Source organism: Aquimarina amphilecti (assembly GCF_900109375.1).
Lineage (GTDB): Bacteria > Bacteroidota > Bacteroidia > Flavobacteriales > Flavobacteriaceae > Aquimarina > Aquimarina amphilecti.
Map to the genome: position 1 here is coordinate 115344 of NZ_FOAB01000002.1, position 57671 is coordinate 173014.

Sequence of the window (57671 nt, forward strand, 5' to 3'; positions counted from 1 at the left end):
GCCGCATCAGGCCCAATAATATCGATAGGTTGTACCGTAATTTCCGATGCCAATTCTGGTGTTCTACATCTTGTAAAGAAATCATACTTCTTCTTTAACGCCATGAATTCTGGTAAATATCTTCCTGCTTGACGCATCATCCAAACTGGAGGTCGATCTACAGTTTCTCCTTTTAAAGCTTTAAGAAATAAATCGTTTTTTATCATATCCGTTTATAAAAGTATTTTACCGCTTGAACAAGAACATTCTCTACGGTTGGTTTGTTAGCAACAATACTATTTTTAGTATATTTTCTAGCTTCAGAAGCTGTTGTATTTCCTATGCAGAAAGCTACGCTTTCCTCCATTGAATTATTCATCATATAACTTTGCACTCCAGATGGACTAAAAAATAATATCCCATCAAACATACGATCGAACTTCTTAGATTTCATACTTGTTTTGTACACTATTATCTCCTCTAATTCAATAGTATTATTCTTTAATATTAAAGGTAATTCTTCTCTCCTCATATTTCCACAAAAAAAACAGAACTGTTCATTTTTATAGTTTTTTACTATAATTTCAGCTAAATCCGAAGCATTTTGGGCAATTTCGATCACTTTTAGTCCATTCTCCTCCAAAAGTTTTTTAGTATTCTCCCCTACACAAAAGCAATTTTCTATGCTATATTCTGATGTAAGAACTGCTCTTACTGCATTTTTGCTAGTAAATATTGCGTTTCGGATTTTTGGATTATTATCAATTTCCAACAATTCAATTTCTATAGCGTCATATTCTACGTATCCAATACCTGAATTTAGCAATAATTCTTTTTGAGATAAAGAGAGTTTTCTTGTGGATAATATGGAGGCGCTAGCATTCAATTATTTTAGATCTGCTTTAATTTTCTTCATTAATTCTTTTCCTCCCTTACTCAAGACTTCCTGAGCACAACTCTTTCCAAAATTCTTGATATCCTTTAATCCAATGGTTTTGGATATTTCGATTTTATCTTTCCCATCCAAGCTAAATAAAACTCCAGTAAAATGAACTTGATCCTCTTTTATTTTTGCCAGAGCTCCAATAGGAGCAGTACAACCTCCTTCTAATTCTCTTAAAAATTCTCTTTCAATACGTACACACGTATTAGAATCGATATGATCAAGATTAGAAAGCGCTTCTAAACAATACGTGTCTTCTTCTTTTGCCACAACCAACATAGCACCTTGAGCCGGAGCAGGAACCATCCAATCAAGATCTAGATAATCCTTCGGTTTTAGATTAATTCTTTCTAATCCGGCGGCTGCAAAAATAGCTCCGTTCCAATCATTATTTTGTAATTTTTGCATTCTAGTATTTACATTACCTCTTAAATCAACTACGGAGTGCTCAGGATATTTATGTAACCACTGAGCTTGTCTTCTTAAACTACCAGTTGCTATAATTCCTTGGGTTTGTAAAAAATCAAGTCCTTTATGTATCAAAATATCTTGTACATTGGCTCTTTCCAAAACAGCTGCTTCTACAATTCCTTTTGGTAATGCAGTGGGAACATCTTTCATGGAGTGAACAGCGATATCAATATCATTGTTAATCATAGCAATATCAAGAGTCTTAGTAAAAATCCCTATTATTCCTAATTCATACAGTGGCTTGTCCAAAACAATATCTCCTGTAGATTTTACAGGCACTAAAGTTGTAGAATATCCAAGGTTATTTAACTTGTCTTGTACAGTATGAGCTTGCCACAGTGCTAACTCGCTATCTCTTGTACCAATACGGATTGTCTTATTTTGCACTACTTATTGTGTATTTGAAATACTTTCTGAATCAGTTCTATACTTTCATCAGAAGAGGTGTTTTCATCTTTAAGATGGCTAGCGAAGTGATTTGTAATTTTTTGAATAATACGATCACTAATAATCGTAGCTTGTTCTTCATTAAAATCAGATATCTTTTTACGTTGCAAATTAATTTCTGCATCCTTAAAAGAAGCTAATTTATTTTTTAATGCCTTTATTGTTGGAGCAAATTTTCTAGTCTCTAACCAACTATCAAATTCCGACTTAACTTCATCAATAATACCTTCTGCTTTAGGAATATGGACTCTTCTTCGTTGCAATGTATCATCTGTAATTTTAGACAAATGGTCCATATGGACTAAAGTAACATTTGGTAATTCTGTGACATTGGTATCCACATTTTTTGGAACAGACAAATCCAAAATAAGTAATGGCTTATCCGTACTAATACTATCTTTGGTAATTGTAGGTTTTTGACCCCCAGTAGCCACAATTAATACATCAGAATGATCAACTTCTTGTTTAAGATTATCATAATCTTTAACTATCAGGTTAAATTTTCCTGCTACTTTTTCAGCCTTATCTCGAGTACGATTAATTAAAACAATATGATCATTTTTAGTATGCTTTACTAGATTTTCGCAAGTATTCCTTCCTATTTTTCCAGTACCAAATAACAATATATTTTTATCAGATACATAAGGAACACGTGCCAAAATGTATTGAACCGCAGCAAAACTAACCGATGTTGCACCGCTAGAAATCTCAGTTTCATTTTTGATACGTTTACTAGCTTGGATAACCGCATTTGTCAATCGTTCTAAAAACGGATTGATCATTTGAATTTTCTTAGAAGCTCGAAAACCGGCTTTTATTTGTCCTATAATTTCGAAATCACCCAAAATCTGACTATCCAACCCAGTTCCTACTCTAAATAAATGCGAAACTGCCTTGCTGTTTTTATGAACATATGCAACTTTCTCGAATTCCTCCACAGTCCCGTGCGTATGCTCACATAAAAGTTTAATCAATTGAAACGGGTGTTGCGCAAAACCGTATAGTTCAGTACGATTACAAGTAGACATTACTAATAATCCTTCTACTCCTTCTTCCTTCGCCTGATTTAGAATTGATGTCTTTGCTTCCTCATTTATACTAAAATGACCACGTATCTCAGCATCAGCTTTTTTATAGCTGAGACCAATTGTATAAAAATTAGCTCCTTTCGTACGTAGGTGAGGTTCCATTGGGTTGTCTCAATTTTTCCGTAGCAAAAATATCCTACATCTGGTTTAAAAAATAACGCTAGAAGTTTTTTAAGTATCGAAAAGCGTTGTTTACACCTTCAAAAACACAAAATCAGGTAAAAACACCTATTTTTGTAGAAGTACCAAAGATTGTTAATAGAATTGTTTAGATTTATTCTAAATAAATATTTTTGTAAACATGGAAATACAACTAAAAAATAACGCTCCAGGAATTCTTGAAGAAACCATTATAGAAGACGGTTTCTATATTCTAAAGTTTCAAAATGAAACAAATGATAATCAACGAATTATACGAGATATCAATAGTAGCTACATCCAGTTTCATTTCTGTGTAAAAGGTAGTATGAAGTTTAATTTTAACAACGGAAGTTACGCAATACCCCTACCAGAAAAAAAATCCCTTCTACTTTATAATCCTCAGCGAGACCTTCCAATGAATCTAGAAATGGAAAAAGATTCTTGTCTGGTATCTCTTTTAATTTCTATCAAAAAATTTCATTCATTGTTTTCAAAAGAAGCAGATTACATTCCTTTTCTAGGAGAAGGAAATCGAGATAAAAAATATTATACTGATGCAGATATTTCTCCTTCTATGATGGTGGTGTTAAACCAAATATTGAATTATAATTTACACAACTCTATTAAATTATTATACTTTAAAGGTAAATCCTATGAATTGTTAAGTTTATACTTTAATAAACCGGAAGATGCTGATATAGACCAATGTCCTTTTCTAGTCGATGAAGAAAATGTTCTTAAAATTAAGCAAGCGAAAGAAATCATTATTTCCAGAATGGCGGAACCTCCTACTCTTCAAGAATTATCAAAAGAAATAGGTTTACCACTAAGTAAACTCAAAGATGGTTTTAAACAGATCTATGGAGAACCTGTATATGCTTTTTTATTTGATTACAAAATGGAAGTTGCTCGACAACTATTAGCCTCTGGAGGTCACAATGTGAACGAAGTAGGATTAAAAGTAGGGTATAGTACTGCAAGCCATTTTATAGCTGCTTTTAAAAAGAAATTTGGAACTACACCTAAAAAATACGTTATGAATCTTAGCTAATTTATTGGTCTAAAGGTTCTTTAACAGGAATTCCTTCTCCTTTCTGTAAAGAAACTATCGAGTCATACATTCCCCTATCATCCTCATCTGTATCTCCTAACACGGATACAAATTCGAAATGTTCTAATAATTCTAGGATAAAAGGCAATTTATCATTTTCTACGTCTACAATAATACGTTTCATTTCAATGCTTTTTTGATCTTATAAAAATAAGAAAATATTATCTGGGACTTCCTAGTTTATAATATTTTAACTTGTAAATAAAATTATTAAGAGACTAAAAACACAGGTTACATTCACATTATTTTGATATTTTATTTAATCACTTTGTATACAATAATACTATAAATAAGTCTTATTATAATTTTATGATCTATCCATGGAATAGTTTGTATTTTTACCTCTCGAAAAAGAAAAACTATGAGTAAAGGAGTACTTCTTGTCAATTTAGGATCCCCTGATAGTACAGATCCAAAAGATGTAAAGAAATATCTTGGTGAATTTTTAATGGATCCACGAGTTATCGATGTCCCACTATGGGCCCGAACTTTATTAGTTAAAGGAATTATCCTAAATACTCGTCCAAAAAAATCTGCTGCAGCTTATAAAAAAATATGGTGGGATGAAGGTTCTCCACTAATTGTTCTTTCCGAAAGGCTACAGAAAAAAGTAGCTGAACGAACTTCTGTTCCAGTTGGATTAGCAATGAGATATGGTTCTTTAAGTATAAAAAAAGGATTGCAAGAATTACACGATAAAGGAGTTAGTGAAGTTTTAATTATTCCATTATATCCGCAATTTGCAATGGCAACTACCGAAACTATTTTGGTACTTGCAGAAGAACTACGAAAAGAACATTTTCCAAACATGAAATTTACAGATATTCCTGCATTCTATAATAAGGAGGAATATATACAGGTATTGTCCAATAGTATTGCTGAAAAAATTAAAGATTTAGATTATGAACATCTTTTATTTAGCTATCACGGAGTACCTGAAAGACACATTAGAAAAAGTGATGTTAGTAATGGAAATTGTAAAATGGATGGGAAATGTTGCTTTAAAAAAGGATCTGTACAACATGAATTTTGTTATCGTCATCAATGTGAGATAACAACTGTACAAGTAGCTAAAAAGTTAGGCCTTAAAAATGGAACCTATTCTACTTCATTTCAATCTAGATTAGGATTCGATCCCTGGTTACAACCTTATACCGATAGGACTATTGAAAGAATGGGTAAAGAAGGAATCAAAAAAATGGCTATTGTTACACCAGCATTCGTATCTGATTGTCTAGAAACACTTGAAGAAATAGCCATGGAAGGAGAAGAAATTTTTCATGAAGTTGGTGGAAAAGAGTTTACTACGATTCCTTGTCTTAATGATCGTGATGATTGGTCTGATATATTAGGTAATTGGGTAAATAATTGGGTTGAAGCTAAAACCCCTGTTCTGAAATGACAAAAATAAGTTCTGAAACTTTAGGAACACAACCCATTGGCAAACTTTTAATCCAACAGGCTGTTCCAGCTTCTATAGGAATATTAGTCATGTCTTTAAACATGATTGTTGATACTGCTTTCTTAGGAAATTGGATTGGTGGATTAGCAATTTCAGCCGTACAGGTTGTACTTCCATTCACCTTTTTTATTGGAGCTATTGGTCTAGCGATAGGTATTGGAGGTAGTTCTGTTTTATCAAGAGCCTTAGGTTCTGGTGATCACGATAAAGCATTAAGAGTTTTTGGAAATCAGACAACACTTACTTTTCTAATTTCTGGTTCACTAGCATTAGTGGGCTTATTATTTCAAGATTTTTTTATTGGTTTTCTAGGAGCTGAAGATTCTTTTAAAGAGTATGCCTTAGTTTACTATAAAATCGTTCTTTATGGTATTGTGATGTTATCTATGGCAATGATGGGTAACAATGTAATACGCGCAGAAGGCAAACCAAAATTTGCAATGGTTGCAATGATATTGCCAGCCATTGGAAATATTTTTCTAGACTACCTACTAATCAATGTAATGGGGTATGGAATGGAAGGAGCTGCTTGGGCAACCTTTATTAGTTATGCTATTTGCTTTGGGTTTATTCTATGGTTTTTTATTGTCAAAAGTGAACTACAATTAAATCTCGAATGCATAAAACTAAAAAAGAAAATTGTTAATGAAATAAGCGGTTTAAGCTTTGTTACTTTAGCAAGACAAGGAACCATTGCTGTATTAGGAATATTATTAAATAATGTTCTTGGTAATTATGGTGATGAACTGGATATCGCTTCTTATGGAATTATAAGAACAGTACTTATGTTTGCTTTATTTCCTGTAATTGGTGTTAATCAAGGGTTTATGCCGATCGCTGGATATAATTATGGTGCAGAAAAATTTCAAAGAGTACGAGAATCTATTAATACTTCTATCACTTATGGCGGGATACTAGCGATTTTAATATTTATTATCATCATGGTTTTTCCTCAAGAATTTATTTCCATTTTCGTAAGTACCAAAGAATCATTGGATCCGGAAACACTGGCTGATAATAGAGAAATTCTGAAACGAACACCTTCGGCGTTACGTATTGTATTTCTTGCAACTCCTGTAATCATAGTGCAACTTATAGGATCTGCATATTTTCAATCTATAGGAAAAGTAATACCCGCATTATTACTAAGTTTAACAAAACAAGGTTTCTTTTTAATTCCACTTATCCTATTATTACCTCCTTTTTTAGGAGTTTTAGGAGTTTGGATTGCTTTTCCGATTGCTGATGTACTCTCTACAATTCTTACTGGATATTATTTAAATAGAGAAGTAAGAAAAACATTAGCGCTTCCAAAAACTGCCTAGTTCGCTTTCTTTGGAAATATACCTCAGAAACAGAGTAATCGAATCAACTAAGGTTAAAATTACGTGAAAATCTTTCTCAATAGCCATTTATTCCAGATTTTAGTGGACCATCAAATCTACTAACTATGAATTTTACGTGCTACGGCGTAATCTCTAAACTCAACTAAATGTACTCAAGAATTTTTAAACTTACTCTGGTTGCCATTCTTTTGATTGGCAATTTTTCATCATTAAAAGCACAAACATATAACGAGGAGCTATACGATGCACTTGAATATCGATTAGTTGGTCCCTTTAGAGGTGGAAGAAGTGCTGCTGTAACAGGTGTTCCTGGAAAACCTAATCTTTTCTACTTTGGAGCTACCGGTGGTGGGGTTTGGAAAACAACTGATGGTGGACGTACTTGGGAAAACATTTCTGATGGGTTCTTTGGTGGATCGGTTGGTTCTATTTCCGTTTCTAAAAGTGATCCAAATGTAATTTATGTTGGTGGTGGTGAAAAAACACTTCGAGGTAATGTGTCTTCTGGTTATGGAGTTTGGAAAAGTATTGATGCAGGAAAAACTTGGGTGCAATCTGGTTTGCCAAAAAGTAGGCATATACCAAGAATTGCCATACATCCTACCAACCCTGATATTGTATATGCTGGAGTTTTAGGAAACATATATAAACCTACTCAAGATCGCGGTGTTTACAAAAGTATTGATGGTGGAAAAAACTGGAATAAAGTGTTATTTGCTAATCAGGATGCCGGAGCAGTTGATCTTACATTAGATCCGAATAACCCGAGAATTTTATACGCTTCTACCTGGAATGCCAGAAGAACACCATATAGTTTAAGCTCTGGTGGAAATGGTTCTGCTCTATGGAAAAGTTCTGACAGTGGAAAAACCTGGAAAGAAATCTCAAAGAACAAAGGTTTTGCAAAAGATACATTAGGAATTATGGGAATAACTGTTTCTCCTGTTGATAGTGAAAGAGTTTGGGCGATTGTGGAGAACAAAGAAAAAGGTGGTGTTTATCGAAGTGATGATGGAGGAGAAACTTGGAATCTCTTAAATAGTGATCGTAGTCTTCGTCAACGTGCCTGGTATTACACTCGTATCTATGCGGATCCAAGTGATAAAGATGTTCTGTACGTAGTAAATGTATCTTATCATAAAAGTAAGGATGGCGGGAAAAACTTTAGTAGCTTCAGAGCACCACATGGAGATCATCATGATCTTTGGATTGCTCCAGAAAATCCAAAACGTATGATTATGGGCGATGATGGAGGCGCACAAATTACCTATGATGGTGGAGAAACCTGGAGTACTTATCACAATCAACCTACTTCTCAATTCTATCGTGTAACCACAGATAATAGTTTCCCTTATAGAATTTATGCTGCGCAACAAGATAATTCTACTATTAGAATCAATCACAGAAGTACTGGATGGTCTATATCCGAAGATGACTGGGAATCTACTGCTGGAGGAGAATCAGCACATATTGCGATAGATCCTAAAAATAATGACATCGTATATGGAGGTAGTTATGATGGTTTTTTAACTAGAGTAAATCACAAGACAGAAACTGTGAGGTCAATTAGCGTTTGGCCCGATAATCCAATGGGACATGGTGCTGAAGACATGAAGTATCGTTTTCAATGGAATTTCCCTATTATGTTTTCAAAACATAACCCTAATAAACTATATACCTTTTCCAATCAAGTTCATGTAACTGAAAACGAAGGTCAAAGTTGGGAGATAATTAGCCCAGATCTAACTCGAAATGATCCTAACAAGTTAAAATCTTCAGGAGGTCCAATCACTCAGGATAATACTTCTGTAGAATATTACTGTACAATTTTTGCTGCTGCAGAAAGCCCTATAAAAGAAGGATTACTATGGACAGGAAGTGATGATGGACTGGTTCATGTAAGTCAGGATGGCGGAAAAAACTGGAACAACGTAACTCCTAAAGGCATGCCGGAATGGATGATGATTAATAGCATAGAGCCAAGTAGTTTTGATGAGGGTACTTGCTATATAGCAGGAACTCGTTATAAGTCTGGTGATTTTGCTCCCTATTTATACAAAACTACTAATTATGGCCAGTCTTGGACAAAAATAACCTCAGGAATAAACAATGAGCATTTTACTCGTGTGCTTCGTGCTGATCCTAAACGAAAAGGGTTACTATATGCTGGTACCGAAACAGGAATGTATATTTCGTTTGACGATGGTTCTAATTGGAAAGCTTTTCAATTAAACCTTCCGATTGTACCTATTACTGATCTAACTATTAAAGAAAATAATTTAGTAGTAGCGACTCAAGGGAGAAGTCTTTGGATCATTGATGATCTTACTGTATTGCATCAACTTAATAGTGATTCCAAAACCAAAGAAAATATTCTCTTTAAACCCAAAGACACATATAGAATGCGCGGTGGTGGCAGAAAAGGTTCTAAAACTGAAGGAACTAATCATCCAAGCGGAGTGATTACTTATTTTAACCTTAAAAACTTTGACAAGAAAAAAGATACTATATCACTTACCTATTTTAATACAAAAGGTGACACTATTAAGTCTTTTAGCACTAAAGCAAAAGAGAAAAAAGACAAGTTAAATGATCTAAAAAAAGGAGCTAACCAATTTAACTGGAATATGCGAGGTGATGGTGCAGAAAAATTAAAAGGAATGATATTATGGTGGGCAAATCTTGATGGTCCAAAGGCAGTGCCCGGTACTTACAAGGTTAGTTTAAATGTAAACGGAAAAGAAGTTTCTCAACCGTTTACTATACTTGCTGATCCACGAGCAGAAGCTACTTTACAACAAATGCATCAACAATTTGATTTTATTACTAGTGTAAATAAAACAGTAGATCAAGCGCATCAATCCATCAAAAAAATCAAAAAAATAAATACACAATTAAAATCTTTTTCAACGCAATATAAAGACAATGAAAAAACAAAAGATTTAGTTACTAAAGCTAAAGATCTTCAGAAAAAATTTGGTGAAATTGAAAAGGCATTATATCAAACTAAAAATCGAAGCGGTCAGGATCCCTTGAACTTCCCGATAAAATTAACCAATAAGTTAGGACATTTAAATTCTTTAGTCGGAATGGGAGATTTTGGACCTACAACACAAGACATCGCTGTAAAAAATCAATTAACCAAACAGATCGATGATCAACTAAATTCCTTTAATAAATTAATTTCTGAAGAAATAAAAAGCTTTAACTCAGAATTCAATACCTTGCAACTTAATTATCTTTTCGTAGAAGAATAAATGCAAGAATACTATAACTATATAAAAGCTCTGCACCTGATCTTTGTTATTACATGGTTTGCAGGGCTTTTTTATATCCCTCGGTTATTTATTTATCAGATCGAAGCCTTTCAAAAACCTTCTCCTGATAGAGAAATATTAGGCGATCAACTTAAGCTAATGGCTAAGCGACTTTGGTATATTATTACATGGCCCTCAGCGATATTAGCAACAACATTTGCTATTTGTTTATTAATTTTAAGACCAGGAATATTAAATGATTCATGGATGCACGTGAAATTAGGCTTTGTAGTACTTCTTTTCGTATACCACCTTAAAAGTCATCAGATATTCAAGCAGCTTCAGGAAGGGATCATTAAATGGACTTCTAACCAAATGAGATTATGGAATGAAGGAGCAACTATCATCCTTTTCGCAGTTATATTTCTAGTAATAATAAGAGATGCTGTTAATTGGATTTATGGAGTAATTGGTATTCTATTATTAGCTGTTTTATTAATGATGGGAATAAAGTTTTATAAAAGAATCAGGGATAAAAATCCAAATGCATAGTTGAGCTTTTTTTCAAAAACATACACATCTAAAAGTAACGAGCTTATAACTATTAGACAAGCAATCTCTGATGATGCTCCTGCTTTATTAAAACTTAAACTTCAATATCTAAAAGGTACTCTAACCCTACCCTTATTCGAAAGCGAATATCCTAATGACATCGATCAAGAGAGAGATTTAATAGAAAGATTTCAATCCGAGAAAAATAGTATTATCCTAGTAGCTTTATGCGAAAATGTGATGATTGGAAATATAGATCTAACCGGTAGCTGGCGAAAAAAAATGGAACATACCGGAATGATTGGAATGGGAATACACACAGAGTGGCAAAATCAAGGAATTGGAACTTTATTACTTCAAAATATAATAGACTGGGCAAAACAAAATGAAATTTTGAAAACAGTATGGTTAGAAGTATACAAAAATAACTATCCTGGAATTGCTTTGTATAAAAAAATAGAGTTTATACAATCAGGGATTATTCCTAATTTCTTCTTAGAAAAAGAAACATATATTGATAAAATTATTATGTATAGAGAAGTATAATTACCCAAAAGCACCTAGATAGTGTCTAAAATGGTTCACAAGACCTTCACCTCACTACTTTTATGTATCTTCGTGTAATTTTTTAATCGAGTACTGATATAAGCATATGATCAAATCAATGACAGGTTTTGGGAAGTCTATCCTTCAACTTCCTACAAAGAAAATTACCATTGAGGTAAAATCTTTAAACAGCAAAAATTTAGACCTAAACGCTAGAATTCCTTCTCAATATCGTGAAAAAGAGCTGGAAATGCGTAAAACCATTGCTAAAACCCTAGAAAGAGGGAAAGTGGACTTTAGTTTATATGTAGAAGTAACTGGAGAAGAAAACTCTACTAAAATCAATGAATCTATAGTAAAAGATTACATGAAACAACTAGGCTCTATCTCTCTTTATGCGAAGCAAGAAGAATTAGAGTTGATAAAAATGGCAGTTCGAATGCCAGATGCTTTAAAAACAGAACGTGCAGAAGTTGATAAAAAAGAATTTGAAGCTATAAAAGGAGGTTTATCTGATGCTCTTAAAGCTATAGAAAACTATAGGCTTGACGAAGGAAAAGCTTTAGAAAAGGATTTTATTACGCGCGTTAAAAACATCGGGGATTTACTTGAAAAAGTAATTGCAATTGATCCAGAGCGTATCGAAGTAGTTAGAGAACGTTTACACAAAGCAGTCTCTGAATTAAAGGAACAAGTTGACGAAAATCGTTTTGAACAAGAATTGGTGTATTATTTAGAAAAATTTGATATCACAGAAGAAAAAGTAAGACTTGCCAACCATTTAGAATACTTTACTACCACTATAAATACTAAAGATTCTAACGGTAAAAAATTAGGATTCATTACACAAGAAATTGGTCGAGAGATTAATACTATTGGAAGTAAATCTAATTATGCTCCAATGCAACAACTGGTAGTTCAGATGAAAGATGAATTAGAAAAGATAAAAGAACAGTTGCTGAATATTTTATAACGATTTACAACAATATTTTATAAAAAAGTGGATTTACATAATCCTTTACCCTTACGGTAAAATTTATATAGATGAAACAAGGAAAACTTATAGTGTTGTCTGCACCTTCAGGCAGTGGAAAAACTACTTTAGTTAAATATTTATTACATAAAGAGGAGCTGAATTTAGATTTCTCAATATCTGCTGCTTCTAGAGAACCTCGTGGTGGAGAAATACACGGAAAAGATTATTATTTTCTTTCTTTAAGAGAGTTTAAAGACAAAATCAAAGCCGATGAATTTCTGGAATGGGAAGAAGTATACCGTGATAATTTTTATGGTACTCTAAAAAAAGAGGTGCAACGTATCTGGGATAAGGGAAAGCATGTGATTTTTGACATTGATGTTGTTGGAGGATTGGACATCAAGAGAATCTACCCTGATCGTACACTAGCTATTTTTGTAAAACCACCAAGTATTGAAGAATTAAAAATTCGTTTAAAGAAACGTAAAACCGAATCTGAGGATAAAATTAATATGCGTGTTGCTAAAGCTTCTACAGAATTAGCAACCGCTCCACAGTTTGATGCGATCATTACCAATGACGATCTTGAAAAAGCAAAAGCAGAGGTGCTACAACTTGTGAAAAAATTTATTTTAGGGTAAATAAAAGTTTCCAATGAAAAAGATAGGCTTATACTTCGGAACATTTAATCCCATTCATATAGGTCACCTAGCGATTGCTAATCATATGGCGGAATATTCTGATCTTGATGAAATTTGGATGATGGTAACACCTCATAATCCTTTTAAAAAGAAAAGCTCATTATTAGATAATAATCATCGATTAGAAATGGTATATCGAGCTACAGAATCATATCCTAAACTAAAACCAAGTGATATTGAGTTTAAGCTACCTCAGCCCAACTATACGGTTCATACGTTAGCACATCTACAGGAGAAGTACGAGAATCATCAATTTAATCTTATTATGGGAGAGGATAATCTTAAAAGCTTTCATAAATGGAAGAACTATGAGGTGATTTTAGAAAACCATAATGTTTATGTATATCCTCGAATTTCTGAAGGCATAACAGAGCATCAATTTAATAATCACGCAAAGATTCAAAGAGTTAATGCTCCTATAATGGAAATATCTTCCACCTTTATAAGAAAAGCTATTACTGAAGATAAAAATATCAGACCATTACTACCCAAAGAGGTATGGGAATATATTGATGAAATGAATTTCTATAGATAACCTAAAAAATTCTTGTGTAAATTAAGGACTATGGAAAATTGGTGTTTCCCTATATCAGGAAAAGGATTTCCATTAGTTGATATATTATAACCGTAAAATACATTGAGATCACCAAAAATACCTAAACCTACCTTTGGAGTGATCACAAAATCATTCATATCAAAATTAGTTTGATATTTTGCTTCTACACCAAGGCTTAATAAAGGAATCATATTGATTTCATATCCTATTTTTACCCCATAAACATCCTTAGCCTTAATAGGAGACCATTCTATAGCAACATAATAATTATTAGAAAAAAAGCCTACATCACTATAAGTGCAGGTATGTCTCGACAATCCAATTTCCGAATAAAAAGAATTCTGAATACCTGCACCAACTCGTGGCGAAAATCGCTTATAAGTGCTTGAATAAGGGTTTCCCCTATATTCTATATTTCCAATAGTATCGAGGGATTTTGAATTTATCCTTGATTTATCTTGACCGGAAATAAATGAAATAAAGAACAAAGTAATTACAATTAAGAAAAAACCTTTTCTTTTCATACTACCTTATTTCCCAGGGAAATCAGCTTTTCTTTTTTCTAAAAATGCCGTAGTTCCTTCTTTAAAATCTTTAGTTCCAAAACAACTACCGAACTCTTTTATTTCTGTTTCAAAACCATTAACGCCATCTTCATAAGCCGCGTTAACTGAATTAATTGCAGCACCAATAGCCACAGATGAGTTTCGCATAATTTTACTTGCTAATTTTTCCGCAAGTGGTAATAGTTCTTCTTGAGAAACAACATGATTTACAAGACCATAATTTAATGCTTGGTTCGCATCAACCATACCTGCAGTCATAATCATTTCCATAGCTCTTCCTTTTCCGACCAATTGCGGTAAGCGTTGGGTTCCTCCATATCCTGGTATTACGCCCAATGATACTTCTGGTAATCCCATTTTAGCATTATCACTTGCAATTCTGAAATGTGCGGACATAGCTAATTCTAGTCCCCCACCAAGTGCAAATCCATTTACCGCCGCGATTACTGGTGTCGATAGATTAGCAACAAAATCAAAAAGCAACTCCTGTCCTTTTGCCGCCAACTGTCCTCCTTGATCAATAGAGAAATTAGCAAACTCACTAATATCAGCACCTGCAACAAAAGCCTTTTCTCCGCTTCCGGTTATAATAATTACTTTAGTTTTAATATTTTTATTTGCCTCATCAAATGCATCATGTAATTCCTGAATAGTTTCTTTATTAAGCGCATTTAATTTTGATGGACGATTGATCGTAATTGTTGTTATACCACCATTATGAGATGTGAGAACGTTATTATACATTGTATTAATTGTTTGTTTGTTATTTTAAATCTCTTTCGAAGTATAAATAGAAATACATTCCTATACCAAAATCTTCAACATCGGTGGATACTAATCTCCATCCATCTTTAGCATAAAGATCTAATTTTTCTTGAATGTCCTTTGAAGAAGATTTTAAGATATGTTCCTTATCTAATGTAAGTTTAGAATAGTAAATCAAAGATTCTAATTTATACTCTTTCATAGTTTTTCTATTTATGTGCAAATTATAGTTTTGGAAACTTCACTTTAAAAACTGTTCCCTTTCCTTCTTGAGATGTAAAGGTAATGCTTCCGCTATACGTTTCCACAATATTTTTAACCATACCTAACCCTAATCCCATACCACTACTCTTAGTTGTAAACTTTGGTTCGAATATCTTCTTTTTGTTTTCTTCATTTATTCCTACTCCATTATCTGCAACCGTTATAACAACATCTTCTTTTTCTGTAAATACATTCACCATAATCTTAGGCGTATGATCTTCTGATATTGCTTGTATCGCATTTTTAACCAAGTTAGTTACCACTCTTATTAATTGTGTTCTATCGAACTTAGCAATAATCTCCTCTTTTTCTGAAGGAAAAACTATATAATCTTCATTAAAAATGTCCAATGCTAACCCAACAATTTTTACAACATCTAATGTTTCACTTTTCTGCGCAGGCATTTGAGCAAAATTAGAAAATGCAGAAGCTATTGAACTCATAGTATCAATTTGTTGGATCAATGTATCGCTATATTCCTTTACTTTTTTCTCTATAGTTGGATCATTAGGGTCAAACTTACGTTCAAAACTTTGAACAGTCAATCTCATCGGAGTAAGCGGGTTTTTAATTTCATGCGCTACCTGCTTAGCCATTTCTCTCCAAGCAGCTTCTCGCTCACTTTTAGCCAACATTGCTGCACTTTCTTCTAACTCATCAATCATACTATTGTAGGCATTTACCAGCGAATAAATCTCATCACTAGAATCACCTATTCTGATTCTCTTATTACGCTTATCTAAACGTGTTTGATCAATAGTATCAGAGATTGTTTTAAGAGATCGCGTTATATATTTTGACAAAAAATATGCGAGAACAATTGCAATCAAAAGCATCAAAAGATATACTTGCCCTAACCTTGTTAGAGATTCCCATAATTCTCTAGAAAAGAAATTGTCATCTTCTAAATACGGCAAATTAAGGATCGCCAATGGCTTTGATTTATAATCCTTTATGTAAGTATAAGAGGACAAAAAGTGTTCTCCGTTTTTCTCCGAAACCCCTAGATATCTCTTCTCATAGCCACTACCCAATGTATCTATAATTTGCTGACTTAATTGTCTGTCTACCGTATCATTGACAAAGGTTTCTTCAGATTTAACTAATAATTCACCAGATAAACTATAAATATTAATTGGCAATGTATGTTCTTGGGATATCTGATTGATCTTCTTTTTTTCCTTAAAAATCAAAGTTACATTTTCTTCTATCACAGGATAAGTAGTGCTGCCTAATGCATTATTAATAGCTATTTTGATTCGCTCTTCCTTCCTTTCTAATCGCTCACGATGGTATTCTTCTGCTTCTTCTTTATATTGATACACGGTAATCGCCGCAACCAACACAGAAGCCAACAGAACTAATACAGTCATAGAAATAAAAATCCTCGTTCTAAGAGAGAGTTTGGTAAGCGTCATACTATTCTTTGAAACGTAAATATAACAAATATCACACCAAAAAAACTTTAAAACAAACCGAGATTACAACCTAGCTACCTTATGTTTTATAGGATGTAATTGACTAAATTTACTTAGCTTTGATACTATGGACAATGAGCCTTTACTTTCTGTCAAAAACCTAAATGTTTCTTTTTCTTCAGAAAAGAAAGAAATACAGGTCTTATATGATATTTCATTTGATATTAAACCTGATGAAATATTAGGAGTTGTTGGAGAATCTGGTAGTGGTAAATCCGTGACTTCCTTGGCTGTTATGGGATTACTTCCACAAAAAACGGCAAAGGTTTCTGGAGAGGTTTTTTATAACAATAATTCTTTACTTGATTTTGATGATAAAAAATTACGTTCGATACGAGGCAACGAAATTGCAATGATTTTTCAAGAACCTATGAGTTCATTAAATCCTTCTATGAAATGTGGCAAACAAGTAATAGAAATCTTAAAGCAACATACTAAATTAAGCAAATCTGAGGCTAAGGAAGAAGTCCTGTCTTTGTTTGAAAAAGTGAAACTTCCTGATGGAGTTCGTGCATATAATGCTTACCCTCATGAATTGAGTGGTGGCCAAAAACAACGTATAATGATTGCCATGGCAATTGCTTGTAAACCTAAACTACTTATTGCCGATGAACCTACTACTGCATTAGATGTCACAGTACAAAAAGAAATCATTAGTTTACTCAAAGATCTTCAGAAAGAATATAAGATGAGTATTCTCTTTATCTCTCACGATTTATCGTTGGTTTCTGAAATTGCGGATAACGTATTAGTTGTCTATAAAGGAAAAATGGTGGAACAAAATACCACTTCCGAAATCTTTAATAATCCCCAAAAAGAATACACCAAAGCATTAATTTACGCAAGACCATCCTTAGATATTAGATATAAAAGGTTACCAACCATAGAAGATTATCTAAAAGATCAAAAAAAAGAAAGACAACTTATTACCAAAGCGAATAGAGAAGATCATCACAAAGAATTATATGCCACTACACCATTACTAGAAGTAAAAAATGTAGAGAAAACCTTTTTCTCTAAAGTTGGTTGGTTTGGCAAAAAAGAGTTCAAAGCAGTTGATGGAGTAAGCTTTACCCTATATGAAGGTGAAACACTTGGTCTTGTTGGGGAATCAGGATGCGGGAAATCTACTTTAGGAAATACCATTCTTCAATTAGATAAAGCTGATCAAGGAGAAATCTTATATAAAGGTCAGGATCTAACAGAACTTTCTTCTTCTTCAATAAGAGTTTTAAGAAAAGACATTCAATTAATATTCCAAGATCCATTTGCATCATTAAATCCTCGTATGACCATAGGCAAGGCAATAATGGAACCCATGAAAGCTCATAAATTATACGCCAATGATGCAGAGCGTAAAGAAAAAACAATTAGTCTCTTAAAGCGAGTTGGTTTAGACCCTTCATATTTTAATAGATATCCTCACGAGTTTAGTGGTGGGCAGCGTCAAAGGATTGGTATTGCCAGAACCATAGCGCTCCAACCAAAGCTAATCATCTGCGATGAATCTGTAAGTGCTCTTGACATATCCGTTCAAGCTCAAGTTCTTAATTTATTGAACGAATTAAAGGAAAAATTTGGTTTTACATACCTATTTATATCTCATGATCTTGCTGTGGTAAAATATATGTCAGACCAATTATTAGTTATGAATCAAGGTAAAATTGAAGAACAGGGTGATGCAGATACCATCTATGCAAACCCTAAAAAGGAATATACAAAAAAACTAATCAATGCCATACCGAAAGGTATTTGAAGTAATTCTATAATTCTTTCTCTTCCAAAAATTTTATTATTGGTGTTTACTTATTTGTTTCTAAGCGTACTAAGTTTTAAATAACAAAACTTAACGTGATGAAAACAAATAGCATAAAAAATATCAAAAACATAGTATTAGCAATCGCAATATTATTCTTTATTTCTTGCGAAACCGATATTCCAGAAACTGATACAACTACTCCTACTTTTTCCTTTAATATTTCTGGGGATGGTTTTAATAGAACGTTTACTCAAGATGATGATTTTTCTAGCATACAACTTAACTTGCGCACAGATACAACATATGATTTTATCTTTTCTGGAGCGGATACTGGTGGCGTAGATAGAATCTCTTGGCAATATCCACATGATTACATCGAGTTTTCCGAAGAAATACCTGTACCTTGGGAAACTACTACGCTTACATTTCTTTCTAGCTCCATCTATTGGGATGGTGATCCAACTAATCCGACAACTGGAAATATCTTAACAGGTAAATTAGTAACTAACGGAGATTCTATAAGTATATCATTCTCTTTTGTTGTTAAAGATTTCGGAGGATTAGATGGCGCATCAAATACTATAGAGGAATCAATGACTATCTATATCGATAATCAAAATACAGAAGTTATCTCCTTATAATCCTTAATTTAATTAAACACCCTTTTTATCCTAAGACCTATTCCAAAAATAATTGAATAGGTTTTTTTTAACTCAAAATGTTTACCCCCTCATATAAAACTACACTAATAATAAACATTAAAACTTAAAATGATGAAAACAACAATGAAATTTTTAACGTATGTAATGATGGCTTTTGCCTTAGTATTAACTTCTTGTGATGGAGAAGATGGAGCAAATGGACTCGATGGCGCTATAGGACCAGCAGGCCAAGACGGAAATGCTAATGTAGTTTCTATATCTGTTGATGCGTATACTGTAGCTATTGGCCAAAATGAAATCTTAGTTCCAGAATTAACACAAGATATTTATGATAATGGTCTTGTATTTGGATACACGACCGTAAACGGAAATCCATTTTGGGAAACTTTACCCATAGTAATTAATGAAAATACTCTTCTAGATATTGATAGAATAGAGGTAGGTAAAATTATATTGACATCTACATTTGATCAAACATTAAATTTTAGATTCGTAATTATTGAAGGAACTAATATCAGTAGTTTTGACTTTAGTAATTACGAGGAAGTGCAAAATCATTATGGCTTAGACTAATAAACTAACACTTTTAATTACCAAACTCCTTACTCAAACTATTGTGTAAGGAGTTTTATTTTGTACCGAATTTATGTACACTTCAGGACCTCTAGTTTACAGGATAATTATAATTTTATCACAAAGAGAAGCATCTACAAACTTTTATGGAATAATTTTTATAAATTGAGGGAATATTCCCTTTTAACTTAAAAACAAATAACTCATGAAAAAATTAAAAACGGTAGGCAAGCTTCTAAACAAAAAACAACAAAGATCTATTAATGGAGGTAAAGTAGTTAACTGTTATAACAATCCAATTTGCCCTCCTTATGATGAACTTGCTTGCATAGTTTACGGAGACGCATGCCATTACTTAGGTTAGAATGATATTTACATCTTATTCTCAGAGGTTCTTTTTCAAAAAAAAGAACCTCTTTTATTTATAATTAACACTTTCCTTAAGTGTTATAGTGAAAAACAAAGCTTTATTTTTCCGCTATAAATAATCGATAATATGCAGGACTTATAAAACAATCTTCCTTTCATCTATATCTCATAGATTTTAATATCAAATAATTTTTAATGACGCATTCTATTTTGTAGTTTTAGAACACGAATTATAAATTAACTCACCGATGGGAATTTTTGACGAAATAAAAAAGAAGCTTAGTAATGAATTTATAGATATTGTAGAATGGTTAGACAATACACAGGATACCATTGTACATAGATTCGAGCGTTATCAAAATGAAATAAAAAATGGCGCTCAATTAATCGTAAGAGAAGGGCAAACAGCTGTTTTTATTAATGAAGGTCAATTAGCCGATGTATTTGAACCCGGAACCTATACTTTAAATACTCAAAACTTGCCAATTTTAACAACATTAAAAGGTTGGAAGTATGGGTTTAATAGCCCATTTAAAGCAGAAGTGTATTTTGTAAATACTAGACTTTTTACGGATGAGAAATGGGGAACTAAAAACCCTATAACGCTTAATGATGATCGTTTTGGTTTGGTAGAAATTAGAGCCTTCGGAACTTATGCTTTTAAAATAAGTGATCCTGGAAAATTTATCGTTGATATTGTTGGTACAGATGCGAACTTTACAAGTTTTGAGATTAACGAACATCTTAAAAGTTTAATTTCCACTCGTTTTACTGACACTGTGGGTGAAGCGAATTTTCCTATAGAATTATATGCTGCTAATACTACTGAACTATCAGAAACTTGCAAAGAGGTAATGCAACCAGAATTTAATTCTGTTGGTATTTCCTTAGAACGATTCTTTATTGAAAATGTTTCGATGCCAGAAGATTTGAAAAAAGAAATTTTTGAATACAGTAGAATTGATAAGATTGACCTTGATAAATTAACTAAATTCAAAACGGCCAAAGCGATTGAAGCTGCCGCTGCAAATGAAGGAGGTACTGCAGGAGCAGGAATGGGAATGGGAATGGGATTTGTACTAGCGCAACAGATGGGTGGAATGATGAATCCAATGGCTACTCAGCAACAAGCACAACCTCAGCAAAATTCTCCAGTTGCTCCACCACCAATGCCTGTACAGGTACAATATTTCTACGCTGTGAATGGACAACAGGTAGGACCTGTGTCCTTCGATCAGTTAAAGACATTATTTGCCAATAGAACCGTAAATAAAGATTCTTTGGTTTGGAAACAAGGGATGGCAAATTGGAGTGCCATAAAAGATATAGAAGAATTAAAATCATTCTTAGGAGGTAGTACTCCTCCTCCACTTCCGGGAGCTTAGGAAGAAATAAATATACCTTTTATCCTTTCTTTCGTTTTAAACGAAAGAAAGGATAACTTTGTACAACCTCTAGTATCATAATTCCTGAATGGAAGAAGAAAAAAAAATATTTTCTGAACAAAAGAAATCTTGTGTTAATTGTGGTGCCGAATTAACCTATAAACCTGGTACCTCAGAGATTAAATGCGATTATTGTGGTCATGAAGAAACCATTGATCAGCAAGAAGATGAGTTTAAAGAACTTGAGTTAAAACCTTATCTAGAGGAAATGGGATCTCTTTCTCATTCTGAAGAGATTACAATGCTTCATTGCAAAAATTGTGGTGCTAATCAACATATAGAAGAGAATTACAAATCATTGCACTGCGTATATTGTACAATGCCTCTGATCATAGAGGATGCATATAAGGAAGATTGGATTCTTCCTGGAGCTGTACTTCCTTTTCAATTTGATCAAAAAAAATCCCATCAAATTTTCTCAAAATGGGTAAAAGAACTTTGGTTCGCTCCGAATAACCTTAAGAAAGCTGCATTAGATCCAGAACACACTAAAGGCTTATATCTTCCATACTGGACATTTGATGCACAATTATATGCAACTTATACAGGACAGCGAGGGGATTATTACTACGTAAGTGTACCTTATACCAAAACAGTAAATGGTAAATCAGTAAGAGGAACAAGACAAGAACGGAGAACACGATGGTCTCCCGCTAGCGGAAATGTTAGTGGTTTTGTAGACGACACTTTAATAAAAGCTTCTAATCAACGTAAAAATCCAATACCTTCTAAAATTGCTCATTGGAACCTCCAGTCTCTCGAGCCTTTTAACACCAATTTTTTAGCAGGATTTGTTACTGAGAAATATACCATTCCTCTAAAAGATGGTCATCTGTCTTCTACCCAAGAAGCAGAAAGAATAGCACGTTCTTGGTCTCGTCATGATATTGGAGGTGATACTCAAAGAGTGCATTCTGTAAATATGAGTTTATCTGAGGAAACTTTTAAACATATTTTACTTCCAGTTTATATTAGTGCATATCAATATAATGGGAAGAAATATAATTTCTTTGTAAACGGCCAAACAGGTAAAATATCTGGAAAAAGACCATATTCTTTTTGGAAAATATTTTTCTTCGTGCTTTTTATAATAGCTCTAATCGCACTCATTGTTTGGTTAGCCGACACTTATGGAAATCAGCAATAAACAAAATAAACTAATTCCTATAATCAATACTAACTATTTCGTACACAGTTTGATTAAAATCAGCACAAGGTTTTTCCTTAATAATTATAACGACATCTTTATTAAGTTTTGATTTTAGATAAGTAACATCTTTTGGAATTCCTTTTCTAGACGCGAGTTCTATTTCTTGATTTATAGAGATCATATTTATTATTCCAGAACCTGAACCTTTTATATCAGTAACCTTAGCTTTTATTGCAGCTTCTTGTGGTATATCACAAATTCGTTTATTCTTAATAATCTCCAAAGCTTGAATCGTGAGATGAATGGTATTTGGTCCTACCTGATTTTGAGCAAATACATCTGGCTTAGGCATATTATCATTGTTTACATCACCAAACCTCGGCTTCTCTACTTTTGGTTTTTCTTCAGTACTTTTTTCATTTTCCTGGGCGATACTGTTCGATTTACAAGAAAACAAGATAGTAATCAACCCTATATACATAAGTTTATTCATAGTCTTTAATATAAAAAAAGGAGTCGATTATATCAACTCCTTTTTTCATAATTAATTGTTATTAAATCTATAGTTCTACTTCTTAACTAGTTTAACTACAGTATTTGTATTAGTTCCTGAGATTTTTGCATAATACAGACCAGAAGCCAATCTTGATGAATCCCAATTTACATTAGTATTAGAATTCACATCAGTTATTGTATGTACTAAATTACCTGTGCTATTAAATATATTAATATTTACATTTTTACTTGATTTAGAGATTGCATCCCCAAAATTAAAGAAGAATGTATTATTAGACGGATTAGGATAAACAGAAATCTCGTTTACCAAGTCTAATGTAGTTAAGGTAACTTCTAATTCTGGCTCTACTAAATCTTCATTAGAACTTATAATATCTCCAAAAATTTGGAAGGTCTGATCTAATGGGTCTCTTCCTAATGCAACTGTAGTAGCTGTCCAATCTATAGCTCCTGTCCCGAAAAGATTTATAGGATCTCTAAACTGACTTACTTCACCTACAACATTATCTTGTGATGCCCAGAACCATTGGTTTCCACCATCAAACGCAAGATTAGTATATACTGATATCCAATATGCTCCACTCTCTAAAGTAACCACCTCTGGTAAATCTATATTTAAATTTGAAATATTTGGTTCTGAAACAGGAGTAATCTCTCCACTATTATAAACTTCTGCACCAGGTACTCCTCCTTCATTTTCATAAATAACAATACTTACATTGTTAAGTACAGGGCTTCCATTTACAGCACCAAAAGCTACTATTCTATCAATATTCCAAGTATTACCCGCCGGAACTGTAAAATCATCTGCTGACTGCGCCAGACCATTAAAATCTAAGAAGTTCTGAGAAGGTATTGTTGATACTTGCGTATTTGTTTGTTCATAGATCGAAGGTTCGGATACGGTAACTGTAAAACCTTCAGCCACTTGTTCTTCTCCTGAAGTAGCAATTAAACCTATTGAAGCTGCACCAATACTATCTGGGGCATATGACAAAGTAAGTGTATTACCTAATAACGTCGCTGTTACTAGTTCTGGACTAGAATTAGTTAATTCGATATCAATTGGCAATCCTTGAGACTGTACAAATAAACCAGTAATGTCTATTGTTGTTTCTTCGCTATTTTCATTTACTCCGAAATCATCTAATAAAAAGGCTGTAATCAAATTAGATTCTGGTAAAGGGTTTGCATTTACAGGAAAACGTGCACTAAATAATCCACTTCCATGAGCAGCTACCGCAATAAATCCGTCTTTTCTTGTAACAACTTCATCAGTTACTGAATTACCAATCGCAAAATTTTCTTTTCTCCAAACTGTATTTTGCCCATTTAACCTTCTAGTAGAATATAAACCAGTACTTGTTGCAGCAAATACTCTTTGTAATCGAGCGCCAAATCTACCAGCACTACTACCTAAAAAGGCTGTACTTCTTACTGAAGGTCCATTACCTGATCCATCTGCATTTTCTTCTAAGTTACCACTAATATTTGTCCAAGAATCTCCTCCATCTTCTGTAATAAATACACTTGGAATTCCATAATTAGACAATGTAATAATTACGCGATCAACATTAGATGGATCAACATTGATATCATTTACAAAACCAACAGGTAATCCTTTCCCTGTTGAAATATCTATTGCTTGTTGACCATCTATATTAGCATTATCCATTCTAAATACAGTTCCAGAATTTGTACCATAGTATAATCTATTTGCTACTGGAAATTTAGAAACATCTAAAGAAGTTATAGTAGATCCATCAGGAGTTGATGTATTTGTGAGATTTACCCAGTTTTCTGTAGCATTTGTATTTGTAAATAACGGCAATCCATCAAGATCATTATTTCTCCATATCGAACTTCCTGCCGGCATATACATGATGTTATCATTATTAGGGTCAAGAATAAATGGGTTAACAAAAGCAAAACCTGAAGCTCCTGCTGGCTCTACAGCAGAGAATGACTCAAATACACCTTCTTCATCAAAATTAAATCTAAATACATTTCCTCTCTGAGAAGAAACATAACGTGTTCTACCGTTATCAGCAATTGCACTATAAGCTCCATCTCCACCGAAGTCCGATTCCCAAATAGCATTAGAATCAGTAGAATTTGTAAACCATGTACCATTATCTTGGAATCCAGCTACTAAATCATCTGTATTTGGTTCTGGATCAAATGCTACGTGATACGGTTGTGTCGTAATGTAACCATTGTTTAACGACGTCCAAGCTACAGGTTCTACACCATCGTTGGTAGCTGTAATATCTTCTGTAACATAAACTCCACCATCATTTCCTGATAATACTTTATTAGGATTTGAAGGAAAAAATAATAATGCATGTTGATCTGGATGTTGATTCGTATATAGACTTACATTATTTAATGGAGAATATCCAGCTACCCAACTTTCTTGTCCAGCTGGAGTAGTAAATCCTGTAGTAGATCTGTACACATTAGTTCCTGCAACAAATACTAAATCACTATCTGTAGGATGCACCTTTACTATCATATTATACTCTCCCTGTAGATTCAAGTTTCCTACACTTCCTCCAATACCGAAAGGTAAGTTTACACTTAAATCAGTCCAAGTTCCTGCTGCAAGATCATATCTATTTAATAAAGCAGGGATTCCTCCAGAGTTATTTTGTGTAAGAAAATATACTGTATTTTCATTAGAAGGGTCAATTCCCATTACTGTTCTTCCATATGCAGGTACAAACCCTTCCGGTGTGATATTTGTCCAAGTATCCCCATCCGTAGAAGTAAAGAATCCAGCAGTTGGATCAGTATCAGAATCTACTGTTGCATATATTTGACCAGTAGAAGAAATTGCTACTTCTGCTTTACTATCAAAACCACCAGTTAAAACTTCTGTAAATGAATTTCCTCCATCCTGAGATCTTTGAATCCCTGTGATTGTCCCTAAATAGATATCTCCATTAGTTGGATCAATAGCTATCGAATTAATTAAATCAAAAGGTTCATTTGCATTGAATATACCAACATCAGGATTTGCTGTTGCTCTTAATAGCTCAAATGTGCGTCCACCATCTCTGGATTTATACACTCCGCTTCCTTGATAGAATGCTCCTCCAGCACTTGCCGAATTTCCGTAACGTTCTCCAGAAATGTAGTACCAAGTAAAGCTATGTCTTGGTCTAGGGTCTTGAACAATTCCTGTAATGCTAGGATCTTGAAAAGATCTAGTAACTTTTCTCCAAGTTTCTCCTGCATTCTCAGTTCGCCACAATCCCCCAGATACTCCACCAGCTAAGATCACGTTTTCATTTCTGCTATCAATTGCTAGCGCACGAGTTCTACCTCCTACATTAAATGGTCCTCTATTCTTCCAAAAAGAGAATCTACTAGATTTAGCCGCTGTTTGTAAAGATTTCTGAGATTCATCACTAATATTGATCTTTTCTGAGAACTGAAGCTCCGCTTTTCTAATCCCATCTGGTATTTTACCAGTAACAGGGTTTTTTAATCTCATCAATTCAAATTGTGATCTTTCTATCGCATTATCCGCTTGTCTTTCGAGAGGAGTTTTAGCATCAGTTGATCCCTTTTTACTGTCAAACATTTTTGTTTGCTTGTACAATTGATGTCCTTTATTTGGTTTTTCATCAGCTGTAGTCTTTAATTGTTGTACTTGAGAAGTTGCGGAAAAGGTAGTTAAGACCACCGCACAAGCACAAAATCCTCGTTTGAGGTGTTGTAGAGTTGAATTCATATTTTAAGTTAATTTTGTGTGAATACCAAAACTAACTCATTGAGACTAAAACATTTGTTAAAATATTATCAAAATATAATACTTTCTTGTTAATTTGGTTGAAGAATGATTTCTCTACTCTCCGTAATTACATGACAAATATCTTTATCAACAATAATGGGCACAGTAGAAGTAAATGTTTCATAATTATCACCTCTTACAGTAATAACATACGTTCCTGTTCTTTCGAAAGCGCCAACAAATAAATTTGTGTTGTCAAAATTTACCAATGTTTCGGTATAATCTCCATCCACAATAGTTACCGTAATGCCTGAGGTCAAAAATAAATCATTAACCGTTGCATCCTTTACAGTTATTTCTAGCCCTGCTCTTAGTTCATCTGTACAAAAAACAGGATCTAATGTATCTTGTTCGTCCAAATTACAAGCCGTACAAATCACTAATAATATAAGTACTAATTTCTTCATATTCCTTTGCATATTTATTAAGAAGATGCAATTTTAGTCATCTGGTTGCGTCTTCATTTCCGCGAAGATATATATTCTATTTCATTCTTATAAATTTTAACAAGTTTATAGACACATCGATGATCCTCAACTATATCAACAAAAATAAGGAAGGCGCTTAATATTAAAAATAAGCGCCTTCTCAAAAAATATAATTTCAATTATTACAAATCAAATTTAATCCCTTGCGCAAGAGGTAATTCAGTTGTATAATTTATAGTATTTGTTTGTCTACGCATATATACTTTCCAGGCATCAGAACCAGACTCTCTTCCTCCTCCGGTTTCCTTTTCTCCTCCAAAAGCGCCTCCTATTTCCGCACCAGAAGTCCCAATATTTACATTTGCAATTCCACAATCAGATCCAGCGTGAGATAAGAACCTTTCTGCCTCGCGTAAGTTATTAGTCATAATTGCTGAAGATAATCCTTGAGCAACACCATTCTGAACGTCGATCGCATTTTCTACATCACCACTGTATTTTAATAAATATAAAACAGGTGCAAATGTTTCGTGTTGAACAATTTCAAAAGAATTATCTGCCTCAGCGATTGCTGGTTTTACATAACATCCACTTTCATATCCTTGTCCAGAAAGAACTCCACCATCTACCACAATATTTCCTCCTTCTTTTACTACTTTTTCTAAAGCGTTTTGGTATCCGCTAACAGCATCCTTATCGATAAGAGGTCCTACATGATTATTTTCATCTAATGGATTTCCTATACGCAGTTGTTTATAAGCATCTACTACTGCATTTTTTACTTTATCATAAATTGAATCGTGAATAATCAATCTTCTTGTCGATGTACAACGCTGTCCTGCTGTTCCAACAGCACCAAAGACTGCTCCAATCACAGTCATCTTGATATCAGCATCAGGAGTTACAATAATAGCATTATTACCTCCAAGTTCTAGTAATGATTTGCCTAAACGTTCTCCGACAGTAGCTCCCACAATTTTACCCATTCTAGTAGATCCTGTTGCAGAGATCAAAGGAATACGTTTATCCGTAGTCATCATTTCTCCTACTTTATAATCTCCATTAATAAGACAAGAAACTCCTTCTGGAATATCATTATCTTTTAGAACCTTAGCAATAATGTTTTGACAAGCTACTCCACAAAGCGGTGTCTTTTCACTTGGTTTCCAAACGCACACATCACCACATATCCAAGCTAAAGCAGTATTCCAAGCCCATACGGCCACAGGAAAATTAAAAGCAGAAATAATTCCTACTATTCCCAAAGGATGATATTGTTCATACATTCTATGACCTGGTCGCTCTGAATGCATAGTTAACCCGTGTAATTGTCTGGATAAACCAACCGCAAAATCACAGATATCTATCATCTCTTGAACTTCTCCTAACCCTTCTTGATAAGATTTACCCATCTCATAAGAAACTAGTTTACCAAGAGGTTCTTTCAAAACTCTTAATTCTTCTCCAAACTGTCTAACAATCTCTCCTCTTAATGGAGCAGGCATTAACTTCCAAGATTTAAAAGCCAATTGTGCTTTTTCTATCACTTTCTCATAATCACTACCTGTTGTTGTAGTAACTTTTCCAATCAAATTACCATCCACCGGTGAAAAAGATGAAATTTCATCACCATTAGAAAACCAATCTGAACCTGTAGAAGTTCCTTTATTTAGATCAGAAACACCTAATTGCTTTAATGCTTCTTCTATTCCAAAATCTGTTGCTATAGCCGCCATATTTCTTGAATTATATTTTTAGAGATGGTAAAGATACTGTGTTTTGAAGATATATTAAATTTTGACCTGTTATATTGACAATTTTGAATAATATTTAAAAAAAATACCTTTAAAAAAATCAATCTTCTATTATAACTAAAAGTTTTAGATTAAATTGACTCTCTATATTTCTTCCACAAATCTACTATCAACAGGCATCTCTGTTCCACAATTATTACAAGTTCTTAAAGATTTACTTCCATAAAAATCCTTAAAATGTTTAAGGAAATCCTTCTCAATATCATTTAACTTAAAATAAACCTCGTGTAATTTAGCATTACAATTATCACAAAACCATAGTAATCCATCTTCAGCTTCTAAATCAGCACGTTTCCTTTCAATTACTAGGCCAATAGATCCTTTATGACGTACTGGAGAATGAGGAACTTTTGCAGGGTGCAAATACATGTCTCCAGGCCCCAATTTCATAGTTTTTTTTTCACCTTCTTCTTGAACGTGAACTTCAATTTCTCCCTCCAGTTGATAAAATAATTCTTCTGTTTCATTATAATGATAATCCTTTCTTGCATTAGGACCAGCCACTATCATTACAATATAATCCCCTGCTTCCTTATATAAATTTTTATTGCCTACTGGTGGTTTTAATGTATCTCTATTTTCCTCTATCCATTTATTAAGGTTGAAAGGTTTTTGGATTGCCATATTTGTTTATATTTTGAGATATAAAATTAAGGAAAACACAGGAAATCTTCCTAAAAACTAAACTAATCTTCTCTAAAAAAAACAAAAGCGAACCTAAGTTCGCTTCTAAAAAGTTTAGCAACCGGTATCTTCATATTCGGTGCTCCCATCAGTTGGGCAAGGGTCAGAACAGGATTGTGTAATAAAAATTGGAAAAGGACTATTCCCAGGTCTAAAAACACAAGCACAACACTCATCAAAAAAAGGGAAACCTCCTCCTTGAATAGATTGTTGTTCTGTTTTACTTAGTTTTTTACTGTTGTCGATGTTTAAAATTTTCTTAAGCATATGATTAATTTGATTTGTTGAGTTACTAAAGTTAACAAATATTACAATTCGTCAGCATATTTCTCCCAAAACACATCCTCATTTTGATCAAAATGAGCACTTATTATCAGATGTTTATCAAAAAATAATAGTAAAAACAATAGGGGAAAAACACTTCCAAAATAAAAATGTTTTTTTATTAATTTAAAATATAAAAAGAAATCGCCCAGACAAGACTTCTCTTGTAGAGCGATTTCCAACTAAATAACCAACCAAAAAAATTTATATCGTCTAGTGCGATTTGTTTTATTTTGTAAGCTTCATAAAATCAGCTTTTTTTAATCTTTTCTTATTATTCTGAGATGGTTTTCCATCCTTCGAACTCTTAAATTGAAGATATCCTCTACCAACAAATTCGTAAATTGTACCAGATGCATGATGTAATAGTTCTATCTTACTATCATTTATAACGGTCAACTCGAAATATTCATTGCCCAAATAATCGTAATCAAGTGTTAAATTTTTCATATAGAAATTATTAGGCACATCATTTACCTGATAATATCCATCATAATCGTAGTATATATCATTGATATTAGATACATTAACATCTTCTGAGCTTCTAAAATTATCACCCGATCCATAGTATAGAAATTGTAAATAATTTTCGTTATCAAACTCATTTAGAGCTCCAAAATCACTAGTATACACTTTTTCCCAGGTCACATACTCGTGCAAGAAATAATGTATATTATCATAAAACACTTTGTCATAATCAAAAGTGTTTCTTTGATATCCTATTAAGTAATAACTAGTATTGGTAACATTATCGTATAATCTAATTTCATTATTACCAAACTGAGTAACATTAAGGCTATAAGTTCCATCGATATCATGACTAATATCAACTTCCATTCTAAACGTATTGTAATATCCTACATCTAATCCAAAGCCATTCCCGTTATTACCAATTCCTACTAAATTATTATTGGCATAAAATGTTCCATTTTTAAAAGAAACTGTAAACGCTTTCTGAAGAAAAGGAATTTCTCCATTACCTTGAGTTCGTTCTATATCTACATACCATATTTCATAGGTACTTAATAATTCATTTAGAGTAATCGCTGGTTCTTCTATAAATACATCTTCTTCAACCACTACTTCTGCTACACAGGAAGTTAAAAAGATTGAACCTAAGATAAAAGCCGAAAGTAATTTTAAAGTCTTCATAAGCTATGTGTTTTTCATTTTTATCTGCTCTTTTTATTGTTTTTCAATTGTCAGATAAGATTCGCCATAGAACATTTAGTTTTGTACAAACATATTGTAATGGCTCATTTCATAATCTAGAAACCAAAACGTGTGCCAAAATTATATTTAATTGATTATCAGTTGTTTATTTTGAATTGTATTTTCCTTATTTTTGAGCTCACAATCATTTTACATGGATAAAGAATTAAAATTTGCTGTGATTGGTGGTGGTAGTTGGGCTACTGCGATCGTAAAAATGCTTACCGAAAATCTAAATGAAGTAGGTTGGTATATGCGAAGTGCTTATGCATTAGAGCACTTAAAAAGACAACAACATAATCCGAATTATTTAAGCTCTGTAGAGTTTAAGATGGATCAACTCATTCTGACTAATGATATTAATGAAGCAGTTACATATGCAGATTATCTAATTTTTGCAATTCCATCTGCTTTTTTACATACTGAATTACAAAAACTTACCGCATCCTTAGAAGATAAAGTTATTTTCTCTGCGATTAAAGGGATTGTTCCAGAAACAGGTCTAATCGTTGGAGAGCATTTTCATGATGTATACAAAATTCCTTTTGATAATATTGGGGTAATTACTGGTCCTTGTCATGCAGAAGAAGTTGCTTTAGAACGTCTTTCATACTTAACCATAGCATCTAATGATGAGGCCAAAGCTAAAATCGTAGCTAAAAACTTAAGTAGTGAATATATAAAATGTAAGGTTAGTGATGATATCATTGGTACCGAGTATGCTGCAGTTCTAAAAAATATCTACTCCGTAGCAGCAGGGATTGCTCATGGATTGGGATATGGAGATAATTTCCAGAGTGTTTTAATGAGCAATGCCATTCGAGAAATGAAACGTTTTATTAAAAAGATTCATAAAATGAAACGTAATATCAATGATTCAGCTTACTTAGGAGATCTACTGGTAACTGGATATTCTATTTTTTCACGTAATCGTATGTTCGGTAATATGATTGGTAAAGGCTATACCGTGAAAAGTGCTCAAATGGAAATGAATATGGTTGCAGAGGGATATTATGCTGCCAAAACTGCTTATGAGCTGGATGCTACTAGTAGTACTCGCACTCCAATAATAGACGCAGTACATGATATCCTATATGAAAACAAAAATCCAAAAAAAGTATTTAAAAAATTGACTGATAAATTAGATTAATGGGCAACCAAAACGATACTAACAAAACACAACCTAATAACCCGCTACACGGGATGAAGTTGTTAAACATATTAGAATTACTGGTAGATCATTATGGATGGGAAAAATTAGCTAACAAAATTCCTATTAATTGTTTTAAAAATGATCCATCCATTAAATCTAGTCTTAAGTTTTTAAGAAAGACGCAATGGGCACGAGATAAAGTTGAACGTCTTTATCTAGAATTAGACCGTAAGAATTAATAAGATCGAAAACACCGTTTCTCCATAGCTATAGAAATTTAACAAATATGGATAAGAAACTCTAATCTTCTTGTTAGTATTTATTTCTTTGTAACTTTATACTTATGAAAGAACTTATCGAAAAATTTTATACTGGATTAAGCGAGGGCAATGCAGAGAAGATGATTTCCTGCTACCATGAAGACGTTATTTTCGAAGATCCCGGTTTTGGAAAACTAAAAGGTGAAAGAGCCAAGAAAATGTGGCAGATGCTTTGTAAAAACGGAAAAGACTTAAAAGTAGAATTCTCTAAGATAGAAGCAAATGATCAAAAAGGATCTGCGCATTGGGAAGCATGGTATAGTTTTAGTCAAACGGGAAGATCTGTTCATAATAGTATCGATGCAAAATTCGAGTTTAAAGATGGCAAAATAATAAAACACACGGATCATTTTAACTTACATCGATGGGCTTCTCAAGCTATTGGTTGGAAAGGTAAATTACTTGGAGGCACTAATTTCTTTAAGAAAAAGTTACATCAACAAACAAATAAACTTCTGGATAAGTTTCAAGCATCTTAATAAATGACAACCTTACAACTTCCTGCTCCAATAGTATCAGTAGATTGGCTATCCAAAAATTTAGAGCATCCTGATTTAATTATCCTTGATGCTAGCATTAAAAAAGTTACTTCATCTAAGGAAATAGTAAATCAAGATCTTCAGATTCCTGGCGCTAGGTTTTTTGATATTAAAAAATCCTTTTCTGATCAAGATTCTTTATTACCAAATATGCTCCCATCCAAAGACATTTTTGAAAAAAACTGTAGAGAACTAGGTGTCAATGTTGATTCTAAAATCGTAATATATGACACTATTGGAATATATTCGAGTCCAAGGGCTTGGTGGATGTTTACTGTTATGGGGCATACCGCTGTAGCGGTATTAGATGGTGGTTATCCTGAATGGATGAAAAATAAATTACCTACTGAAAATAAGGAAACTACAGGTATTTATCCACTAGGAAACATAAAAATAAACGATCGTTCCAAATGTACTGTTGATGCTCAAAATATTCTATTTGAAATGAACAATACAAATTCAATTATATTAGATGCTCGCTCTTATGGTAGATATAAAGGTATAGATCCAGAGCCACGAACTGATCTAACCGGAGGACACATTCCTAACTCATTAAGTTTGCCTTATACTCGAGTTTTGCATAATACAAAAATGCTATCAACAGAAAAGCTCATCGCTATATTTTTGGATTTTGATATTGAAAATAAAAAACTGATCTTTAGCTGCGGTTCAGGCATTACAGCCTGCATTATCTTACTGGCTGCCAAACTTGCTGGATATACCAACTTATTTATTTATGATGGCTCCTGGAGTGAATGGGGTCAATTAGATGGTGTCCCCATCGAATGTTAACCTTAGAACACAACCCTAATCTGTAGATATGCGATATTTTTTATTATTAACACTTTCTGTTTTATACTGTTTACCAAGTAATGCACAATCAAAGAAATTCGGTTTACAGGATTTTTATACCTACAATTCTGAATTAGAATATACCGTTGATTCCATTTATCAGACGCTTTCAGTAAAACAAAGAGTTGCTCAAATGATTATATCCTCTGCCGGCGAATTAGGAAAGCCAATGAGCACAGTAAAAAAGTTAACAGAAAATGATGCCATCGGTGGTGTTGTTTTCTTAAAGGGAAGCAAAAAAACACATACGGAAAGTATACATACATTAAACCAAATCTCTTCTAAAAACGGAACTCTTCCATTACTATTTAGCATGGATGCTGAACCTAGTTTATTCGCAAGTCGTATTAAAGGAGCTAAAGACGTAGGAAAAACAATTGATATCAAAACTGAAGAACAATCTGATGCTGTAGTGAATACTATTAATACAGAACTTAGGGAAATTGGAGTACATCATAATTACGCACCCGTTTTAGACATAAGTGCCAGTAATGAAGCTATTAAATCCAGAAGTTATGGAAGTGATAAAGATGCAGTAATCACTTTAGCCAATCAATTTATAAAATGTACGCAAGCAGGCGGTGTTATAGCAACCGCAAAACATTTTCCTGGCCATGGTTTGGTAAAAGGAGATACGCATAAACAAAGTGTTTATATAGATGGTCCATTACAAGAAGTAGATAATTATAAAAAGATTATTGAAGATGGGGTATTATCCATTATGATTGCACACATAACCATCCAAAATAACAAGAAATATGGAACTGATGGATTGCCATCTAGTTGTTCTAGAAAAATTATTACTGGTTTGCTTAAAGAAGAAATGGGATTTAAAGGAATTATAATTTCTGATGCTTTAAATATTATGAAAGCTGTTACTATTCTTGATAATGCACCTTTATTGGCTTCTAAAGCGGGTTGTGATCTAATTTTAATGCCTCAAAACGAAAATGCTACCATAAATGCAATTCTTTCTGAAATGAAAACAAATCCTGCCTATAAAAAACAAGTTGTTCAATCCGTTAAGAAGATACTTCGTTTAAAGGTTTGTGGAGGGGTTATTTAAACAAATACAAACTACTTTCAGAAAATTCTAAATATTATAAAATTGACCAACTGTTTAAATTGTGAAACAAGTTATAAAGGAAACTTTTGCCCTGAATGCGGACAAAAAAGTACCGTAGAAAAAATCACCTTTTCTTTTCTAGTTAATGATTTCGTATCTAGATTTATGGATATAGATAAGGGAATGTTATTTAACCTCAAATATTTAACTACATCTCCTAAAAAAACAGTTTTTGATTACATTTATGGAAAACGAAAAAATGTTTTTAATCCTGTAAGTTATGCCTTGATCGCAACCTCTCTAAATTTAATAATAATTTCTTTATTTGAAATGCATTGGGTAGACACCACCAAATTTGAAAATTTTGAAGGAGAATTATATTCTAATAGTTATGAGGCAGGTAAATTTATTGGAACTTATATAAAATTCTTTTGGTTACTTAACATTGTATTTCTTAGTTTATTTTCCAGATTATTTTTCAAAACATTTAGTTTTTTAGAACACCTTGCTATTAACTGCTTTATAGTAGGGCATGCAACTTTACTTGGTATACTATCTTATACTATTTTAAGATTTCCTATAGTTTTTGATCCTATTGTATTCATATATATCATATTGCTTAGTTTTATGATTTTCCAAAAAAAAGGAGAGAGATTCGAGACAATAGTTGCTTCTATTTTTTCTGTATTTTTTTCTTATCTACTTTTCTACATTATTCCTTTTAGTATCGTATTTCTAACTAAATAGATGATTTACGAAATCATAAAGTTTAAAAAATGCTTAAATTAGATCAAAAGTCATACTACATGAATAAAAATGTATATACAATTCTTCTTATAGTTTTTGTGCTCTTTTTCGGGTGTTCATCAGACAACACTTCTTCCTTAGAAATTATTGAAGAAGAAGATCAAACTGAAGAAGTTAAAACATTCTCTTTTTTAGCATTAGGAGACTCTTATACATTTGGGGAAGGAGTTACAGAAGATCAGACGTGGCCATTCCAACTAAAGGATGCTTTTGCTACACCTTCTAAAAAAATTGATGATGTAAAAATTTTTGCTACAACTGGGTGGACTACAACAAACCTTATAGCGGCTATGGAAGAAAGTAGCCTACAAAGTCGTGATTTGGTTTCTCTAATGATTGGCGTAAATAATCAATTTCAAAGAGTGGATTTTGCAACATTCGAATTAGAGTTTGATGAACTTTTAAGTAAAGCAATAGTACTTGCCAACAACAATAAAGATCACGTAATTGTTATTTCTATACCTGATTATGGAGTAACACCTTTTGGTTCTAATAATAGTGAAATAATTGCATCAGAAATTGACAGCTATAATGCTTACATAAAACAAAAGTGTCTAGAGCAACAAATTGCGTTTATTGATGTTACTCCAATCTCCAGAGAACTCGGAGACTCAGAAGGAGCTTTGGTTGAAGATGATTTACATCCAAGTCCGTTTCAATATAGTTTATGGGTAGAAAAAATAGTACCAGTTGTTAAAGAAATACTTGAATAAAATCAATCAGCCTTTATTAATTTTATTTCCAAATCATTCTGTTTCAATAATAATGTATCTTCGCTTAATTTGTAATTCATACTAAGATCTATAGGTTCAGAATTATTTACTTCATGATATAATTTAGTTAGCCTAGATCTTTCTTCTTTGATTTCTTTACCCTCTTTGATTTTTGAAGTATCTATTTTTCTTTTAACAAAATTACTTAAAGATCTAGAATAATGCTTTGCTTTAAGATTGAAGGTGTTTGTTTCTTCATCTATATCTTTTACTTTACCCCTATACATCTTCCCCATCGTATCTATGACTACAATACGATCATTTAGCTCAAAATAAACTTTATCAATTTTATGAGTAAAAATTGAACTTTCAACTTTCCATACTCCATAAAAGTGATTCTTCTTCATAAAGTTTTCTTTCAATTTGAAAAGAGCGAAAAACATTCCAAAAAGCATAATTGGTATTACCATAAATTTAAACCAATGTACTTTTTCTAATTTTCTTGGTAAACTTTCTTTATATGAATTAGTATTTAATTCTTCTTTTAGAAAATAAGCTTTAAATGCTTTCCAATCACTTAACAAAAGGAACAACCCCATTACCGTTAATAAAATTGCCATCGGAGTAGCAGCGTCTATTTCATAGAAAACATCGACCATAACTATATTTACCATGAAAGATAAAAGTAACACTGATCCCATTCTTACTGTTTTCCTAAAAAGCAAAAGAAATGCAGCGATTATTTGCGCTAAAGCTATTAGTATCCCATATGTTTTAGAAAACCCATAAAAATACCAAGTAAGCATAAATCCATTTAAACTATTCACAGTTCGTTCTCCAATACTAAGGTCTGAAGAAAATTGAGTCCCTAATATTTTTGCGGATGCATACGAAAACATCATTAATGCAATAAAATATCGACATATTAGTCTTAAAACGTAAAATAAAACAGATCTATTAATTTTCAATTTATTCTTTTTTAAAAATTAGTTATACTACTATAAATGTGTCATAAATAGATTAAATGTTACCTCAAATAATCATATAACCTCAAACAATTTACCTGGTAATGGTCGTATTACTCCTTTTAACTCAAGGTTAAGCAAAACTGAGGCAACTTTAAACGTAGGAATTCCGCACTGTAATGCAATCACATCGAGCAATTTTTTTCCATTTTTGCTAAGAAAATCGTAAATCTTCTTCTCATCTCCATCTAACTCCACAAAAAGCTGCTTTTGCACAATAGGCTGTTCTTTTTCATTTAATTCCCAATTGAGCATATAAATCAAATCCGCCGCACTGGTTAACATATGTGCTCTTTGTGTTTTGATAAGCATATTACAACCTGTACTGAGTGAATCGCTGGCTCTTCCCGGTACGGCAAACACGTCTCTGTTATAAGAATTTGCAATTTCTGCCGTCACTAAAGAACCTCCTTTATCGGCACTTTCAATAACTATAGTTGCCTCACTTAATCCAGCGATAATACGATTACGTCCTAAAAAATTCTTTCGATCAAAAGTATCAGTACTCCAAAAGTCTGTAAAGAACCCTCCATTTTCTTCAATCTGAGACATATACTTTTTATGTGTCTTAGGGTATATTTGGTTTAATCCATGAGCAAGGCATCCAACGGTTTGTAAATTATGTTTTACAGCAGTTCTTTGAGCAGTGATATCTACACCATAAGCAAAACCTGATACTATTACAGGATTTAAAGGAACGACCGTTTCAATCAGCTCTTCGCAAAACTTTACTCCATAACTAGTAACTTTTCTTGTCCCAACAATACTAAGCATTTTCCTGTTTTTTAAGTCAATGTTTCCTTTACTAAACAAAACCACAGGACCATCTATACAATATTTCAATTTTTCGGGATAATCAATTTCGTCGTATATGGTATAATTGATTTTGTTATCCTCCACGAATTTCAATTCATTCTCCGCAGCAATCCGATGTTTTGCACTATGTATTTCTTTAATTCTTGTAGTTCCTATACCATCAATTTTTAACAAATTGGTGGTTTTTTCGCTTAAAACTGCTTCCGCAGAGCCAACTTCTCTGATCAATTTTTTAATTGAACTATCTCCTAAATTGGGCACTTTCTTTAAGGTAAGTAATGCAATTAATTTTTCTTTAGTCATAAACTATTATAAGTCAGCACAAGTAACGAAAAAAAACAAAACTGTTAATAAAATCAATGAATCTACTTAGTATTAGACCCTATTTTTTTTACCTTTGATTAACTAACAACCAACTAATTCTTCAAGTTAAACTAACCAAAGATTTATTAAATCTTAAAAAAAGTAGTTTAAACTGAAAATATTGAATAAGATTTTAAGACAGGGGACGATGAATCATACAGCAAAATACATAAGTGAGTTATTATATAGATACGAATGCGTTATCTTACCAGGGTTTGGTGCTTTTTTAACAAAGCGTCAGCCAGCTATGATTCAAGAATCCACTCATGCTTTTTTTCCTCCTCAAAAAATAATTTCTTTTAATAGTCAATTACAAAACAATGATGGTTTATTAGCTAATTATATAGCTACTGCCGAAAATATATCGTATACAGATGCCGTTGCAAAAATTCAGCGTTATGTTTTGTCACTCCGTAATAAGATGGCAAACGGCAAAAGACTTGAATTAGATGGAATTGGTTCTTTTTACACTTCTGTGGAAGACACCTTACAGTTTGAACCTTCTCAGGACACAAATTATTTAACTGAAGCTTTTGGGTTAAACTCTTTTATATCACCATCAATTCTCAGGGAAGAAAAGAACATTACTCCACAAACAGTATTGCCGCAAGTAACTCGAGAAACCTATAAAGAACAGGTTGAAGCAATTGAAGAAATTACACCGATCGCATTTACTCCTGAAAGAAGAAGAGAACGTCCTTATTTAAAATATGCAGCTGTTGCGGCTATTGGGCTTATCATTGGATCTTTAGGTTTACATCAAGTTAACACTCAGACTAATTTAGCAAATGGACGTATATTAGTAAAAGCTGAAGAAGAAATTCAAAACAGAATCCAAGAAGCTACTTTCGATATTACAAGTCCTCTACCTGCCATCAATCTTAACATTATTAAAACTGATGCAGTTACTGAAGAGATCTCAGAAAACACAAATATTGAAGTTGTAAATGCTTCTGGAAAATACCATATTGTAGCTGGAGCTTTTAGAATCAAAAGAAATGCTAATAAAAAAGTTCAAAAGCTAAAGTCAAAAGGATTTGATGCACGTTTGATTGGTATTAACAAATATGGATTACATCAAGTTGTCTATAACACCTTTGAAGATAGACTAGAAGCACTAGAAGCATTACAAAAAATCAAAAAACAACAAGATCGTCGTGCTTGGTTGTTAATTCAAAAATAATATCAATTGTTTTTTAATTGATTTTCATAATCAATAGTCTTTATCTATTACTTTCAACATTAAATCTTGATATTTAAGTGGCTATCCCTTTGTTTTTCACAAAAGCGTTGACTATTTGTTAATTGATCAAAGGTTACTGAACATCAGTTTTCTGCCCTAGCATACCCATTAGTTGGTCTTACCTGATTATCTTTGCCCAAAATTACCAAAATTCATGGAAGCCAGATACCCTTCAGAATCTAGAACTGTATTAACTGATCTTGTTTTACCGGGAGAAACCAATCCTCTTAATAATCTTTTCGGAGGAGAATTATTAGCTCGTATGGATCGTGCAGCTGGTATCGCAGCTGGAAGACACTCTAGAAGAATTGTAGTAACTGCTTCGGTAAATCATGTAGCATTTAGCAAAGCAATTCCTTTAGGAAGTGTTGTAACTGTAGAGGCAAAGGTTTCTCGCGCATTTAAATCGTCTATGGAGGTTGTAATAGATGTTTGGATAGAAGACCGCCAAACTGGAGATAAAACGAAAGCAAACGAAGCCATATACACCTTTGTTGCTGTTAACGAAAGTGGATCACCAGTTTCTGTTCCTTCGATCAAACCAGAAACTGAATTGGAACAACAACGATACGACGCTGCACTGCGCCGTAAACAACTTAGTTTAGTATTAGCAGGTAAAATGAAACCTGATGATGCTACCGAACTGAAAGCACTATTTACTTAAATTATTTAAAGAAATCCAGCTCCTAATGCAATTGAGATTAGGATTAACATAATGGCCACTACTATTTGAAGAAACTTTAAGGTTACTTTTTTCAATAATTTGTTACCAAGAAAAGCTCCTACTATGGCCGATACTGTAGCACAAGCGACTAATAGAAGGTTTTCTTCAATACCGGATTCAGATACATTTGTAGCATATACACTAAGCCTTGTAAAGTCCACAAAAGTAGAAACAACAACTGCCGTTCCTATAAATGCTTCTTTAGAAAGCCCTGCTTTTATGAGAAATGCTGTTCTCAATGCTCCCTGATTTCCCGAGAGTCCTCCAAAAAACCCACTTAAAACTCCTCCTAAAGGAAGTTTTTCTTTACCAAATTTCAAGTTTGAGAAGTATGGGATCAAATCCATACTAGCAAAGATTATTAGTAAAATTGATATTATAAATTTTACAGGATATACTTCAAACGCTTTATCAAACAGTCTATACTTAAAAAGTGGTTGTATATCCGGAATATGTATCAATAACCAAGCTCCAACAAAAGCGGCAATCACAGCTGGAATTCCAAATCTTAATAAAACTCCCTTATTAGCATTTTTCCCTACTAGAAATAACTTAAAAACATTATTAAAAAAATGCACGATACCTGTTAATGCTATTGCTATTTCCACAGGAAAGAAAATCATTAATACTGGTGTTAGGATGGTTCCTAAACCAAATCCGGAAAAAAAGGTAAGTATCGAGAGTAAAAATGCTACAACCGAAATAATAGCTATTTCCATGTTACTATCACATTTTAAAAATCCATGCTTGAGGATTTAATTTTTTAGTGTCTTTAAAAATTAAGAATTTCATAATTGCACGACCGGTAGTTGGATTTACACGCACTTCTCCAATACTTTGCTTTGTTAAAAGTTTTTGACCTTCTTTTACAGAGATATTCTCCAAGTTATAATACACAGTAATGTAGTTACCATGTCTAACATGAACCAATCTACCTGCACCTTTTAACTTTTGAATTGCCATTACTTCACCTTCAAAAATTGCTCTTGCTTTCTCTCCTGGCCTTGTTTCTAACTCTACTCCACTACTGTTAATCTGAATATTAGGCAAAGTAGGATGGGGTTGACGACCATACTTCCTCGTTAATTTTCCTGTACCAACGGGCCACGGAAATTTTCCTTTATTAGAAGTAAAATTATCCGCTAATTTCTTGTCTTCGGGTGTTAATGCAAAAGTTGTAGCAGACCCTTTTTTAGAAGCCTTTTTTCCTGCTTTCTTATTTGCTTTAGCAATAGCTTCACGAATTAACTTTTGAATAGCTTTATCCAATGCGCTTGCTTGCTCTTGTTTTTTCTTTATCTCTTTTTTATACGTACCTTCCTTTTTACGTATAGAAGCCATCAATGACTGTTGCTGTTGTTTTTCCTCTTTAAGTCGTTCCTGAGCATCTCGATTTTCTTCTACTAATAATTGTTTGTTTTTTTTTCGCTCTAATAAGCCTTTGTTTAATGTTTGAAGTTCATCAGTACGACTTTGTATTTGATCTGCTTGCTCTTTACGATGCTCATTATACTGCTTCATATACTGCAATCGCTTATAAGCCTGCGTAAAATTAGTAGAAGAAAGCAAAAACATAATCTTACTTTGCTGAGATTTACTTTTATAAGATTTCACAATCATTTTTGCATAATCTTCTTTTAAAGCTTTTAACTCATCGCGATACGATTCCATCTTCTTAAGATTGTTATTAATCTCTCTGGTCAATAAATTCGCTTGCTGATTTGTAATTTTAATGAGATTTTGTCTCGTACTTATCTTAGAACTTAATGTTTCTACTTCATCCAACACAGAACGTTCTTTGAGCTTTGTATCTGCTAGCAACACTCTCATTTGTTCAATTTGCTCTTTAAGACGACGACGTTGCTCTTCCAACTGTTGTTGCTTAGTACTTTGAGAAAAAGAAGGAATACTCATTAGAAGCATTCCGAAGATATATATAAACTGTTTTAACCTCATTCTATAGTCACTTGCTCGTATCCTGATGGTATTTTAAACGGAAAACTTACCTTAGCATTGTAATCAACACTACGATATTCTATCATAATGGAAGTTTTTGCTACTCCCTCTGTAGCTAGAATACTAATTTCCTTAGGGAAATCCTGATTTCCCACCTTTTGATAGCTACCATAATTAATAACAAGATTTCGGTTCTCTAAAGGTTGTTTCAACTGCTGAGAAAACATCTTAAAATTGTCTGGATTGAGTACAAATAATCGTTCAAATAATTCTAATTCCTTTTTAGGCTGAAGTTTATATTTTTGATTTTCTACAGAAGAAGTATACTTATCATCTCTTAAATTAAATAAAGCCTGACCTAACAGTAATTGCTGTACTTTATTATAATCCAAATCAGTTCCTAACCAATTACTTAATAGTATAAAATCACCTTCAAAATAAGTATTATTGATCTTTTCATAATAACTTACTTTATCTGGTGTTATCAGTGCTTTCGCCAATGTTATCCCCAAAACCTTTGCACTAACCCATATTTTTTTATCCTTTTCAAGGCGGATAGTAACATTAGGGCTAAATGATTGTTTACCGTCATCATATCTCACTTTTATCTTAGCGTTTATAGTCGTAAAATTAAAAGCTTTATTATAGTGATTGGATATGATTTTTTCCGTTTTTAATTTTTTGATATTTGACCCTGCAATAGCTTTGGCTCCCTTACACGACTGAAGCATTACTAATAAAAAACACAACAGATAAAATATTCTATTCATTCCCTTTTATGATTTTTTCTTAAGTTGAACGGATCTCTCTTTATATTCTGAAGCCTTTGCGACATTTCCCATTTTCATATAAGCTTCTCCTATTTGATCATAGAAATCGGATTCCATTTTAAAATCATCTATAATATAATCCATACCAATACTTAAGATCTCGATAGCCTCTTCATAATTGCTAAGATTGATTAGAGAAACTCCACTAACGAGATACAAAATTGGTTGAGAAGGATACATCTCTATCGCCAATTCACTTCCTACTTTTGCTTTTTCATATCTCTCTAGATCAAGTTGTAATAACAACATTTTTCTTAAAATCCCAAAATTACTGGCATTGTCTTTAATCCCTCTTTCATAATAATTAAGTGCTTGCTCTTTTTTATCCTTTTCGTAAAAATAATTTCCTATTTCGGTAAAGACTTTACTACTTCCTGAATCATCAGAAAACACTTTAGTTACCTCAATAAGCTGAGTCTCATATTGCGGATTTTTATCTACAAAAATCAAAAAGTCGTTAATTACTTTGTATTTAGATTCTTCATCTATTTTATCACTAGACAGCACTATCTTCATAGAATTAATGGCATCTTTTGGAAGATTGTCATCCAAGTAAAACTTATATAATGCTAAATGAGCTAACTTAGATTTAGGTTTTTCCTTTAATAACAGCTGAGCCGTCCCATATGCTTTTTCTACTTGGTTATCTTGACTATATAAATAAATAAGGTTTAAATAATTCTGCTCCTCTTTTGGGTTAGAAGCTATTTTTTCTTGTAACCTAGTAATTTGAGAATTAGGGTTACTTATTTTTAATGTTATCTTCTTTCTTAATTTGTCTCTGTACGAATCAAGACCCAACTCTTCTATCAATTCATCCACAACTCTTAATGCATCGTCATATCTAGCTTCCAAAAAATAAAGGTTAGCTAATTGCTCTTTATACATACTATCAAATGTGACTAACCTTTCTACGACCTCTACTGATTCTGAATATTTTCCTTGAGTGAAATATATTTCGAATAACAATTCTAAAACATAGCGATCATTAGGTCTTTCTTTTAGCACCTTTTGAAAGTTCACTATTGCTTTATCGTATTGTTTTAATTCTAAATAATTTCTACCTAATTCATAATACAAAACTACTGGTTTTGGATTCGCAGAAATACACCTCTCTAAGGCAACAATGGCTTTATCATAATTTGTAATTGCCCTCTGTTTTAAGGCCTCAAAGAAACTTTCTCTAAAAATATCAGATACATCTCCAAGATCGTCTAAAATCTCAATTTTTTTAAGTGATTCCGGTTCTTGAGCTAAAGCCAAGTTGACTCCTCCTCCAAGAAAGATCAAACAAATTAAAATATATCTCCAAAGTTTAGGCATACAAATTATTCAAAGTCATACAAATCACATATTATTCCATGGTAGAATAGTCTCCTATACTAATTGTAGTATACTTTTCATCATAATATACATGATTCCCTATCATAGCATTGTCTAAGGTAGCGTTTTTTATGGTAGTTTGGTTCTGTATCAAACTATTTTTAATCGTACTATTGTCGATATTACAACCATCACCAATTGAAACATTTGGTCCAATTGATCCGTTCTTAATTGTAACTCCTTTTCCAATACAACAAGGAGGAATAACAGTTGCGTTTTCTAAAATAACATCGTCACTAACTAACTTTTCATCATCTTTTTCTAAAAAACCTAGCATTCTAGAATTAGTTTCTACCGTAACATTTTTGTTTCCACAATCCATCCATTCTTCTACCTGTCCTGGGACAAAAATTTTACCATCTGCCATCATTCTTTTAATACCATCATTAATCTGATATTCGCCACCATTGATTATATTATGATCTAGCACATACTGTAATTCATTTTTTAACACAGCAATATCTTTAAAATAATAGATTCCTATCACTGCTAAATCAGAAACAAATTCCTTTGGTTTTTCTACCAATTCTACTATTTCTTTATTTTCATTAAGCTTTACTACTCCATAAGCTTCAGGTTGATCAACTTGTTTAACCCAAATTACAGAATCTGCTTCTTTATCTAGGTTAAAATCAGCTCTAATCAATGTATCGGCATACGCCACTACTGCTGGACCAGATAAAGATTCTTTTGCACACATAATTGCGTGTCCAGTCCCTAAAGGTTCGTCTTGTCTATAAATAGAAGCCTTAGCTCCTAATTGTTCTGCTAACAATGTTAAACTCTCAACCACATCATCGCCAAAAAAAGCTGGGTCCCCTAACACAAAAGCTATTTCTTCTATTGGTTCTCCTAATACCTTAGCAATATCAGAAACTAATCGGTGAACAATCGGTTTTCCTGCTACTGGGATTAAAGGCTTTGGAACTGTAAGTGTATGAGGTCTTAATCGAGAGCCTCTTCCTGCCATTGGAACAATTATTTTCATTACTTAATTATTTTTTGATTGGTTGATTTTATTTAATATGTTCTGTATTGTTATATACTTCGAATCATTTTCTATTTAACTCCGGTACTTCCGAAACCGCCTTCTCCTCTAGAGGTCTCGGTCAATTCTTTTACTTCTTTCCATTCTGCTCTTTCATGTTTAGCAATAACTAACTGTGCTACTCTTTCTCCATTTTCTATGACAAAATCCTCATTCGATAGATTTACCAAAATAACTCCTATTTCACCTCGGTAATCAGCATCTACTGTACCCGGAGCATTTAATACGGTTATTCCCTTTTTGGCAGCTAATCCACTACGCGGACGAACTTGGGCTTCAAAACCAACGGGTAACTCTATAAACAATCCAGTTTTTACAATTGTTCGCTCTAATGGTTTAAGTATTACTGATTCAGTCAAGTTTGCCCTAAGGTCCATTCCAGCCGAAGCAATGGTTTCATAATGTGGTAACTTGTGCGATGATTTGTTAATTATGTTTATTTGCATATCTACTGTAAAACTCCTTCTTAAGAGTTAATTATCTTTTTATTATTTGTTTTAATTCCTTTTTTTCCAAAACATACAAAACTACTAAAAACACTACTAATAAAGGGATTGAAATTATATAATTACTATCAAAAACATAAAACGAAATAATTGAAAAACTAATTGATAGTCCTAAATACATCCCCATTTTTTTAAGATCATATGGAATTGGATAATATTTTCTTCCCAAATACCATGATACTACCATCATTGTTCCATATGCCGCTAAAGTGGCTATAGCAGAACCTACATAGGTATACTTAGGAATTAATAAAAAGTTAAGAAGCAATGTAATAATTGCTCCAAAAACAGATATGTAAGCTCCAAATCTCGTTCTATCTGTTACCTTATACCAAACCGAAAGATTATGATAGATCCCCAAGCAAAAATTAGCTAATAAAATGAATGGAACAATCTTTACTGCTTCCCAATATGCCACATCTCTTAAAAAAGCAATTTTTAACAGATGAACAAACACTATCACAAATAGAAAAATAAAAGATCCAAGAATAACGAAATATTTGGTAATTCTAGCATAGGTTTCGGGAGCATTTTTATTGTCAGCATAATTAAAGAAAAAAGGTTCTATTCCTAATCTAAATGCAGTAGCAAATAATGTCATAAATAATGCTAATTTATAACAGGCAGAATATACGCCTACCATATGCTCGGCCACATTCTCGGGTAATAATTTATCTAATAGAATTCTATCAAAAGTCTCATTAATTGAATATGCTATTCCTGCTACCAAAATTGGCAATGCATATTTCATCATTTTTTTCCACAGAACTTTATCAAAATGATATTTAATTTTAAAATAAAATGGCAATAAAACCATTAATACAAATCCACTTGCTATAAGATTAGAAATAAATATATAACTGATTTCATAATCATCTTTACAAATCCAACTAAACAAAGAAAAATGAAATGAGAGTTGTTTTAGATAGAGTAAGAAAAATATATTTAACCCAAAATTAATGGCAACGTTTGTTATTTTAATAATCGCATATTTAATAGGGCGCTCTTTAGCTCTTAACCAAGAAAATGGAATAATAACTAAAGCATCTAGAAGCAATATCCATATTACTAAATTTACATATTCTAATTTAATATCTATCCAAATTGATATTTGCTCTCTTAACAATATGGCAATCACAAGGAATACTGCAGATGAAGCCATCAATGAAATAGCGGATGTACTAACCACCTTTTCTTTATTTGATTCTTTACTAAAAAATCTAAAAAAAGCAGTTTCCATACCATATGCCAAAACTACATTAAGCAGCACGAAGTATGAAAAAATAATCGAAACCTTACCGTATTCTTCTGTTGGTAATTGATTGGTATATAAGGGTACTAAAAGAAATGACAACATGCGCGGTAACACAGTTGCCATTCCATATATAAAAGTTTGCTTAAAAAGTTTTTGAAAAATCCCCAAGTGCTTACTATTGTGATTCTAAAAATACAATTTTATTGTCTTGGCTGCATAGGATATGCTTTCAATTCTTTTTTCGGTAATTTATCTATTTTAAAATATCCTTCTTGCCCATTCTTAGAGTAGGCTATTATACATTCTCCTTCTTTAAGCTCAAAAGGTATTTTTTCTTCGATTTCCGGAACTTTATTATTGTATTCCTCCTTTTGATCACTACTCATCACAATTTCTTTTTTAACCGTGATAGGATCGGTATAACGACCTACATAAACAGATTCGTTTTGTTTACGTTTTAACTTAACTGCTTTTCCTTTAAAATATGCATTCTCCAACGTAACATTGGATGCAGGATCAACAGGTAAATAAACCATAAATCCGGCGCCTCCGCCTTTTACTCCAGAGACCCAGTCTTGGAAATATGGTGAATTTAACTCTATTGGAGCTGTCTTATCAATCTTTTGGCTTGTAGCACATTGCCCAAAAGTCATCAGTATACTTAATAATCCGACTTTGGTCAGTAGTTTTCTAAAATTTATTCTTTGTCCCATTTTTCTTTTAAACGTTCACGATGTTTTTGTTTCATTTTCTTAATATCCTTGGTATTAAAAACAAAGTTCATACCAAAGTTAAAAGCAACTCCAGAGAACAACTTAGTATCATCTCCATTAGTAATGTTTAATCCATACATATAAGGAACACCAAATTCTAACTCCAGGCACTTTGCAAATTTATAATTTATTCCGGCACCAGCAGAAAATAATAATAAACCTCCACTATTATCTTCAATTGCAGCATCTGCAGGATCATTTGCCTTATATCGAATAGCACCAATCCCAACTCCAGATTCTAAATAAAAACTAAATTTACCACTATTAATTGCATGTTTCCTAAAAGAAGGTATAAAACCGTATGCTTGAACCTCAGAATCAATACCATTTTCTTGTTCTATATCTTGTGGCAAGAGTATAAAAGCTGATGTATTGATCGCAAAACGATCAGACACATAAAAAGATAAACTTGGTTTGGCAACTATGCCGCTATAACCATTACTTAGATCCAAAAGAGGAACCGCAGCAATTCCCATTTTAATATCTCCTGCTTCATACAAAGTTTCTGATTCCTGCGCATTCGTAGTAGCTACTAATGAAGTAATCATCAATAAGACAAAAAGTTTAATTGTTTTCATTTTTCTTTTTTCCTTTAAAGATAAAAAATGAATGTAAGCTTTATCATAAAAAAAACAAAAAACCCATACGCCTTAGCGCATGGGACTTTACATATCTTAAAACTCTATTGAAGATTGAAAACCAATGTTCCAAAACCTACATTATTACTATACCCTGCAACTTCAACATAATAATTACCTGGAGATAATGTTCCATTAATCTGGTAATAATCACTTCCACTTATATAATTACCACTAGCGTCATATAAATAAATATAATCATCATAATTTTCGTTGATAATTTCAAAAGCATAAGAAACCTCAGAATCAACGCTAAATTCATACCTAATTTTTCTATCAATTTCGCCTGTAGTATTAAAATCAAAAGATTGATTATAAGGAGCCGTAAGTGCGCCAAGATCAATATCAGATTCATTTGGATTACTAAGAGCTATATTTAAAGTTCCTGAGACATCATTATAGTCTTGATTAACAATTTCTAAATAATAACTTCCAGTATTTAAATTTTCGCCATAAATATCTCTATAACCCGAGTTTATATAATTGCCATTACCATCATATAGGTTCAAATATATTCCAGTTTGAGTTGTAAACGAATACCCTGTAGCGCTATTAATCTCAAATAAATACCGAATCTTTCCATCAGGTTCTGTTGTAGACACATTAAATTCTACTGAATCTGTATAAGGTATTGATAATGCTCCTAAATCAACATCTGTGGTAGTAGGGTCTTTTAAAACCATTGTAAAGGAGCCAGAATTAATATCATTATAATACTGATACACTTCTAAGTAATAGGTTCCCGGTTGAATCGTCTCAGCAAACGCTCTCCTATACCCAGATGTTATAAAGTTACCATTCACCTCCCTAAGCTCAAAGTTTATATTGTTTTGAGAAAAAACAGAAAAACCTGTCTCTTCGCTAACCTGAAACGTATACCCTATTTTATTATCTGGTTCGTTATTCGGTAATGAAAAGTTTAACGCTTCTTCATATGGAATTCCTAACGCTCCTAAATCAACATCTGATTCTTTAGGATCTTTTAATACAAAAGAAAGTGTCCCTGAAGAGTTCGAATTATTATAATATTCCTCTATTTCTAAATAATACGTACCAGGACTTAATGATTCTCCAAATAGTCTTTGCGTATTGCCAGTAATATAATTGCCTTGATTATCAGACAATCTTAACTGTAAATACTCGCTAGATTGAATAACATATCCCGTATTTTCTTCTACCTGAAAAGTGTAACCAACTCTACGGTCAACTTCTTCTTGACTAATCACGTATTCTACAGAACTATCATGCGGCAACGATAACATTCCTAAATCAACATCTGTTGCTCTAAAGTCAAAAGATTTACTAATTTCTGTTATACCACCATCTCTATCATTTGCAACAATCTTAATTATAATTTCATCATCGGCATACTGAGAATAATTACTATTATAATAGATGTTACCCAAACCATCATAATCATCTGATCCAATAATGTAATTTTCTCTTAAAACAATATCGTTAAGATACACGTCATATGATAAAATATCATCATCTTCATCTATCGCTGGATACCAAGAAACTTCTAACCAATTATAATATGAAAAGTCAAAATTAATATTTGCAAATTCGAACACATTAGGGTCTCTATTTACAAAAACGTTTCGTTTTACAACAGATTCTTCAGAAACACCTCCGTTAGTATCATATGCCTTAATACTAATCGTCAATTCTAGGCTTAACCCTTTTTGTAGATTACTTGACCTATTTGCTAATAAGCTAGCTACATTAAATTCTGTTGATAGTTCCGATGTTTTATCGGCTACTACCCTATCATTAATTACTACATCATAAGATAGTTCATCATTATTAACGTCTTCCGCTTCTGTCCAACTTATTCTCACAAGAGTGCCCTCAATTACTTCTGCCTCTATATTTGACACTTCCATAGGAGGAAGGTTTCCAATTGCATCATCATCACTCCCACATGACGATATAACGGCAATTAAGCATACATAAAAAAGGTTGATAATTTTTTTCATAAAAAGTGGTTTTAAAAATTAATGTTTAGTACTTGATAGTAAGTGCCTAAAACGGGGAAAATGTTACTCCTAAAAATCACTTTTTATTGATCTTTCAACGAAACCTGGAAATAAAAAAAACTCGACATAATTAATGTCGAGTTTTTAAGATATATTCTCTTTTTTAAGACTATTTATCGAAATCCGATAAATATCTAATTACGAGTTTAACGCTTCTGCACCACCAACGATCTCTAAGATCTCATTAGTAATAGAAGCCTGTCTAGCTTTGTTATATTGTAATTTTAAAGAATCTCTTAATTCAGTAGCATTATCTGTAGCTTTATGCATCGCTGTCATACGCGCTCCGTGTTCTGAAGCAAAAGAATCACGAATTGCCTTATAAAGCTGTGTTTTTAAAGATTTTGGAATTAACTCTTCAACTATTTCCTCTTTAGATGGTTCAAAGATATAATCTAAGTTAGCACTTTTTTCACCTTCAGTTTCTACTGGTTTAATTGGTAAAAACTGCTCTGTTGTAACTATTTGCGTAGCTGCATTCTTAAACTTGTTATATATCACAACAATTTTATCATAAGAACCATTCGTAAACATTTCCATCAACTCTTCTGCAATAGCAGCAACATTAGCAAACGTAAGATCATCAAACAATTCACTTTTATTAGCCACAACAGTATGTGTTTTGGAAACTATATCATTTACTTTTTTACCAATAGTAACAAAGTCTACTTGTTTACCAGCATACACATTATCATATAACTCTCTAGAAGCTTTAACAATGTTAGAATTAAAAGCACCTGCCAAACCACGATTAGAAGCAATTGCAACTACTAAAACTTTGTTTACCTCACGTTGCTCAGAGAATGAACTTGCACTATCTCCTTCGAGAGAAGCACTCAAACTCTGTAATAATTCAGTAAGCTTGTCTGCATAAGGACGCATAGCAGTAATTGCCATCTGTGCTTTGTTCAACTTTGCTGCCGATACCATTTTCATGGCACTGGTAATTTGCATCGTTGATGATACAGAGGTAATTCTACTACGTAATTCTTTTAAATTTGCCATCTTTCTTAGTATTGAGTATTGATTAGCTAATAACTAAGTACTTCTAAACAATACCTTTCTAATATTATAACTTTATATAAAATACAGAGTACTAAAAATCTTAATACTCTGTACTCAATACTATTTACTTATATTTTGCTGAAATCTCTTTACAAGCTGAAAGTAATACATCCGTTACTTCGTCTGTTAACTTTCCGGCTTTTAAAGTGTCTAAAGTATCTCTATGTTTAGCATTAAGATATTCTATAAAGTCACTTTCGAATTCTTTTATTTTATTAACAGGAACATCTCTTAATAAGTTTTTAGATCCAGCATAAATAATTGCAATTTGATCTTCTACTGTATAAGGGTCATTCTGAGCCTGCTTTAAGATTTCTACGTTACGCTTACCTTTTTCAATTACGTTTAAGGTAGCTGCATCAAGATCAGAACCAAACTTAGCAAATGCTTCTAGTTCACGGAACTGTGCTTGATCAAGCTTTAAGGTACCTGCTACTTTCTTCATTGATTTAATCTGAGCAGATCCACCTACACGAGATACAGAGATACCCACGTTAATTGCTGGACGAACACCAGAGTTAAACAAATCAGACGTTAAGAATATCTGACCATCTGTAATAGAAATTACATTGGTTGGAATATATGCAGAAACATCACCCGCTTGTGTTTCGATAATTGGTAATGCAGTAAGTGATCCTCCACCTTTTACTTTATTTTTTAAAGAATCAGGAAGGTCATTCATATCCTTTGCAATACTATCATCTGCTATCACTTTTGCAGCACGCTCTAATAATCTAGAGTGAAGATAGAATACATCTCCAGGATATGCCTCACGTCCTGGTGGACGACGTAATAATAATGATACCTCACGGTATGCTACTGCTTGCTTAGATAAATCATCATAAATAATCAAAGCAGGACGACCTGTATCACGGAAATACTCACCAATTGCAGCACCTGCAAACGGAGCATACACCTGCATTGGAGCAGGATCAGAAGCATTCGCAGCTACAATTGTAGTATACGCCATTGCTCCTTTATCTTCTAATACTTTAGCAATACCTGCTACTGTAGATGCTTTCTGTCCGATAGCAACATAAATACAGTAAACTGGCTCACCAGCATCATAAAATTCTTTTTGATTCAGGATTGTATCGATACAAACTGTTGTCTTACCAGTTTGACGGTCACCAATCACCAATTCACGTTGTCCTCTACCTACTGGTACCATTGCATCAATAGACTTAATACCTGTCTGTAATGGTTCTGTTACCGGCTGACGGAAAACTACACCAGGAGCTTTACGCTCTAATGGCATTTCGAAAGTTTCACCTTCAATCGCTCCTTTTCCATCAATAGGATTTCCTAAAGTGTCCACTACACGACCTACAATTCCTTCTCCAACATTGATAGAAGCAATTCTTTGTGTACGTTTAACCGTTACACCTTCTTTTACCTCTGTCGAAGAACCTAAAAGTACTACACCAACATTATCTTCTTCAAGATTCAGTACGATTCCTTCTAGTCCAGATTCGAATTCTACTAATTCTCCATATTGAGCGTTAGACAATCCGTATACTCTGGCGATACCATCACCAACCTGTAATACTGTACCTACTTCTTCTAGTGAAGCTGTAGCCTCAAATCCAGATAATTGTTGTTTTAATATTGCTGATACTTCAGCAGGATTCACCTCTGCCATTTTATAATAGTTTGTAAAAGTGAGTAAATACACTCACCTTCTTATTATTAAATTTATATAATTGAAGTAATTTATTAATTACTTAATTCTCTTTTTAAACTTGTTAGCTTATTAGCTATACTTGCATTGTACTGCAAATCTCCTACTCTTAGAATAAAACCACCGATGATGCTCTCATCAATAACATTTTCTATTGTCGCTTCGTTTCCAGTCAATTCTTTTACTTTTGCCAAAACTTTTGAACTTAACACTTTATCTAAAGGAACTGCAGTGGTTACCTTAGCAATTTGAGTATTATTTAATTGATCAAATAAAACGATATACTGCTTTGCCACATTATCTAGCAAGCTAACTCTTTTATTTTCTATTAATGTGTCAAAAAGTTTTTGTGTAAGATCTCCTGTGCTTTTAAAAATCTCACGCAAAGAAGCAAGCTTTACTTCGCTTTTGATCAAAGGACTATTCAATACCATTTTTAGATCAGAACTACTATCAATAGTAGCTATAATGCTTTGCATATCTTTCTGAACATCCTCTGTGGCATTTTTATCCTGAGCCAAACTCAAAACTGCCTTAGCATAACGTATTGCTGCTCTACTCATCTTATGATTAGTTTAAAGTAACATCTCCTAACATAGACTCTACCAATTCTAGTTGCTTGTCTTTGTCAGCTAATTCTTTTCTAACTACTTTTTCTGCTATCTCTACAGAAAGTCCCGCAACTTGACTCTTAAGGTCAGCTATCGCAGCTTTCTTTTCACTTTCTATTGTAGCTTGTGCCTGGGCAACAATCTTATCAGCCTCTATCTGAGCTTCAGACTTAGCATCTGCAATCATGTTTTCCTTCAATTGTCTTGCTTCTTTAAGCATTCCATCTCTCTCCGCACGTGCTTCATTAAGGATACGCTCGTTGTCTGCCTGAAGGTTTTGCATTTCTTTTTTAGCCGCTTCCGCAGATTCCAATGCATTCTTAATTCCTTCTTCTCTATTATTAACTGCTTCAAGAATAGGTTTCCAAGCAAATTTTCTTAATAATAATAGTAATCCTACAAACAATAGTATCTGCCAAAAAAACAGACCGAATGAAAAATCATTTATTAACTTATCCATAATTAAATATGTTATTTTCTTTAATGTTTAATTTCAAAGTAAACAATAGCTGTAACCAACCGTTACAGCTATTGTTTATAAATTAAGCTGCGAATAATGCAGCAAATCCAATACCTTCAATAAGTGCAGCTGCAATAAGCATAGCTGTTTGGATTTTTCCTGAAGCTTCTGGTTGACGAGCAATAGCTTCCATTGCTTGACCACCGATTCTACCAATACCTAAACCAGCACCGATAACAATCAAACCAGCTCCTACATAATTTAAACCTTCCATAATAAAGAATTAAAAAAATTAAACAATTAACGTTTAGTGATGTGCCTCTTCATTGGCTGAACCAAAATAAAGTGCAGACAACATCGTAAAAATATATGCTTGTAATGCTGCCACCAATAGTTCTAATATTGATAACGCAAATGATAAACCAAATGATAATGGACTCCCAATCCAACTCTTAAATAAAAACATCATCCCAATAATACTCATAATCACTACGTGACCTGCAGTCATATTCGCATACAAACGGATCATTAATGAAAAAGGTTTGATAAAAACACCTAGCAATTCTATTGGCGCTAAAACTATTTTCATAAATGTTGGAACACCTGGCATCCAAAAAATATGCCCCCAATAATTTTTATTTGCAGTAAGATTCGTAATTAAGAATGTTAATAGCGCTAAACCAAAAGTAACTGCAATATTTCCTGTTACATTAACAGCTAGTGGAGTCATTCCTAATAAATTTAACAACCAGATAAAGAAAAAGGTTGTCAATAAAAAGCTCATATACTTTTTATAATGCTTCTTACCTATATTTGGTATTGCAATCTCATCTCTTACAAAAACAACCAAAGGCTCTAAGAAACGCCCAATCCCTGTTGGAATACCGTTATTTTTCTTATATGATTTTGCCAATCCTCTAAACATAAAAAACATTAGCAAACCAATTAAAAGCATACTAACTACGTTTTTCGTAATTGAAAAATCTAATGGTTTTGCATTCGTTGCGTGATGATCTTCATCATAATTGATGGTACCTTCTGCATCCGTTTTATATATTTTAGAGTGATATAACTTGTAGTAATTACCGTCAACCTCAGCAAGAGTTTTTCCGTGATGAAATTTCGAAGAAGAAAAAACCTTTAATCCTCCGTCCCAAAGGATAACAGGCAATGAAAAACCATAATGTTTACCAGTTTCTTTATCAGAAAACAATGTAAAATCATGTGAATCTAGAAGGTGGTGATCAATAAATTCTTTAATTTCAGTCTTCAACCCACCTTTACCTTCTTTTTCTACTTTCTCAGTATCTTTTGCCGCCAGATTCAAAGAAGTGAGAATCAAAGCTAAAGTCATAAAAATTCTAACTACACTAATTTTTTGCATTCTAGGTCAGATTTCGGTTCCTAAATTTCGGTGCAAATGTACATAATTAAGTTAGATTCTTAAACTATTTTACACAAATAAGTTTGAGAATATTTCAAAATAATTAACGTGTTGATTTTCAGTTATTTATTTGAATTAAGAATTTTAGAAACATAGTACACTTCCAAAATCAAACTAATCACATAAGGAGTGAAAAAGTCAAGAAAAACAGTTTTATCCATAACAATACCATTCAGCTTCGTGATAGCAACAAAAACACCTAATTTCACAAAGCTACCGGCCAGAAAAATAAAACCAATTTGATCTTTAAACTTTTTTCTAAGGATCAAAATTACTGTAATCAATAGAACTGTATATACTGCATTAAAAACATATGAAAGATTAATAATAGCAGGGTTGTTTTTTATTGAAAAAAAACTAACAACCCAAGTATGTATTCCATACACAACTAATAAAACTAAAAGAAAAATGCTTAAAAAGCTAAGTAAATTTTTAATCATTAATTTACTATTATTTAATTGCTTATTTATTTTCAAAAAATATTTGGAAAGATTTTCGAAGAAAATTATTGAAAAACGGTTTATTTTTTAGAGTTATTAATCCTATCTAATTGCTTTATCACTAAATACAACGATGATGCCACCCCAAAAAGAACAAAACCCATTGTGAACCAATTTTTTTCTAATTGATAATAGGCATCTAACCTTTTGCCCACATAAGCGCAGACAAAAATAATTGCTCCCATTTCAAAAGCAATACCAGTTAGAGCTAAATACTTCCTAAGCTGATTTCCCTTGTTTTTGTCCATCTTGTTTGCCTCCCAGAGATTTTACACCACCTTTCATCACGCAAGATGCATTAAAAGTTGCTCCCGGTTCTACCGCTAACTTACCAACTGATACTTCGCCTTCTATATGTGCTGTTGGCTTTAATGATAATGTACCTGAAATCAATAGATTACCAGAAAACTTACCTTCGAAATCAGCATCAGAACACTCTAATGTACCTTGAATATAACCTGATTTTCCAACCACTAC

60 protein-coding genes (2 of these 60 cut by a window edge) are annotated in these 57671 nt (G+C 32.8%); 23 read left to right on the plus strand and 37 right to left on the minus strand.

Annotated elements, in window-relative coordinates; genetic code table 11:
• The 4 genes in view from hemE to hemA are tightly spaced (each overlapping or abutting the next) and all read right to left on the minus strand, a layout consistent with a single transcriptional unit that may run on beyond the window.
• Nucleotides 1-206, minus strand: partial view of a uroporphyrinogen decarboxylase gene (gene hemE / locus BMY33_RS04900; protein WP_091406290.1) — the 5' end (the start) only. It extends 832 nt beyond the left edge of the window; only the first 206 of its 1038 coding nucleotides appear in the window; its start codon is at nt 204-206; its stop codon lies beyond the left edge, outside the window.
• Nucleotides 203-865 carry a uroporphyrinogen-III synthase gene (locus tag BMY33_RS04905; protein ID WP_091406292.1) on the minus strand — a complete coding sequence of 221 codons (663 nt, stop codon included), beginning with the start codon at nt 863-865 and terminating at the stop codon, nt 203-205. The genes hemE and BMY33_RS04905 overlap by 4 nt, the downstream gene beginning before the upstream one ends.
• Entirely contained in the window at nt 866-1780 is a 915-nt protein-coding gene (gene hemC / locus BMY33_RS04910) for a hydroxymethylbilane synthase (protein WP_091406294.1), read from the minus strand.
• Nucleotides 1780-3030 (minus strand): glutamyl-tRNA reductase, encoded by a 1251-nt coding sequence (gene hemA, locus BMY33_RS04915; RefSeq protein ID WP_091406296.1) that lies wholly within the window; start codon nt 3028-3030, stop codon nt 1780-1782. Before hemA ends, hemC begins: the two co-directional genes overlap by 1 nt.
• 199 nt (nt 3031-3229) lie before the next feature.
• Between hemA and BMY33_RS04920 the strand changes: the two genes are divergently transcribed.
• The gene (locus tag BMY33_RS04920; protein ID WP_091406297.1) at nt 3230-4120 is read left to right on the plus strand and encodes an AraC family transcriptional regulator; all 891 of its coding nucleotides are present in this window, start codon (nt 3230-3232) and stop codon (nt 4118-4120) included.
• A gap of 1 nt (nt 4121) precedes the next feature.
• Here the strand turns inward: BMY33_RS04920 and BMY33_RS04925 are convergent, their stop codons facing one another.
• Complete coding sequence (locus BMY33_RS04925) at nt 4122-4304, minus strand: hypothetical protein (RefSeq protein ID WP_091406300.1); 183 nt, start codon at nt 4302-4304, stop codon at nt 4122-4124.
• A gap of 237 nt (nt 4305-4541) precedes the next feature.
• Between BMY33_RS04925 and hemH the strand changes: the two genes are divergently transcribed.
• The 8 genes from hemH (at nt 4542) to nadD (ending at nt 13555) form a co-directional block, all read left to right on the plus strand.
• Entirely contained in the window at nt 4542-5582 is a 1041-nt protein-coding gene (gene hemH / locus BMY33_RS04930; protein ID WP_091406301.1) for a ferrochelatase, read from the plus strand.
• Nucleotides 5579-6967, plus strand: coding sequence for an MATE family efflux transporter (locus BMY33_RS04935; protein WP_091406303.1), 1389 nt, complete (start codon nt 5579-5581; stop codon nt 6965-6967). Before hemH ends, BMY33_RS04935 begins: the two co-directional genes overlap by 4 nt.
• 167 nt (nt 6968-7134) lie before the next feature.
• Nucleotides 7135-10245 carry a VPS10 domain-containing protein gene (locus BMY33_RS04940; RefSeq protein ID WP_091406304.1) on the plus strand — a complete coding sequence of 1037 codons (3111 nt, stop codon included), beginning with the start codon at nt 7135-7137 and terminating at the stop codon, nt 10243-10245.
• The gene (locus BMY33_RS04945) at nt 10246-10797 is read left to right on the plus strand and encodes a CopD family protein (protein WP_091406306.1); all 552 of its coding nucleotides are present in this window, start codon (nt 10246-10248) and stop codon (nt 10795-10797) included. It abuts the gene before it with no gap.
• Nucleotides 10798-11343, plus strand: a complete 546-nt coding sequence (locus BMY33_RS04950) for a GNAT family N-acetyltransferase (RefSeq protein ID WP_091406309.1) — start codon at nt 10798-10800, stop codon at nt 11341-11343. It abuts the gene before it with no gap.
• A 106-nt stretch (nt 11344-11449) separates the two neighbouring features.
• On the plus strand, nt 11450-12316 hold the full coding sequence (locus tag BMY33_RS04955) for a YicC/YloC family endoribonuclease (protein WP_091406311.1): 867 nt from the start codon (nt 11450-11452) through the stop codon (nt 12314-12316).
• Between the two features lie 71 nt (nt 12317-12387).
• Nucleotides 12388-12960, plus strand: a complete 573-nt coding sequence (gene gmk, locus BMY33_RS04960; protein ID WP_091406312.1) for a guanylate kinase — start codon at nt 12388-12390, stop codon at nt 12958-12960.
• 13 nt (nt 12961-12973) lie between these two features.
• Entirely contained in the window at nt 12974-13555 is a 582-nt protein-coding gene (gene nadD / locus BMY33_RS04965) for a nicotinate (nicotinamide) nucleotide adenylyltransferase (RefSeq protein ID WP_091406314.1), read from the plus strand.
• On the opposite strand, the gene BMY33_RS04970 is transcribed toward nadD, so the two are convergent.
• From BMY33_RS04970 to BMY33_RS04985, 4 genes are read right to left on the minus strand one after another with little or no spacing between them, the layout of a single operon-like run.
• Nucleotides 13546-14100, minus strand: a complete 555-nt coding sequence (locus BMY33_RS04970; RefSeq protein ID WP_091406316.1) for a hypothetical protein — start codon at nt 14098-14100, stop codon at nt 13546-13548. The two genes, nadD and BMY33_RS04970, sit on opposite strands and share 10 nt — an antisense overlap.
• A 6-nt stretch (nt 14101-14106) precedes the next feature.
• Nucleotides 14107-14886 carry an enoyl-CoA hydratase/isomerase family protein gene (locus tag BMY33_RS04975; protein WP_091406318.1) on the minus strand — a complete coding sequence of 260 codons (780 nt, stop codon included), beginning with the start codon at nt 14884-14886 and terminating at the stop codon, nt 14107-14109.
• A gap of 19 nt (nt 14887-14905) precedes the next feature.
• A complete protein-coding gene (locus tag BMY33_RS04980) occupies nt 14906-15109 on the minus strand; it encodes a DUF4177 domain-containing protein (protein ID WP_091406319.1) in 204 nt (67 codons plus the stop codon).
• Between the two features lie 22 nt (nt 15110-15131).
• Nucleotides 15132-16589, minus strand: coding sequence for a sensor histidine kinase (locus BMY33_RS04985; RefSeq protein WP_091406321.1), 1458 nt, complete (start codon nt 16587-16589; stop codon nt 15132-15134).
• A gap of 127 nt (nt 16590-16716) precedes the next feature.
• Here BMY33_RS04985 and BMY33_RS04990 point away from each other — a divergent pair, with 127 nt between their 5' ends.
• The 5 genes from BMY33_RS04990 to BMY33_RS05010 all read left to right on the plus strand — a co-directional run bounded on the left by BMY33_RS04990 (nt 16717) and on the right by BMY33_RS05010 (nt 22604).
• Nucleotides 16717-18405, plus strand: coding sequence for an ABC transporter ATP-binding protein (locus BMY33_RS04990; protein WP_091406322.1), 1689 nt, complete (start codon nt 16717-16719; stop codon nt 18403-18405).
• Nucleotides 18406-18503: 98 nt separating this feature from the next.
• Nucleotides 18504-19049 carry a hypothetical protein gene (locus BMY33_RS04995; protein ID WP_091406324.1) on the plus strand — a complete coding sequence of 182 codons (546 nt, stop codon included), beginning with the start codon at nt 18504-18506 and terminating at the stop codon, nt 19047-19049.
• 132 nt (nt 19050-19181) lie between these two features.
• The gene (locus BMY33_RS05000) at nt 19182-19643 is read left to right on the plus strand and encodes a hypothetical protein (RefSeq protein ID WP_091406325.1); all 462 of its coding nucleotides are present in this window, start codon (nt 19182-19184) and stop codon (nt 19641-19643) included.
• Nucleotides 19644-20260: 617 nt separating this feature from the next.
• The gene (locus tag BMY33_RS05005; protein WP_091406327.1) at nt 20261-21397 is read left to right on the plus strand and encodes an SPFH domain-containing protein; all 1137 of its coding nucleotides are present in this window, start codon (nt 20261-20263) and stop codon (nt 21395-21397) included.
• An 88-nt stretch (nt 21398-21485) separates the two neighbouring features.
• A complete protein-coding gene (locus BMY33_RS05010) occupies nt 21486-22604 on the plus strand; it encodes a TFIIB-type zinc ribbon-containing protein (RefSeq protein WP_091406329.1) in 1119 nt (372 codons plus the stop codon).
• Between the two features lie 10 nt (nt 22605-22614).
• Here BMY33_RS05010 and BMY33_RS05015 read toward each other — a convergent pair whose 3' ends face one another.
• The 7 genes from BMY33_RS05015 to BMY33_RS05050 form a co-directional block, all read right to left on the minus strand.
• Nucleotides 22615-23100, minus strand: a complete 486-nt coding sequence (locus BMY33_RS05015; protein ID WP_091406330.1) for a hypothetical protein — start codon at nt 23098-23100, stop codon at nt 22615-22617.
• A gap of 75 nt (nt 23101-23175) precedes the next feature.
• The gene (locus tag BMY33_RS05020; protein ID WP_091406332.1) at nt 23176-26862 is read right to left on the minus strand and encodes a T9SS type A sorting domain-containing protein; all 3687 of its coding nucleotides are present in this window, start codon (nt 26860-26862) and stop codon (nt 23176-23178) included.
• A gap of 89 nt (nt 26863-26951) precedes the next feature.
• Nucleotides 26952-27329 carry a hypothetical protein gene (locus BMY33_RS05025; protein WP_091406334.1) on the minus strand — a complete coding sequence of 126 codons (378 nt, stop codon included), beginning with the start codon at nt 27327-27329 and terminating at the stop codon, nt 26952-26954.
• Between the two features lie 203 nt (nt 27330-27532).
• Nucleotides 27533-29086 (minus strand): L-piperidine-6-carboxylate dehydrogenase, encoded by a 1554-nt coding sequence (amaB, locus tag BMY33_RS05030; protein WP_091406337.1) that lies wholly within the window; start codon nt 29084-29086, stop codon nt 27533-27535.
• 162 nt (nt 29087-29248) lie between these two features.
• Nucleotides 29249-29788 (minus strand): 3-hydroxyanthranilate 3,4-dioxygenase, encoded by a 540-nt coding sequence (locus BMY33_RS05035; RefSeq protein WP_091406339.1) that lies wholly within the window; start codon nt 29786-29788, stop codon nt 29249-29251.
• Nucleotides 29789-29902: 114 nt separating this feature from the next.
• Nucleotides 29903-30115, minus strand: coding sequence for a hypothetical protein (locus BMY33_RS05040; protein WP_091406341.1), 213 nt, complete (start codon nt 30113-30115; stop codon nt 29903-29905).
• Between the two features lie 285 nt (nt 30116-30400).
• Entirely contained in the window at nt 30401-31324 is a 924-nt protein-coding gene (locus BMY33_RS05050; protein WP_091406345.1) for a nicotinic acid mononucleotide adenyltransferase, read from the minus strand.
• 214 nt (nt 31325-31538) lie between these two features.
• Here BMY33_RS05050 and BMY33_RS05055 point away from each other — a divergent pair, with 214 nt between their 5' ends.
• The 7 genes from BMY33_RS05055 to BMY33_RS05085 all read left to right on the plus strand — a co-directional run bounded on the left by BMY33_RS05055 (nt 31539) and on the right by BMY33_RS05085 (nt 36834).
• Entirely contained in the window at nt 31539-32534 is a 996-nt protein-coding gene (locus tag BMY33_RS05055; RefSeq protein WP_091406346.1) for an NAD(P)H-dependent glycerol-3-phosphate dehydrogenase, read from the plus strand.
• Complete coding sequence (locus tag BMY33_RS05060) at nt 32534-32776, plus strand: VF530 family protein (protein ID WP_091406348.1); 243 nt, start codon at nt 32534-32536, stop codon at nt 32774-32776. Before BMY33_RS05055 ends, BMY33_RS05060 begins: the two co-directional genes overlap by 1 nt.
• Nucleotides 32777-32880: 104 nt before the next feature.
• Entirely contained in the window at nt 32881-33336 is a 456-nt protein-coding gene (locus BMY33_RS05065; RefSeq protein WP_091406349.1) for a nuclear transport factor 2 family protein, read from the plus strand.
• 3 nt (nt 33337-33339) lie between these two features.
• The gene (locus BMY33_RS05070) at nt 33340-34188 is read left to right on the plus strand and encodes a sulfurtransferase (RefSeq protein WP_091406351.1); all 849 of its coding nucleotides are present in this window, start codon (nt 33340-33342) and stop codon (nt 34186-34188) included.
• Between the two features lie 28 nt (nt 34189-34216).
• Nucleotides 34217-35314 carry a glycoside hydrolase family 3 N-terminal domain-containing protein gene (locus BMY33_RS05075; RefSeq protein WP_091406353.1) on the plus strand — a complete coding sequence of 366 codons (1098 nt, stop codon included), beginning with the start codon at nt 34217-34219 and terminating at the stop codon, nt 35312-35314.
• Between the two features lie 42 nt (nt 35315-35356).
• Nucleotides 35357-36061 carry a DUF3667 domain-containing protein gene (locus BMY33_RS05080; RefSeq protein WP_091406355.1) on the plus strand — a complete coding sequence of 235 codons (705 nt, stop codon included), beginning with the start codon at nt 35357-35359 and terminating at the stop codon, nt 36059-36061.
• Nucleotides 36062-36120: 59 nt separating this feature from the next.
• Nucleotides 36121-36834: an SGNH/GDSL hydrolase family protein gene (locus BMY33_RS05085; protein ID WP_170837007.1), complete on the plus strand. Its 714-nt coding sequence runs from the start codon at nt 36121-36123 to the stop codon at nt 36832-36834.
• 2 nt (nt 36835-36836) lie between these two features.
• On the opposite strand, the gene BMY33_RS05090 is transcribed toward BMY33_RS05085, so the two are convergent.
• Together BMY33_RS05090 and dprA are read right to left on the minus strand one after the other, a co-directional pair.
• The gene (locus tag BMY33_RS05090; RefSeq protein ID WP_139195589.1) at nt 36837-37802 is read right to left on the minus strand and encodes a hypothetical protein; all 966 of its coding nucleotides are present in this window, start codon (nt 37800-37802) and stop codon (nt 36837-36839) included.
• 72 nt (nt 37803-37874) lie between these two features.
• Nucleotides 37875-38978, minus strand: coding sequence for a DNA-processing protein DprA (gene dprA / locus BMY33_RS05095; protein ID WP_091406359.1), 1104 nt, complete (start codon nt 38976-38978; stop codon nt 37875-37877).
• 208 nt (nt 38979-39186) lie between these two features.
• Here dprA and BMY33_RS05100 point away from each other — a divergent pair, with 208 nt between their 5' ends.
• Both BMY33_RS05100 and BMY33_RS05105 read left to right on the plus strand, forming a co-directional pair.
• On the plus strand, nt 39187-40221 hold the full coding sequence (locus BMY33_RS05100) for an HU domain-containing protein (RefSeq protein ID WP_091406361.1): 1035 nt from the start codon (nt 39187-39189) through the stop codon (nt 40219-40221).
• A gap of 214 nt (nt 40222-40435) precedes the next feature.
• Nucleotides 40436-40945: an acyl-CoA thioesterase gene (locus tag BMY33_RS05105; protein WP_091406362.1), complete on the plus strand. Its 510-nt coding sequence runs from the start codon at nt 40436-40438 to the stop codon at nt 40943-40945.
• 5 nt (nt 40946-40950) lie between these two features.
• On the opposite strand, the gene BMY33_RS05110 is transcribed toward BMY33_RS05105, so the two are convergent.
• The 19 genes from BMY33_RS05110 to BMY33_RS05200 form a co-directional block, all read right to left on the minus strand.
• On the minus strand, nt 40951-41724 hold the full coding sequence (locus BMY33_RS05110; protein ID WP_091406364.1) for a sulfite exporter TauE/SafE family protein: 774 nt from the start codon (nt 41722-41724) through the stop codon (nt 40951-40953).
• 7 nt (nt 41725-41731) lie between these two features.
• Nucleotides 41732-42961: a murein hydrolase activator EnvC family protein gene (locus BMY33_RS05115; RefSeq protein ID WP_091406366.1), complete on the minus strand. Its 1230-nt coding sequence runs from the start codon at nt 42959-42961 to the stop codon at nt 41732-41734.
• Complete coding sequence (gene lolB1, locus BMY33_RS05120; RefSeq protein WP_244542981.1) at nt 42958-43731, minus strand: lipoprotein insertase outer membrane protein LolB1; 774 nt, start codon at nt 43729-43731, stop codon at nt 42958-42960. The genes BMY33_RS05115 and lolB1 overlap by 4 nt, the downstream gene beginning before the upstream one ends.
• Nucleotides 43732-43737: 6 nt before the next feature.
• The gene (locus tag BMY33_RS05125) at nt 43738-45114 is read right to left on the minus strand and encodes a tetratricopeptide repeat protein (protein WP_091406367.1); all 1377 of its coding nucleotides are present in this window, start codon (nt 45112-45114) and stop codon (nt 43738-43740) included.
• 31 nt (nt 45115-45145) lie between these two features.
• Complete coding sequence (locus BMY33_RS05130; protein WP_091406369.1) at nt 45146-46162, minus strand: sugar nucleotidyltransferase; 1017 nt, start codon at nt 46160-46162, stop codon at nt 45146-45148.
• Nucleotides 46163-46233: 71 nt separating this feature from the next.
• Nucleotides 46234-46668 carry a dUTP diphosphatase gene (gene dut, locus BMY33_RS05135; protein ID WP_091406371.1) on the minus strand — a complete coding sequence of 145 codons (435 nt, stop codon included), beginning with the start codon at nt 46666-46668 and terminating at the stop codon, nt 46234-46236.
• Nucleotides 46669-46699: 31 nt separating this feature from the next.
• Entirely contained in the window at nt 46700-48151 is a 1452-nt protein-coding gene (locus BMY33_RS05140) for a lipopolysaccharide biosynthesis protein (RefSeq protein WP_091406373.1), read from the minus strand.
• Between the two features lie 32 nt (nt 48152-48183).
• Entirely contained in the window at nt 48184-48696 is a 513-nt protein-coding gene (locus BMY33_RS05145; RefSeq protein ID WP_091406375.1) for a hypothetical protein, read from the minus strand.
• A complete protein-coding gene (locus BMY33_RS05150) occupies nt 48681-49334 on the minus strand; it encodes a hypothetical protein (RefSeq protein WP_091406377.1) in 654 nt (217 codons plus the stop codon). Before BMY33_RS05150 ends, BMY33_RS05145 begins: the two co-directional genes overlap by 16 nt.
• Nucleotides 49335-49438: 104 nt before the next feature.
• Entirely contained in the window at nt 49439-51373 is a 1935-nt protein-coding gene (locus BMY33_RS05155) for a hypothetical protein (protein WP_091406379.1), read from the minus strand.
• A gap of 198 nt (nt 51374-51571) precedes the next feature.
• Nucleotides 51572-52438: an ATP synthase F1 subunit gamma gene (gene atpG, locus BMY33_RS05160; RefSeq protein ID WP_091406381.1), complete on the minus strand. Its 867-nt coding sequence runs from the start codon at nt 52436-52438 to the stop codon at nt 51572-51574.
• A gap of 124 nt (nt 52439-52562) precedes the next feature.
• On the minus strand, nt 52563-54140 hold the full coding sequence (atpA, locus tag BMY33_RS05165; protein WP_091406383.1) for a F0F1 ATP synthase subunit alpha: 1578 nt from the start codon (nt 54138-54140) through the stop codon (nt 52563-52565).
• A gap of 74 nt (nt 54141-54214) precedes the next feature.
• Entirely contained in the window at nt 54215-54742 is a 528-nt protein-coding gene (atpH, locus tag BMY33_RS05170; RefSeq protein ID WP_091406385.1) for an ATP synthase F1 subunit delta, read from the minus strand.
• A 7-nt stretch (nt 54743-54749) separates the two neighbouring features.
• A complete protein-coding gene (locus BMY33_RS05175) occupies nt 54750-55250 on the minus strand; it encodes a F0F1 ATP synthase subunit B (protein WP_091406387.1) in 501 nt (166 codons plus the stop codon).
• Between the two features lie 82 nt (nt 55251-55332).
• A complete protein-coding gene (gene atpE / locus BMY33_RS05180; RefSeq protein ID WP_027394417.1) occupies nt 55333-55524 on the minus strand; it encodes an ATP synthase F0 subunit C in 192 nt (63 codons plus the stop codon).
• Between the two features lie 33 nt (nt 55525-55557).
• Nucleotides 55558-56634, minus strand: a complete 1077-nt coding sequence (gene atpB, locus BMY33_RS05185) for a F0F1 ATP synthase subunit A (RefSeq protein WP_091406388.1) — start codon at nt 56632-56634, stop codon at nt 55558-55560.
• A 122-nt stretch (nt 56635-56756) separates the two neighbouring features.
• Entirely contained in the window at nt 56757-57134 is a 378-nt protein-coding gene (locus BMY33_RS05190; RefSeq protein ID WP_091406390.1) for a DUF6168 family protein, read from the minus strand.
• Between the two features lie 80 nt (nt 57135-57214).
• On the minus strand, nt 57215-57442 hold the full coding sequence (locus BMY33_RS05195) for an AtpZ/AtpI family protein (RefSeq protein WP_091406391.1): 228 nt from the start codon (nt 57440-57442) through the stop codon (nt 57215-57217).
• Nucleotides 57414-57671, minus strand: the 3' portion of a protein-coding gene (locus BMY33_RS05200) for a bactofilin family protein (RefSeq protein ID WP_091406393.1). Its footprint extends 162 nt past the window's final position; the window shows 258 of its 420 coding nt (coding positions 163-420); the start codon falls outside the window, past its right edge; the stop codon is at nt 57414-57416. Before BMY33_RS05200 ends, BMY33_RS05195 begins: the two co-directional genes overlap by 29 nt.

Coding starts and splice junctions, on each gene's coding strand:
- hemA (WP_091406296.1), bottom strand. CDS start 3,030: ATGGAACCTCACCTACGTACGAAAGGAGCTAATTTTTATACAATTGGT.
- BMY33_RS04920 (WP_091406297.1), top strand. CDS start 3,230: ATGGAAATACAACTAAAAAATAACGCTCCAGGAATTCTTGAAGAAACC.
- BMY33_RS04925 (WP_091406300.1), bottom strand. CDS start 4,304: ATGAAACGTATTATTGTAGACGTAGAAAATGATAAATTGCCTTTTATC.
- hemH (WP_091406301.1), top strand. CDS start 4,542: ATGAGTAAAGGAGTACTTCTTGTCAATTTAGGATCCCCTGATAGTACA.
- BMY33_RS04935 (WP_091406303.1), top strand. CDS start 5,579: ATGACAAAAATAAGTTCTGAAACTTTAGGAACACAACCCATTGGCAAA.
- BMY33_RS04940 (WP_091406304.1), top strand. CDS start 7,135: ATGTACTCAAGAATTTTTAAACTTACTCTGGTTGCCATTCTTTTGATT.
- BMY33_RS04945 (WP_091406306.1), top strand. CDS start 10,246: ATGCAAGAATACTATAACTATATAAAAGCTCTGCACCTGATCTTTGTT.
- BMY33_RS04955 (WP_091406311.1), top strand. CDS start 11,450: ATGATCAAATCAATGACAGGTTTTGGGAAGTCTATCCTTCAACTTCCT.
- gmk (WP_091406312.1), top strand. CDS start 12,388: ATGAAACAAGGAAAACTTATAGTGTTGTCTGCACCTTCAGGCAGTGGA.
- nadD (WP_091406314.1), top strand. CDS start 12,974: ATGAAAAAGATAGGCTTATACTTCGGAACATTTAATCCCATTCATATA.
- BMY33_RS04970 (WP_091406316.1), bottom strand. CDS start 14,100: ATGAAAAGAAAAGGTTTTTTCTTAATTGTAATTACTTTGTTCTTTATT.
- BMY33_RS04975 (WP_091406318.1), bottom strand. CDS start 14,886: ATGTATAATAACGTTCTCACATCTCATAATGGTGGTATAACAACAATT.
- BMY33_RS04980 (WP_091406319.1), bottom strand. CDS start 15,109: ATGAAAGAGTATAAATTAGAATCTTTGATTTACTATTCTAAACTTACA.
- BMY33_RS04985 (WP_091406321.1), bottom strand. CDS start 16,589: ATGACGCTTACCAAACTCTCTCTTAGAACGAGGATTTTTATTTCTATG.
- BMY33_RS04990 (WP_091406322.1), top strand. CDS start 16,717: ATGGACAATGAGCCTTTACTTTCTGTCAAAAACCTAAATGTTTCTTTT.
- BMY33_RS04995 (WP_091406324.1), top strand. CDS start 18,504: ATGAAAACAAATAGCATAAAAAATATCAAAAACATAGTATTAGCAATC.
- BMY33_RS05000 (WP_091406325.1), top strand. CDS start 19,182: ATGAAAACAACAATGAAATTTTTAACGTATGTAATGATGGCTTTTGCC.
- BMY33_RS05005 (WP_091406327.1), top strand. CDS start 20,261: ATGGGAATTTTTGACGAAATAAAAAAGAAGCTTAGTAATGAATTTATA.
- BMY33_RS05010 (WP_091406329.1), top strand. CDS start 21,486: ATGGAAGAAGAAAAAAAAATATTTTCTGAACAAAAGAAATCTTGTGTT.
- BMY33_RS05015 (WP_091406330.1), bottom strand. CDS start 23,100: ATGAATAAACTTATGTATATAGGGTTGATTACTATCTTGTTTTCTTGT.
- BMY33_RS05020 (WP_091406332.1), bottom strand. CDS start 26,862: ATGAATTCAACTCTACAACACCTCAAACGAGGATTTTGTGCTTGTGCG.
- BMY33_RS05025 (WP_091406334.1), bottom strand. CDS start 27,329: ATGAAGAAATTAGTACTTATATTATTAGTGATTTGTACGGCTTGTAAT.
- amaB (WP_091406337.1), bottom strand. CDS start 29,086: ATGGCGGCTATAGCAACAGATTTTGGAATAGAAGAAGCATTAAAGCAA.
- BMY33_RS05035 (WP_091406339.1), bottom strand. CDS start 29,788: ATGGCAATCCAAAAACCTTTCAACCTTAATAAATGGATAGAGGAAAAT.
- BMY33_RS05040 (WP_091406341.1), bottom strand. CDS start 30,115: ATGCTTAAGAAAATTTTAAACATCGACAACAGTAAAAAACTAAGTAAA.
- BMY33_RS05050 (WP_091406345.1), bottom strand. CDS start 31,324: ATGAAGACTTTAAAATTACTTTCGGCTTTTATCTTAGGTTCAATCTTT.
- BMY33_RS05055 (WP_091406346.1), top strand. CDS start 31,539: ATGGATAAAGAATTAAAATTTGCTGTGATTGGTGGTGGTAGTTGGGCT.
- BMY33_RS05060 (WP_091406348.1), top strand. CDS start 32,534: ATGGGCAACCAAAACGATACTAACAAAACACAACCTAATAACCCGCTA.
- BMY33_RS05065 (WP_091406349.1), top strand. CDS start 32,881: ATGAAAGAACTTATCGAAAAATTTTATACTGGATTAAGCGAGGGCAAT.
- BMY33_RS05070 (WP_091406351.1), top strand. CDS start 33,340: ATGACAACCTTACAACTTCCTGCTCCAATAGTATCAGTAGATTGGCTA.
- BMY33_RS05075 (WP_091406353.1), top strand. CDS start 34,217: ATGCGATATTTTTTATTATTAACACTTTCTGTTTTATACTGTTTACCA.
- BMY33_RS05085 (WP_170837007.1), top strand. CDS start 36,121: ATGAATAAAAATGTATATACAATTCTTCTTATAGTTTTTGTGCTCTTT.
- dprA (WP_091406359.1), bottom strand. CDS start 38,978: ATGACTAAAGAAAAATTAATTGCATTACTTACCTTAAAGAAAGTGCCC.
- BMY33_RS05100 (WP_091406361.1), top strand. CDS start 39,187: ATGAATCATACAGCAAAATACATAAGTGAGTTATTATATAGATACGAA.
- BMY33_RS05105 (WP_091406362.1), top strand. CDS start 40,436: ATGGAAGCCAGATACCCTTCAGAATCTAGAACTGTATTAACTGATCTT.
- BMY33_RS05110 (WP_091406364.1), bottom strand. CDS start 41,724: ATGGAAATAGCTATTATTTCGGTTGTAGCATTTTTACTCTCGATACTT.
- BMY33_RS05115 (WP_091406366.1), bottom strand. CDS start 42,961: ATGAGGTTAAAACAGTTTATATATATCTTCGGAATGCTTCTAATGAGT.
- lolB1 (WP_244542981.1), bottom strand. CDS start 43,731: ATGAATAGAATATTTTATCTGTTGTGTTTTTTATTAGTAATGCTTCAG.
- BMY33_RS05125 (WP_091406367.1), bottom strand. CDS start 45,114: ATGCCTAAACTTTGGAGATATATTTTAATTTGTTTGATCTTTCTTGGA.
- BMY33_RS05130 (WP_091406369.1), bottom strand. CDS start 46,162: ATGAAAATAATTGTTCCAATGGCAGGAAGAGGCTCTCGATTAAGACCT.
- dut (WP_091406371.1), bottom strand. CDS start 46,668: ATGCAAATAAACATAATTAACAAATCATCGCACAAGTTACCACATTAT.
- BMY33_RS05145 (WP_091406375.1), bottom strand. CDS start 48,696: ATGGGACAAAGAATAAATTTTAGAAAACTACTGACCAAAGTCGGATTA.
- BMY33_RS05150 (WP_091406377.1), bottom strand. CDS start 49,334: ATGAAAACAATTAAACTTTTTGTCTTATTGATGATTACTTCATTAGTA.
- BMY33_RS05155 (WP_091406379.1), bottom strand. CDS start 51,373: ATGAAAAAAATTATCAACCTTTTTTATGTATGCTTAATTGCCGTTATA.
- atpG (WP_091406381.1), bottom strand. CDS start 52,438: ATGGCAAATTTAAAAGAATTACGTAGTAGAATTACCTCTGTATCATCA.
- atpA (WP_091406383.1), bottom strand. CDS start 54,140: ATGGCAGAGGTGAATCCTGCTGAAGTATCAGCAATATTAAAACAACAA.
- atpH (WP_091406385.1), bottom strand. CDS start 54,742: ATGAGTAGAGCAGCAATACGTTATGCTAAGGCAGTTTTGAGTTTGGCT.
- BMY33_RS05175 (WP_091406387.1), bottom strand. CDS start 55,250: ATGGATAAGTTAATAAATGATTTTTCATTCGGTCTGTTTTTTTGGCAG.
- atpE (WP_027394417.1), bottom strand. CDS start 55,524: ATGGAAGGTTTAAATTATGTAGGAGCTGGTTTGATTGTTATCGGTGCT.
- atpB (WP_091406388.1), bottom strand. CDS start 56,634: ATGCAAAAAATTAGTGTAGTTAGAATTTTTATGACTTTAGCTTTGATT.
- BMY33_RS05190 (WP_091406390.1), bottom strand. CDS start 57,134: ATGATTAAAAATTTACTTAGCTTTTTAAGCATTTTTCTTTTAGTTTTA.
- BMY33_RS05195 (WP_091406391.1), bottom strand. CDS start 57,442: ATGGACAAAAACAAGGGAAATCAGCTTAGGAAGTATTTAGCTCTAACT.